We start from the raw sequence: 57,671 nt of genomic DNA, 5'->3' as shown, positions 1-57,671 counted from the left end.
AGGATCGCTTCGCGGTCCATCCATCGCCAGCCCCCCTCGTCGGCATGGAAGCCGGCGCCGACAAGACAGCGTTTACTCTCGTCGTACCCCGCAGCGTCCTCGCCGCGAGCGGCTCCGGCGTCCTCGGCGCCGGAGAGGGCGAGACCGAGCGCCGCCGCGTCCGCGGGGAGAGGCGCTTCGGGGCACCCCTCGATCTCCCACAGCTTCGCCCACGCGGCGAAGCGGTAGAACGCCATCAGCCCGGTGACGGCGAGGCTGTGCGCCCCGTCCTTCTCCGGGTCATAGCGGAAGAGTATCTCCCTTCGCATCGCCTCGAGCATCGCCGCCGGCGACCAGGAGGCGCCCGCCTCGACGAGCGCGCGCGCCTCGTGGTCGGTATAGCGGTTCAACCTCTCCACGAAAGAGGAAAGATCGGGGTAGGCGTAGTGGTCGATCCGTGCCTCCGGAGGGAGCGGAAGAATCCTTTCGGGACCGATCGTCTCCGGAACCGCGTGGACCCGCGCCGGCCAGCGGACCGTCCCCCTCCTGAAGAGGCGGAGCTTGCGTTCCACGTCCGGTCCGAGGCCGCTCCCGGTGAACCAACGCCCGGCGATTCGGTTTCTTCTCGGGATTCGAAAGACGGTCGTGTCCCCCGCCCCGGCGATCACTCCGCGGAGCCCGGCCGCCAGCTCCGGCGTCGCCCTCTCGTCCGCGTCCAGAAGGAAGATCCAATCGCCGAGCGCCTTGTCGATGGCGAACTGTCGCGCCCCTTCCACCACGCCGGTTTTGGGGTGGGTGAAGACCCGGTCCGTGAAGCGTCGGGCGATCTCCACGGTACGGTCCTCGCTCTCCATGTCCACGACGACGATCTCGTCCACCGCTCCCGCGGCGCTCCGGAGGCACTCCTCCAGGTTCGCCTCCTCGTTCCGCGTGTTCACCACCAGCGAGAGGGATGGACGCTTCGCGGTGTTCGTCGCCGGGGCGGGATCGACGGGGAGAGGTTCCAGCGTCTTCCGGTTGACGAGGGATGGATCGAGCCAATCCAGGATCTCCTCCTCCGGCGGTGTCTCGAGACCGGCGAAGCGGCAGATCTCCTCGGTCACGGCGACCGGATCGGCCATGAGTTTTTCGAAGCGCACTTCCGACGCGGGGAAGGAGAGGTTTTCCCGGATCCGTCGGCCGAAGCGGCGCCACTGCTCGATGTAGGCGGTGACGTACTCCTCGTCCGCGTGTTGGTAGGGGGGACGGTCCGTGGTCCGGAAGACGCGGAGGAGGGAATGGATCTGTTCCCCGGTGTCACGCTCCAAAGAGAGGAGCCGCACGTCATAGCGGTCCCGCAGCCGGTGGAGGAAGGGAAGGGTGAGGAACCACTGCGACTTCACGGCGATCGGATCCGCGTCGCCGAAGATCTCCGCAAGGAGATCGGCGTAGCGCTCGGCGTATTCGGCGCCGATCGCGTCGGTCTGCGCGGGCGAGGGGGGGAGGGAGAGATGGGGATAGATCCCGGCCCACGCCTCGCGGAGAAGTTTCTCCTGCGCGGGCAGCTCGAAAAACCCCTTCGGATTCATCGGCGCCGATCCGGCGAGGAAGCGCACATCCCCCGGATGCGCCCCCGCCCTCTCCAGAAGCCCCATGAGCGCCGAAGACCCGACCCGGCCGAGAGGGTAGCCCACGACGACGATCTTTTTTCTACACAGCATCGGTCTTCTCCTCTCCTTCCGTTCCAGGGGCCGCGGCCGGGAGACTCGCCCGCGACGGACGATCTAATATGAAGAAGGCAAAGTGCGTGCCAGATGGGGCGCCCCGAAAACAACCCTGTAATCCCTTTGAAATAGGCGGATAGGGCCTGTTGGTCGCCGGCCGCCGACTTTCGCCCTCGGCCGATCCCGGAAAGGTTTTCCTCCCCGGAGGTCGTCCCTTTCTCCCCCGACGTGAGAAAGAGAGAGAACTCTTCGCCCTCCTTTCTAATAAATCTCAAGTATGGATCGATGCCGACCGATTCATGGAAAAATGCGTATGAAAGCGAAGGAATGTCCGGGGAGGGAAGGCCGCGCCTCCGTTCCACCCGACGCAAAAGGAGCCGATCGACCGTGAAGAGCCGGATCGAAAAACAAATCGCGTACCCACTCCTATCGAAACCCTCCCGTCTGGAAGGGCTGATGAGGAAGGCGAACTTCGGGGGGATCGCCCGTTGCCCGGTCTGCGGCGATCTCACCTTGATCCGGGACGTGGGGGAGAATCTGCGCGAGACATGCCGCTGCGTCCGTTGCGGCGCCGGCAACCGCCATCGCCAGATGGCGCTCGTCATCGTGGAGGCGATGCGCGCCATGAGCGGCGTCCCGATCCGAGCGCTCCGCGAAATGAAGCGGTTCGAAAACTTCACGATCTACAACACCGAGGCGGAAGGGCCGGTGCACGCGGAACTCTCCCGCATGTCCCGCTACCTCTGCAGCGAGTACTACGGCGATTCCTACAAAAGCGGCGACCGTGTGAACGGCGTGATGCACCAAGACCTGCAGGACATCTCCTTCGACGACGGGAGCATCGACATGGTCCTCTCCTCGGACGTGTTCGAGCACATCCCTCTTCCCTACCGCGCCCATGAAGAGGTCTTCCGCGTTCTGAGAAACGGAGGGCGGCACATCTTCACCGTCCCCTTCCTGCAGACCGAATGCCTCGACGACGACCGCGCCGTTCCGGACGACGACGGGAACATCGTCCATCTGAAGGAGCCCATGTATCACGGAGACCCGATCCGCTCCGAAGGGGCGCTGGTTTTCAAAATCTTCGGCCTGGAGATGCTGGTCCGCCTTCGCGAGATCGGTTTCCGCACCCGCCAGTACCGTCTCCGGAACGTCCGCTACGGCATTCTCGGGGACAATGCCATCGTCTTCGAAGCGGTCAAACCGTAGGTTTTACGATCTGCCGGAAGCACTTCCCCTCGCACGGGCCCGCGGAAAGAGCATACGGGGCCGAAGGGAACGCCGCCTCGATCTTCGCCTTCCTCCCTTTCTGCGAGGCACTTCTTCCCCTTTTCCCCTCTTTTCTTTCTTCCGGGTCATTTTTTTCCGGGGAACGGGCGGTCCCCGCGCATCCTCTTTCCCCTTTTTCCCGCCGAAGGGGAAAAACCGGGAAAAAGATTGCCGAAATGGGCATTTTTTTCTCAAGCCTTCCTCCCCTTTTCCCGAAATAGAGGAAAGAAGCGATTCATTTCCGCGCGATGTCCGACGCCGGGCCACCGGCGTGAAGCGGGCCGCCGGCCGGCGACCGGAAATCGGAGAAGAGGAAGATGCCCGACAACGATAAAGAAGAAAGAGTTTCCGCCCCCGCGCTCCGGGATCGGGAAGACCGTTTCGAAGCCGTGGAGACCGAGAGCGCGGAAGAGACCGTGTCGCTGATTCTGCCCGGCGCGCCGGACGATCCCTTCGGGGACTCTCTCGGCGTCTTCAGCCGGAGCGTCGACGCCCTGCAGTCGAGCTGCTCCCTGTTGGAGCGTCGCTGCGCCGAACTCAACTGGGCGCTCGAGGAATCGAACCGGAAGCTGAAGGAGAGTCTGGAGGAACGGGGGCGACTCGCCTCGCGTCTCGACGGGATTCTCCGCTGCCTCTCCGTCGGCGTGGTGGCCATCGATCCGTCCGGCCGGGTCATCGAGTACAACGCCGCCGCGGAGAGAATCACGGGCTATCCGCGGGAGAAAGTGATCGGCGCGGACTATCGGGAAGCGTTGGGCCGCGGCTTCGCGGAACGTCTCGGACTGCTCCACACGATGAAGAGCGGCGTCGCCGTCGACGGCGGCGAGCGGACCATGGTGACCGCCTCCGGCGAGGAGATCCCCGTCGCCTTCGGCGCCTCGCTGGTGCGCGCGCAGGACGGTTCGGTCGTCGGCGCCGTGGAAGCGTTCACCGATCTCCGCAAGGCGAAGCGAATGGAGGAGGAGCTTCTCCGGAGCCGCACACTCGCCGCCGTGGGCGAGGTCGCGGCGGAGACGGCGCGCCAGGTGCGGAATCCCCTCGCCGGGCTTTCCGGCTTCGCGGACATTCTCGCCCGGGATCTCGCCGCCGATCCGGATCGGATGCCGCTGGTCCGCAAGATCCAGCAGGGCGTTTCCGGCGTGGAGCGCGCGGTGGAGCGCCTTCTCGAGAGCACGCGGGAGACGCCGGTCCGGTTCGACCCGGTCGATCTGATCTCCCTGATCGAGGGGGAGCTGGACCGGTTCGAGACGGGAATCGGCGACGACGCGCGGATCGTCGTGGTGCGGCGTCTCTCACGGGACGGCGCGCCGGTGCGCGTGGACGCGCCCCGGATCGCCCGCGCCTTCCGCGCCCTCTTCGTGAACGCCTACGAGGCGATGCCCGGCGGCGGCGTTCTCACCGTGACCGCCGGCGCCGAGTCCGCACGCCCGGGCGGCGCTCAGAGGGTGCCGGGCGAGCGGGACGAGGAGAGCCCCGCCTCGTTCATCCGTGTAGCCGTCGCCGACACCGGCGCGGGGATGACCGCCGAGGAAGCGGAGAAAGCCTTCTCCCCCTTCTACAGCACGAAACCGAAGCGGATGGGTCTCGGTCTCACGACCGCCCGCCGGATCGTGACCGGTCACGGCGGCGAGGTCGACCTGACCAGCTCCCCGGACTCTGGGACCCGGGTGACCGTGAGGCTCCCCGTCATTCGCGGCGTCGCCGGGGCGAGGAGGGCGAAGTCGTGAACGTGGTGACCCGCACCGAAGCGGACACGAGGGCGCGCGCCTTGATCGTCGACGGCGAGGCGCTTCTGCGGGACTACCTGCGCGAGGTGCTCACCCGCCGCGGGTTCGCCGTGGACACCGCCGCCGACGGCGTCGAGGCGATGACCCGTCTCCGCGCGAACGGCTATCGCCTTCTCTTCGCCGATTCTCGCGCGGAAACCGCCGACGGCGTCAACCTGGTCCGGGCCGCCCGGGAGATCGCGCCGGACCTCCGCTCCGTGGTGATGGCCGCCTACGCGACGGTGGAGAACGCCGTCGAGTCGATGCGCCTCGGCGCCTGCGATTATCTGACCAAGCCGTTCCAGACCGACGAGGTGGAGAGGATCGTGGAGCGCGTGCTCGGTCCGGACTGTCTCCACGCGCAAACGCCCGGTCCGTCTTCGCCGGAGTGGGAGATGGAACGGGACATGGTCGGCGAGAGTCGCCAGATCCGCGAGATTTTCGCCCTGATCCGCCTCGCCGCCGGCACGGAAGCCACGGTGTTGATCACCGGCGAGACCGGAACCGGCAAGGAGTTGGTGGCCCGCGAGATTCACCGGCGGAGCCGCCGGAGCCGCGGGCGTTTCGTCCGCCTCAACTGCGCCGCACTTCCCGAGGCGCTCTACGAGAGCGAGCTCTTCGGGCACGAGCGGGGCGCCTTCACCGGCGCGGTGCGCCAAAAGAAGGGCCGATTCGAACTCGCCCACAACGGCACGCTTCTGATGGACGAGATCAGCGAGATCGGTTGGGGCGTGCAGGCGAAGCTGCTCCGCGTTCTCCAGGAGAAGGAGTTCGAAAGGGTCGGCGGCTGCCAGACCATCCGCGCCGACTCGCGGGTGATCGCCACCACCAACAAGGACCTGGCCCGCGAGATCCGCGAAGACCGTTTTCGCGCCGATCTCTACTACCGGCTCAGCGTTTTCCCGATCAACGTGCCGCCGCTCCGCGAGCGGGCGGAGGACATACCGATCCTGATCGACCACTTTCTCGCCCGGCACTGCCGGCAGAACGGACTCGGCTACAAGGAGATCGGCAGGGCCGCGATGGAACTGCTGGCGGAGTATCCCTGGCCGGGCAACGTGCGCCAACTCGAGAACAGCCTGGAGAGGGCGGCGCTCGTTTCGCCGGGGCGGATCGTGGAGCCGGAGCATTTCCCCGAGCTGGTCAACGAGATGGAGGTGGAGCGGCGCGCCATGACCGACGAGCACGTGCCCTCCGTCACCACCCTCCGCGACATGGAGGCGACGCTCCTGCTGAAGACGTTGGAGGAGGAGGACGGCAACCGGACCCGCGCGGCGCGACGCCTCGGCATCACCGCGCGCACTCTCCGGAACAAGCTCCATCGCCTCGGCATGATGGATTACATGAAGCCGGGCCGAAGCGGGGGGAAACAGTTTCCCCCGAGACCGGAAAAATCCACCCGGACCGCGCCGGAAGAACCGGGCGTTCTGGTGCAGAGTCAATACTGAAACCGTTGAAGAATGAGGGGTTGCGCGGCATGCGACGGACTGGCTCGGATTTTGCGGGGTTGTCCCTCGACGCATAGCCGCCGGTCGTTTCCCCTAAGGAGGAAGGAACGGTGCCCACGATCGGATTGTTCAGTCGGACGGCCCTTCCGGCGCTCCGGCGATTGATGGATCTGTCGGCGGCCCGGCAGCGGGTCTCCGCCGAGAACCTGGCGAACGTGAACACGCCCGGCTACAGCCGCCGGGAGGCGCGTTTCGCCGACGAGTTGAACCGGGCGGAGGGAGCGACCATCGATCCGGTGGAGACGCGGCCGGGCCATCGGGCGTCCGGCGCGCCGGAAGCCCCCTCCATCGAGGTGGTCGAGGATCCGGAAACGCTCGGCGAGGGCGTGGACATGGAGAAGGAGATGGTTTCCCTGGCGGAAACGCAGCTCCGTTTCGCCGTGTCGGCGCGCCTGGCGACGCTGAAGATCGCCGGGCTGCGCAACAGTATTCGGGGACAGGTATAGCCGGCCGGGTCCCTCGCGGGATTGAGGAGTGGAAGCGATGAGCAACGATCTCTTCGGCGCCCTGGGAATCAGCGCCTCCGGTCTCTCCGCCCAGCGTAAGAGGATGGAGACGATCGCAAAAAACATCGCCAATGCCGAGACGACCCGTTCCGAGGAGGGCGGGCCCTACCGGCGTCGGCAGATCGTGATCTCCTCCGACGAGGGGAGCGCCCCTTCCCGGTCCAGGGCGGCGGAGCACCGCGTTTCGCTGACCCGGACCTCGCCGGGACATCTCGGAGGGAGCGCGGCGACGCGCCCGGGCGCAGCGGCGGAAGGACCCTCTTTGGACGCGCGTGAGGTGGTGGATGAGAGCGCGGGCTTCGAACTCGTTTTCGATCCCGCCCATCCCGACGCGGACGAGAAGGGCTACGTTCGTGTGCCGGACATCAGCACCATCACGGAGATGGTGGATATGGTGGCCGCCACGCGGGCTTATGAGGCGAACCTTACGGCCATGAAGGCCTATCAGAGCATCGTGAGCAAGTCGCTCGAGATCTGACGCGTATCGGGGGTGAGCGAGAATGCAAGTGATTCCGGTGAACGTGGCCAAGGCGGTTTCCCTGTCCGGTTCGATCGGGTCCGCCGGCCTGGAGAACGCGGTCGCGGGGAAAGCCGGCGGCGACGTGAAGGAGGCCACTTCCTTCCGCAAGATCCTGGAGGGTTACGTCCAGGACGTCTCCGCCATGGATAAGAACGCGGACAAGCTGGTGGAGGGTCTCGCCAGAGGCGAGGTGACCGACGTGCACCAGGTGATGCTCGCCGTCGAGGAGGCGAACATGGCTCTCGACCTGCTCATCCAGGTCCGCAACAAGCTCTTGGAAGCGTATCAGGAAATCTCCCGCACCTCGATCTAATCGATCGCCGCGGGGATGCAGCGTTTTCGGAACGAAAGAAGGAGGCCTTCCGTGGCTGACGGAATGAAGGGAATGACGGAGAACCTGGCGGCGCGCTGGCGCGTACTGGGGTCCGGCCAGAAGTTCGTGCTCGGCTCTTTGATCGCCGGGGCGGTCGTGACGATCGTTCTCTCCTTCTTTCTCGCGAAGCACGCCTCCTACGGCGTGCTCTACGCCGGGCTGGATGCGGAGCAGGCGAGCGGAGTGGTGGACCGCCTGCGGGATCTGAAGGTTCCCTACCGGATCAGCGATTCGGGCCGGACCATTCTCGTCCCGGAAAAGGACGTCTACGCGGTTCGTCTCGATCTGGCCGGTGAGGGAGGCGTCGAAGGGGGCGCCTCCGGATACGAGCTGTTCGACCAGAGCAAGTTCGGCATGACCAATTTCATGCAACAGGTGAACTACCAGCGCGCCCTGGAGGGGGAACTGACGCGAACCATTCGGGAGATGGACGAGGTAATGAACGCGCGGGTGCATCTGGTGATTCCCGAGCGAAGCCTCTTCCTGGACGGCCAACGCGCTCCCTCGGCCGCGGTCATGGTTCGCCTGAAGCCGGGCAGCCGGCTCACGCAGAAGAGGATCGAAGGGATCGGCGCCCTCGTGGCGGGAAGCGTCGAGGGGCTCCATCCGGAGAACGTGAGCATTCTGGATTACTTCGGGAACCTGCTCTCCACCCCCGGTGACGAGGATGGGGCGGAGGTGCAGAGCGCCGCCCGCTATGAGGTCGAAGCGGGAGTGGAGCGCCTTCTCGAGGAAAAAGCCCAAACGCTCCTGGATCGTGTGGTCGGCCCCGGCAACGCCGTGGTCCGGGTGACCGCGGAACTCGATTTCGAGAAGCTCGAGCGCAACGTGGAAAGGTTCGATCCCGACAACGCCTCCGTTCGCAGCGAGGAAACCACCGAGGAAATGAAAGAGGAGGAGGGGAGCGAGTACCGGACCACGGTGACCAACTACGAACTGAACCGGACGGTGGAGACGGTCGTGAAGGCGCCGGGCAACCTCAAGCGCCTGACCGTGGCGGTCACGGTGGACGGACGCTATGAAGTCCCCGAGGGCGCCGAGGGAGATGCCGAGTCGGCTCCGAGTTTCGTGGAGCGGGACCGGCGGGAACTGAGCGAAATCGAGGCGCTGGTTCGGAATGCCGTGGGTCTGGATGAGGACAGGGGGGACCAAATCCACGTCGCCTGCGTGCAGTTCGATCAGCGCCATCTACTTGACGAGCGAAGCGAAATGCAGAAGGTGGAGCGGAGCCTCCTGGTTCGAACCGTGCTGGAGAAGGCGCTCTGGGCGCTCGGCGCCCTGGTGGTGTTCCTGGTTCTCCGCCGGTTCCTCCGTTCCGCCGGTTCGTTGCTCAATCAGGCGCCGGCGCGCCGCGCCGTCGAGGCGGAGGGGATGGAGATGTTCGGCGCACCGGCGGCGCAGGCGGTCGCCGCCTACGGGTCGAGCGCGCAGAAGGTCACCCAGGCGGCCCGCAACCGGCCGGAAGAATCGGCTGAACTGATTAAAACGTTGATCTCGGAGAGCGACTAAGAACCATGGCGCCTCTCTCCACAGCGGAACTGACCAAGCGGCAGAAGGCGGCGATCGTCGTGATGACCCTCGGCCCGGACGCCAAGCCGCTCATGGAGAAACTCCCCCGGAGCGAGATGGAGCGTCTCGCCGAGGAGATTCTGATGCTCGGCGAGGTTCCGCAGAACGTGAAGGACGAGGTGCTCACCGAGTTCCTGAACGAACTGGCGGCGCGCCAGGCGAAGACGGTGAGCGGCATCGAAAGGGCTTCGGAGATGCTCGAGGCGACGCTCGGCAAGTCGGAGGCGACCGAGGTCGTCCGCCGGATCAGCTGGCGCTCGAACCAGAGTCTTTGGAGCTTCGCGCGGCGCGACCCGGAGAAGTTCGCCGAGCTGATCGCCGGCGAGCACCCCCAGACCGTGGCGTTCCTGCTCACCCAGATCGAGCCGGACGTCTCCGGCCGTGTGGTGGCCGCTCTCCCGGAGGAACTCCAGCCGGACACGGCCTGGCGGATCGCCACCATGGGGGAGATCGTCCCCGATACCGCGGCGCGGGTGCACGCCGCGCTCGATCCGGTGGTGAACCCGAAGGAGGAGGAGAAGCAGAAGAAGCGGAAGGAGAGCCTCGGCGGCGAGCGGAAGACGGCGGGCCTCCTCAACATGATCCCTCTCTCGATCCAGAAGGTGGTCATGCAGACCCTTACGGACCGGGATCCGGACCTGGCGACCCGGGTGCGCAAGATGATGTTCATCTTCCGCGACATCCTTCTTCTGGACGACCGGTCCATGCAAAGGGTCCTCAAGGAAGTGGACCTGAAGGATCTCTCCCTGGCGCTGCAGAACGCCGACGAGGACGTGAAGGAGAAGATCTTCAAGAACGTCTCCGAGCGGGCGGCGGTCAGCATCCAGGAGGAGATGGAGTACGCCGGCAAGGTGAAGAAGGCGGAGATCGAGCAGGCCCGCGATCGGATCATCGAGGTGGTCCGGAGTCTCGAGGAGCAGGGCGAGGTGGAGATCGACCGGGGAGGGAGCGCCGATGAATAGCCGCCGCGTTTTCCGGTCCGCCCGCGTGCTCCCCGAGTCGATTCTGGTGCGGCTTCCCGACCCGCGGCACGCCGACCGGGAAGGGCTCGCCGGCGAGGCGGAATGGATCGCCAACGCCATCGAGTCGGACGTGAAGGATTGCGTCGATCGGGAGGCGGAACTGAAAGCGTCGCTGGACGAGATGCGGGAACGGTTGGAGCGGCGCGAGCGCGAGCACGCCGAGGAACTGACCCGGGCGCGCGCGGAGGGGGAGCACGCCGTCCGCGAGGCGGTGGAAAAATTCGCCGGCGCCGCCAAGGATCTGATGGCTCAGCGGGAAGACCTGTTCCTCGCCTCCGAGGAAACGGTGGTCCGACTCGCCGTGGCGGTGGCGCGGCGGATCGTGGGGGACGCGGTGCAAGTGGACGAGGCGCTCGTGCTCGAGACCGTGCGCCGGGCGCTCCGGCTCGTGACGGAGAAGGAGAGCGTGGTGCTCCGCGTGAACCCGGAAGACCTGAAGATCGTACGCGAGCACGGCTCGGATTGGCTCGCCATTCTCGAGGGAACCCGTTCGCTCGAGATCGTCGAGGACGGTCGGGTGCGCCGCGGCGGCTGCCTGGTGGAGACCGAGGCGGGGAACGTGGAGGCGCAACTCGAGAAGCAACTGCAGACGCTGGAGAAGGCGCTGGTGGAGAGGGTGCGATGAGCGCGCCGACGCTGAAAGCGGAGAAGTACCTCGACGTGGTCGAGCGCATCGATCCGGTGCGCCGGACCGGTCGGGTGAGCGAGATCATCGGGCTCGTGATCGAGTCCAGGGGTCCCGCCGTTTCCATCGGCGACGTCTGCGTGATCGAGGGTCTGTCCGAGAACCGTTCGGTCCGCGCCGAAGTGGTCGGCTTCCGCGACGATCATGTGCTGCTGATGCCGGTCGGTGAAATCAGCGGCGTGGCGGCCGGTTCGGCTGTGGCCGCCTGCGGCCAGCCGATGCGGGTTCCGGTGGGACACGAGCTCTTGGGCCGCGTGCTGGACGGCCTCGGGAACCCGATCGACGGCGGCGGGCCGACGGGCGCCAAGAAGAACCGCCCGCTGCTGGCGCCGCCGCCCAACCCGCTCACGCGGCAGCGGATCGCCGAGCCGCTGGCGACGGGTATCCGCTCCATCGACGGTCTCGTCACCTGCGGCAAGGGACAGCGGGTGGGCATCTTTTCGGGTAGCGGCGTGGGGAAGAGCGTCGTTCTCGGCATGATCGCCCGGAACTGCGAGGCGGACCTGAACGTGATCGCGCTGATCGGCGAGCGTGGGCGCGAGGTGCGGGATTTCATCGAGAAGGACCTCGGCAAGGAAGGGCTTCGCAAGTCGGTGGTGGTCGCCGTGACCAGCGACCAGGCGGCGCTGATCCGCCTGAAGGGCGCCATGCTCGCCACCACCGTGGCGGAGTACTTCCGCGAACTCGGTCTGAACGTGATGCTCATGATGGACTCGCTCACCCGGGTCGCCATGGCGCAACGGGAGATCGGTCTCGCCGTGGGGGAACCGCCCACCACCAAGGGTTATCCGCCCTCGGTCTTCGCTCTCCTGCCGCGTCTGTTGGAGCGCTCCGGCACCGCCGCGGTGGGGAGCATCACCGGCCTCTACACGGTGCTTGTCGAGGGGGACGACATGAACGATCCGGTGGCGGACGCCGCCCGATCGATCCTGGACGGACACATCGCGCTTTCGCGCAAGCTCGCCACGGAAAACCATTATCCGGCGGTGGACGTGCTCGAGAGCGTCAGCCGGGTCATGATCGACGTGGTCGACCCGGAGCACCAGGAGCAGGCCGCCCGGGTCCGGGAGGTGCTCGCCACCTACCGCGAGGCGGAGGATCTGATCAACATCGGCGCCTACGTCAAAAAGAGCAATCCTCGGATCGATTTCGCGATCGAGAGGATCGAAACGATACGTTCCTTCTTGCGTCAAGGGATGCGGGAGCGGACGGAATTCGCGGACACTTCCAGCGCCCTGAAGCGGCTGCTGAATTAGGGAAGACGATGACCAAGTTCCGTTTCCGGCTGCAGAAAGTGATGAACGTCAAGCAGTGCATCGAAGACCGGAAGAAACAGGATCTCGCCGTCGCCGAGCGGACGCTGGAGCGCGAGGAACGCGCCCTGTCGAGTCTGCACGACCTGGAAGAGGAATGCCGGCGGGCGGTCCTGGAGCAGCGTACCGGACGGATCGACATTGCATGGGAAGAGGTGCACCGCGCCCGTTTCGATCGGTTGATGCGCGATATCTGCCGGCAGATCGAGGCGGTCGAGCATTCCCGGCGCCGGGTGAGTCGGGAGCGCGAGGAGCTGGTGGAGTGCAGCAAGGAGCGAAAGACCCTGGAGAAGCTTCGGGAAAACAACCTGATCGAGCATATGAGGGAATGGCTTCGGTCGGAACAGAAGGAGACCGACGAAATCGGCCGGGACACCTATCTGCGGAAACCGAAGAAAGAGCTTTGTTGATCCGGCGGAGGTCGGACGCCCCGCTCACGGAGGAGAGGGAAAATGGCTGATAAGGAAGCCAAGGAAAAAGAGAAGGCCAAGGCCCCCGAGAAGAAAAAGGGCGGCTTCGGCGTGAAGAAGTTCCTCCTGCTCTTCGGGGGGGCGGTGCTGATTTTTGTCGGATCCATGCCGGTCTTTCTCTATCTGAACGGGATGCTTACCTTCCAGGCCCCCTATCTCGTGCCGGCGGAAGGTTTCGCGGCGGTGGACAGCATTCTCGCCGCGGTCCGCACGATCGAGGAGGCCGGCGCCGCGCCGGCGGCGGCGGACGCGACACCCGCGATCGAGACCATGGGCCCGCCGGAGGAGCTGGCGGAGTCCGGCGATGAACGCGCGGAATCTCCGGAAGAAAACGGGGACGCGGAATTGACGGAGGAATCGAAGAACGTCGGCGCCGCCTCGGAAGCGGCGGAGGAGACGCCGGCAATGGTCGAAACGACCGGTCCGCCGTGGCCGCCGGAGGGGAAGCATCCCGCCGGCGAAGGCGGAGAGGACGAGGAGGAGCCGTACCGGTTCCCCCTGGATGGAGAGAATCTGGCGCGCCTGGTGAAAGTCTACGACGCGATGCGGCCCAAGCAGGTGGCGCTGATTCTGAACACGATGCCTGAGCGCCAGGCATCGGCGATCCTGGCCAACATGAAGGAGAAATCGGCGGCGAGCGTGTTGGCCGAACTGGAACCCAAGAAGGCGGCTCGCATGAGCGAGCTGATCGTCAGGGTGGGAGTCAATGAACGTTAGCTCTTTCCTGTTCCTTCCCGAGCCGACGCCACAGCCCGACGTTACGGGCGGCGCGACCGCGAAGGGGCTCTTCACCGGACCGGAAGGCGGTTCCGCAGGGTCGTTCCTCTCCTTCATGGAGTCCATGGGAGCGGGGACGGCGGCGGAGATCGCGCCGGACATCCGGGTCGAAGAGGTCCTGCGGGAGGCCGTCCGCGGGTTGCCGCGCGACGCGGTGGAACCGGAGGCCGACGCCGTCGAGATCGACGGCGCATCGACCGCGCCGGTACCGCCCGGAGTCGTCGCGGTGCCCGAGTACGTCGGCGCCTCGGAGTCGGAGGGGAAGGTCGCCGCGCAGGAGACATGTGAGGAGGGGAATATCGGCAGTAAGGAAGAATGGATTCGTCTGTTCGGCGACCCGCCGTCCGGTGAGGGGACGAACGCCGCCGGTCCGGATCTCGCGACCCCGCGAAGGGGCGGAGAACCGGGGCCGGCGCCGGTGATGTTCCCCGGGTCCGCCGCCGTTTCGAAGGAGGCCGTCGCGGTCGGGAGGGAAGCCCTCGCCGCCGCGGACGCGCCCGCCGAGGAAACGAGCGGATCGGATCGGGGAACGGTCCAATCGGAGCGCCCCGCCGAGGGCGCCCGCGAGGGACGGGTCGAAAACCCAGAGACCGTCGGTCATGCCGGCCGGCTTCGCTCCGCCGTTTCATTCTCCGAGCGGGGACCGGAAATCGCGGCAGAACCGGAAAAGGTCAAAGGGGATCGGATGGGGACGGAGTCCCGGACGCGCGTCGAAAGGACCGCGGACGGGGAGCGCGCGCTCGACGAAGGGAAAGCCGTTCATCGAGTCGCCGATGGAGGAGGAATCAAGGAGAGTGAGCACGGGCGCGCCGCCGGGCGGACGACGGAGGAGCCGAAGGGTTCCGCCGCGACCTCGACCCGCGGCGACGACGTCCGGGGGATCGAATCGAAAGAATCCGCGCCGGCCCGCGGCGGGGACCGAGGGGTTTCGCCTCGCTTGGAGGACACTCCCGTGACCCGGACCGTGGAGGGAGCGCGGGCACGGTCCGCCGAGGCGGAGGGAGAGACTCTCCGCGACGCGGACGGGACCGGTCTCCAACGGGAAGGGCGCGCCGAACGGCGGTCCTCTCTCCGGATGGAGACGCCGGAATCTCCGGCGGCGTCCGGGAAGACGGAAACCGCGACCCCCGTGCGGGGTGGAGCGGAGTCCGTCGCGACGACCGGATCGACTCGTGAAGAAGCCCGACGGGCCGGGGGCGCCGAGCCCGCCGCGCCGGTCGAGAAGAAGATGGAAGTACCGGATCACCGCGTGGAGGCGCGTGGTTCGAAGATGGCGGAAGTGAAAAGCTCTTTCACGGACGCACGTCCCGTCACGGACGAGGCCGGCGAGAGGATCACGCGTGAAGCAGGATCCGAAACGGTCCGGACCGACGGGCGCGCCTCCATTGCGGAGACCGCGGAACAAATCGGCCGCGACGCCGAGACGATCCCGGTTCGCTCCGCCGGCGAGGGGCGCGCGGAAACGGTCGTGGTCGGTGAGCGGATCGAGCGCCGCGCCGAGACGGTTCCTTCCGGCGAAGCGGGGAACGCCGAGACGGTGGAAACCGAGGAGCGTGTCGACCGGCGTGTCGAAACGATCCCGGCCCGTTCCGCCGCCGAGGGGCGTTCCGAAACGATCGTCGTCGAGGAACGTGTCGTGACCCGCACGGAGCGCGTCGCCGTCCGAGAAGAGAGCGAAAAAGTCATGAACGCGCAAGCGACGCCGGAGCCGCGTGAGGGGACTCCCTCCGAGGCGATCGAGACGGCGGAGACCGAGACCCGCGAGGGGACGAAGGACGGCCTGTCCGGAGATTCCCACCGCCGGGAGGAAACGGGCCGGAACGGGGCGGAAGCCGCCGCGGCGTACGCCGCGGGGCGGAAGTCGGAGCATATCAATTCCCACCGATCCGAAGCGTCGCCGGCGATCGAAGCCGTGGGCGTGAAGGAGACGGCGGCGTCGCCGAGCACCGGAACCTCTCTCTCCGTCGTATCGGAACCGTCGGCGCAGGATCGCGCGGAGCGCGCGCTCCTCGAGAGCCGCGCCGTGCGTGAAGAAATCCTGGACCGTTTGATCGAGCAGACCCAAAGGATCGTGAAATCCGGCCGCAACGAAGCGGAAATCCAACTCGATCCGCCCGAGCTCGGCAAGGTCCGGGTGAAACTGATGGTCACCGAAGGTTCGGTCCGCGGTTTCATCGAGGTGGAAAACCCGAACGTGCAGGCGGCCCTGCAGACCGACCTGTCGCGGCTTACGTCCGCGCTGGCGGACAGCGGGCTCGACCTGACCCAGTTCGACGTCTTGCTCCATGACAACCGGCGCTCCGGCGGCCGGCAGGCCGGCAAGTCCCTCCGGGACCGCGCTTCCTCGGAAGCGGGCGAAGGAGAGGCGACCGAGACGGCCCGTCCGGAACGACCCCGCGGGGTCAACGGATCGCGGCTCGTGGACACCTGGATGTAGCGGACCGGGAAGAGGTGAAGGAATGGAAATCTCGTCGATTCTGGGCTCGGGCGATACGGCGGCGACGACGTCCGCGACCGCCGGCGGCGAACTGGGGAAACAGGAGTTTCTACAGCTGCTGATCACGCAGCTGCAGATGCAGGACCCCTTCGAGCCGATGGAGAACACGGAAATGATCGCCCAGCTGGCGCAGTTCAGCTCCCTCGAACAGATGGAGAACATGAACGAGTCGCTCAGCTCCAACCTGGACATGGATCTCATGCTCGGCCAGCTGCTGAACAACACGATGGCCACCACGCTGATCGGCAAGGGGATCCGCTCCGCGGACGATGGTTTCGTCCACGAGCGGAGCGAAGAGTCGACCCTCGGCTACCGGCTGGGGGGGAACGCGGTGAACGTGTCCGCCACGATCTTCGATTCGTCGGGGATCGAAGTGGCCGTTCTCGAGGATCTGGAAACGTCCGTCGGAGATCACACCTTCACTTGGGACGGGAAGGACGCCGACGGCAACATCATGTCCTCCGGGGACTACACCTTCGCGATCACCGCCGAAGACGGCGGCGGCAACGAAGTGTCGGCTACGGAGCTGTTCCTGGGTCACGTGGAAGGCGTGCGGTACATCGATGGAAGCGCCTACGTCGTCGTGAACGGCCGGGAGCTTCTGCTGAGCCACGTCACGGAAGTCATGGAGGACTTTTAGTCGTGAACGGAACCGGTAAGGGGAAGGAGGAACGAAGATGAGCGGTGGAGACGCGGTGAGCTTCGGCCCCGTGGTGAATCCCCGCATTCAGGCGGAGGCGGCCCTGGGTGAAGCCAGGCCGACGCCGCCGAGAACGGCGACCTCGACCGAGGCGATTCAGCCGGCGGGGGGAAACGCGACCGTTTCCCGAACGTCGGAAGGGAAAGCCTTCGACGAGGTTTGGTCCGAGGCGTGCGAGAGGCATCAACTCAAGTTTTCGCAGCACGCGCAGCAGCGCCTGCACTCACGCAACGTGAATCTCGGCGAGTCGGAACTGAGCCGGCTCGGCGACGCCGTGGGGCGCGCGGGAGAAAAAGGCGCGAAGGAGTCCCTGGTCCTGTTGGACGAACTCGCCTTCGTGGTGAGCGTCAAGAACCGGACCGTGGTGACGGCCATGCAATCGCGACAGAGCAGCGGCGTCTTCACCGCAATCGACAGCGCGGTGATCGCCTAGAAAAACGAGGAGCATCGACAACGGGGCTGGTCCTCCATGGATGGAGGAGGTCCCTCACCGCCGATCGACTGACGCGGTGACGGAGGAGAAGAAAGTGTCTGGATTCTTTTGGAGCGCGGTTACGGGTGTGAAGGGTCATCTCTTCAGCATGAGCGTGATCGGAAACAACGTGGCCAATGTGAATACCAACGCCTTTAAGTCGAGCCGGACCACCTTCCAGGAGGCTCTGGTGCAGACCCAGCGGCCGGCGTCGGCCGCGCGCGGCAACTACGGCGGTTCGAACGCCATGCAGGTCGGACTGGGAATGGAAGTGGCCAGCATCGACTCCATCCGCGAGCAGGGAATGCTCCGGTCGACCGGCAACGTGACCGACCTGGCCATCGACGGCGAGGGATACTTCGTGCTGAGCGACGGCGAGTCGCAGTACTTCACCCGAGCGGGCAACTTCAGCTTCGACGCCGACGGCTATCTCACCGCCTCGGGGAGCGGGCTGAAGGTGCAGGGTTGGCTGGCCAATGAAAGCGGCCAGATCCCGACCGGCGCGCCTCTCGAGAACATGCGTCTCCCCTTCGGCGAGAAGACCCACGCCCGGTCGACCACGGAAGTGAAATTCGAGTGCAACCTGGACGCTCTGGCCTCCAACAGTCTCGCCGAGCTGGACGACGCCGGGACCACCGGGATCACCAGCGTTTCCGGCACCGCCGTGAACGGCGCCGGCGGTTCGCACGCCATCACCTTCACCGGCGCCAACGCCACCGCGAGCACCGCCGCGGGGACCGCCGGGCTCGCGCTCACCGGCACGGAGGAATTGGGGGCGCTCGGCGTGACCGACGCGTCCAGTTTCGAGCTGACCATCGACGGGAGCGACTCCTTCCAGATTCTCGGACTCACCACCGATTCGACGGTGAACGACCTGATCGCGGCGATCAATAACTCCGGCGCCGGCGTGACCGCCGAGTTGGATACCGGCGAGGTCCGTCTCACCCGTGTCTATCACGGCATCGGTACGCTCTACAACATCGAGTCCAACACCGCCGTGGCGGGCGACATCGCGAATATCGTATTGGGCGTCGCCGCGGGTTCCACCTTCACGGCGAACAGCGGCACCAACAGCACGCTGGAGGCGACGGACGTCTTCACCCCCACGGACCATGCCGCCATGACCGCGTCGTCCTTGGCCCTGACCTACGACGAGGAGACCGGTCTCGCCACCGGGATCTCCAATCTCGCCGGCGGTGGGGTCACCATCTCCGCCGAGGACGGCTTCGCCGCCGGTACGGCGACGATCGACACGGCCGCCACGGAGCACCTCACCTCCATCCTGGTGTACGACACCCTCGGAATGGAGCACACGCTGAACATGACCTTCACCCGGTCGGCGATGGAGAACACCTGGTACTGGGACGCCTCTTTCGACGGGAACGAAACGGTGTCGGCCGGAAGCACGGGAATGGTGCAGTTCAATTCCGACGGCTCCTATCGGAACATGACGTTCGATGACGACACCGGTTACCTCCGGCTCGAGCCGGGAACCGGCGCCGAAGGCATACAGATCGAGTTCTGGGCCGGCACGGCGAACCGGCTGGACGGCATTACGCAGTTCTCCTCGCCTTTCACGACGAAGGCGAGCGGACAGGACGGGTACGGGATGGGGAACCTGAACACCATCTCGATCGACGCGTCCGGCAAAATCACGGGTCTGTTTACGAACGGGACCCTCCGCGACATGGGCCAGGTGGTGCTGGCGAAGTTCAACAACCCGGATGGTCTGAACCGGGTGGGCGGCAGCCTCTATCAGGTTTCGCCCAACTCCGGCCATATCATAACCGGCGCGGCCGGCACGACCATCGGCGCGTCGATCAACTCCAAGTCGCTGGAGATGTCCAACGTGGATCTCTCGGAAGAGTTCGTGCAGATGATCACCGCGCAGAGGGGCTTCCAGGCCAACTCGCGGGTGATCACCTCGGGCGATGAGATCCTGCAAGAGCTGATCAACATCAAGCGGTAGTCCGCGGTACGGGCTCGGGGCGTTTCCCTCCCGTCCGACTCGCGGGTGCCGCCTGTGAGGAGGAGAAGTCGTGGCTGACGAAAAGCAGGCCGCAGCGGCTCAGGGAGGGGCGCCCCAGCCCGGGGATGCCGTGACGAAGCCGGACGATTCCGGCACCTGGAAGATCAACAAGTTCAAGTTCATCTTCCTCCTCGTCACCGTCTCCGTGTTCGCGGGGATGGTTTACGCCTCGTCCACGTTCACCCAATCGGTCGTGGTGCCGCAGGCATCGGTCTGGCTCGCGGAAAAGCGGCTGGCCGAGGCCGAGGCTACGGTGGGGACCGTCGGCGTTCCCCCGATCGGCACCATTCACGTCATCGAGGATCTGGTGATCAACCCCGCCGGTTCGGCGGGCATGCGTTACGTCTGCGTCAGCGTCGGCTTGGAGTCCGCGAACCCGGCCGTGCTGGAGCAGATGCAACTGCGCGATCCCCAGATCAAGGACCGTTTGATCCGCATCTTCGGTTCCAAGACGGTTCCGGAATTGGTGGACGTGACGTCCCGGGAGAAAATCCGGGCCGAGATCCGGACGAGTGTCGAGGAGATCCTTCCGCCGGAAGGGCTCGATGCCGTCTATTTCGTGAATTTCGTTCTCCAGTAAAGGGAGGAACGGCGAAATGACGACCATCGAGAACCGAAGCGAACCGCGGGATGTCCGTCTCTACGATTTCCGTCGCCCCCAACGGCTGACCGGCCTGATCCGCGAGCGGTTCGGGGAGACGCAGAACGCTCTCGCCGCGGTGATCGGCCGCGCTCTGTCGGACGAGCTGAACCGGGAAGTCCCGGTGGCGTTCCAGGAGGCGACGGAAGATCCCGCCGGCGCGATTCTCGCCGAAGCGGCGAACCCGGCCTGGGCTTTGCGGGCCGGCGCCGAGACGGAAGGCGTTCTCTGCGGCGTGGAAGCGCCTCTCGCGCAGGCTTTCGTGGAGATGTCGCTGGGCGGGCCGGGAGCGCTCCGTCCGGTGGATCGCCCGCCGACGGCGATCGAGCTCTCCCTGCTCGAGAGGATCGCTCTTCGACTGGGAGAGGCGCTTTTCCAGGGGAACGCCCCGGAGGGGAACTCCTCCGCGACGGTTCTCTATCTGGACGGCGAGGCGCGGGCGGAGCACGCGAAAGGCGCCGGCGTGATCGGCGTCTTCGACGTCACGTTCGGCGAGGAGAGCGGGGCGCTTCGCTTTTTCTATCCCTATGAGAGTCTCACCTCTCTCTTCCACATGAACCTGAGCGCCGTCGAGACCGTCGCCGACGGCAAGGCGGAGCGGATGACCCGCGAGCACGTGGGCGCCGTTCCCATCGGACTCCGTGTGCGGCTTCATCCCACACCGGTCCGGATCAGCGACATCATGGCGCTGCGCGTCGGCGACGTGCTCTCGCTGGACCGGCCCATCACCGATCCGGTGGAGATCCGGATCGGCGACCGGCTCGCGTACTACGGGCACCCCGGCCGGGTGGACGACCGAATCGGCGTACAGATCGCGCGGAACGCGTGAGCAGAGCGGAAAGGAGCGGATCATTGAGCGAGAACCTGAACGAGACGAATCAGGCGGTGGAGGATCAGGAGGCCGCCGCTCCCGCCGAGAGCCCGCCCGAGGCGACGGCGGAGACCCCCTCTCCGGAGGCCGGCGAGGCTTCGGAGGGTGAGGCGCGCGCGGAGAGCGCCGCGGGCGACGACGCTTCCGCCGCCGCGGACGACGCTTCCGCGGCGGGTGAGGGAGTGGCCGCGGAAATCGGAGCGGAGATGGAGTCGGAGCCTCAGGCGGATTCGGGCGCGGATTCGGGCGAAGGCGAAGAGGTCCGGCGCGCGGAGTTCTCCCCACTCAAGGGAGGCGCCGGCGCCGCGATCAGCGACAACCTGGATCTGGTTCTGGGGGTCACCGTGCCGGTCACCATCGAGCTGGGGGGGGCGGAGATGTTCTTCCGGGACATCATGGCGATCGGTCCGGGATCGGTGGTCCGGCTCGACCGGCCCATCGGCGAGCCGGTGGACCTGCTCGTCAACGGCGAGTTGGTGGGGCGCGGCGAAGTGGTGGTCGTAGACGACCGCTACGGTCTTCGCGTGACCGAGTTGTGCCATCCGGTAAGCGAGAAGAAGGAAGCGAAATGATTCCGACCATGCGCCGCGGGAGAAAGCTCGCAACGGTTCTCTTCCCGCTTCTTTGCCTGGCGGCCGTGCTCGTCGGATGGAGCGCGCTCCACAGCGCCGACGCCCCCGACGCGACCATCGCCGACGGCTCCGGCTCAGTGGAAGGCGAGGGGCTGGCCGGCGGGCGTTCCTCCTATCCGGGGCTCCTCTTCCGCGTGGTGTTGGCGCTCGGCCTGATCGTCCTGCTCATTTTCGGGGCGGTCTGGGCGCTTCGCGTCTTCGGCGGCCGCGCGGGCATTCCGGCGGCGGGAAAGGTGAAGGTGCTCGATCGCTGCTACCTCGCACCCAAGAGGGCGCTCTACACGGTACGGATGGGCGCCCGGACGGTCGTGGTGGGGGTCACCGAAACGGCGATCACGCCGGTCATGGAACTCTCCTCGGAAGAGGGGGAGCGGCTCTACCCGAATCCGCCGGAGGGAATCGAGGCGGCGGAGGGTTTTCCGGCGATCCTGCGCGGCGTGGCCGCCAAGATGGGACGGGGGCGGGCATGATGAAAGGGAACGTGGGAATGCGCGCTCAAAAGCGAGACCGGGGGTCGGTCCCTTTCATGCTGATCGCGGCGGCGGCGCTTCTTCTCCTTTGGGCCGGCGTCGCCCATGCGATTCCGGAAATCTCCCTTCATGTGGGGAACGAGGGGGACGCGGAAGGGTTGCCGCTCACGCTGAAGATCATCCTTCTGATGACGGTCCTCTCCCTGGCGCCCGCCTTCGCGGTGCTGGTCACCTGTTTCACCCGGATCGTGGTGGTCTTCTCCTTCTTGAAGCACGCCATCGGACAGCAGCAAATGCCGCCGAACCAGATCCTGATCGGGCTGGCGCTTTTCCTCACCGTGTTCGTGATGGCGCCGGTCTGGCAAGAGGTGAACGAGAAGGCGCTCACCCCGCTCTCCGCGGGGGAGATCGATGAGGGGGAGGCGTGGAACCGCGCCCTGAAGCCGGTGCGGGCGTTCATGTTCCACCACACACGCGAGAAAGACCTGGGACTGTTCCTGGGTATCGCGGGGCTCCCGGAGGTGAAGTCGCGGGATGACGCGCCCACCTATCTGGTGATCCCCGCCTTCGTCGTCAGCGAGCTGACCACGGCGTTTCAGATCGGGTTTCTTCTGTTCATCCCGTTCCTGATCATCGACATGGTGGTCGCGAGCGTTCTCATGTCCATGGGCATGATGATGCTCCCGCCCATCATGATCTCCATGCCGTTCAAGATCCTGCTCTTCGTGCTGGTGGACGGTTGGTATTTGATCATTCAATCTTTGGTTTCCAGCTTCGGCTAGGGTAGGGGAGAGGCGGCGATGAGCGAACAGATGTTGATCGGGCTCGGACGGGAGGCGCTCTGGACGGCGCTCCAGGTGGCGGGGCCCATGCTTTTCTGCGGGCTCGTGGCGGGACTGGCGATGAGCGTGCTCCAAGCGGTGACGCAGATCCAGGAGGCGTCGCTCAGCTTCATTCCCAAGATTCTCGGCGTGTCGGTGGCGCTTCTGATCTTCATGCCCTGGATGATTCAAAAGCTGATGCGGTTCACCACCACGTTATTCGGGGACTTTCAGTCTTTCATACGGTAAGGCGCGAAGCGGATGGACGGACTGGACAAACTGATCGGGCAGATTCCGGCGTTTCTGTTGACCGGCGTCCGCGTGACGGGGCTTCTCTACCTGAACCCCGTCTTCGGGCGCCGCTCGGTGCCGGCGGTGCATTTCATCTGGATGACCCTGCTCCTCTCCTTCCTCCTCTTCCCCCTCGCCCGGCCCGAAGGGATCACGGGAACGATCAGCCTCGACCTCGTGCCTCTCATGGCCAAGGAGCTGGCGGTGGGGATGCTGATGGGATTCACGGTGCTCCTCTTTTTGGAATCGGCGAAGTACGCCGGACGGATCGCGGGGGTGCACATCGGTTTCGGGATGGCCAGCGTGATGGATCCGGTCACCGGCGAGCAGGGGACTCTGGTGGATCAACTCCAGGGAATGATGGTTCTGATCCTTTTCCTCGCTCTCGGCGGGCACCGGATGATCCTGGTCGCGTTGGGCGCGAGCTTCCGGCTCATCCCGCTCGGCGCTGCCTGTTTCCCGACGAACGCGCTGGACGGCATGGTCCGCCTCTTCTGCCAGGTGATCGTTCTCGGCGTGCAGATCGCGAGCCCGGTGCTCGCCAGCGTGTTTCTCGCCGAGGCGGCCATCGGAATCCTGTCCCGGAGCGTGCCGCAGATGAACATCTTCACCGTCGGCCTGCCGCTCCGGATCGTGCTGGGCGGCTTGGTGCTGATCGCGACCATGCCGGTCTTCATCAATCTGATGCGCGGCGCCATTCAGACCATACCCGCGGAACTTCAAGGACTGATTTTGCAGCTCGCGCCGTAGCGCGGGAGGGAAGCCGTGTCGAGCCAGGGTGGTGAGAGGACAGAACAACCTACTCATCGAAAAAAGCAGCGGGCGAAGAGCAAAGGCCAGGTCGTCAAGAGCCAGGAGCTGAAGACGGCGCTGATGACGATCTCGGCCGCCGCGGCGATCAAGTTTCTCGGCCCGGCGATGAAGGAGCTGCTGGTGCAGCGGTTCGAGATCTGCTTTTCCGGTCTCGCCGACGTGACCATCACCCCCGCGTCGACGCCGGATCTGATGTTCTCCTATATGAAGTGGGGGGCGGCGTTGATCGCCCCCATCGTGAGCGTGCTCGTGGTGACCGGCATCGGCGTGAACATCCTCACCCAGGGGGGACTGGTCTTCAGCTCCGAATCGATCCGCTTCAACCCGGGGGCGCTGAATCCGGTGCGCGGCGCGGCACGCCTTTTCGGGTCCCGGGTCTGGTTCAAGCTGGGCGTGGACATGGTCAAGGTGGTGCTGATCGGATTGGTCTGTTGGTCCGTGCTCCGCAACGCCGTCGCCTTTTTCATCAACAACGCCGATGTGGGGCTTGCCCGCGCGCTCGGCAACGCGGGCGGTTTCACCCTGGATCTGTTCTTCAAGTCGAGCTTGGTCCTTCTCCTGCTCGGGGCCGCCGATTTCAGCTTTCAGAGGCGCAAGCACAACAAGGATCTGATGATGACCAAGCAGGAGGTGAAGGATGAATCGAAGGAGTCCGAAGGGGACCCGCTGATCAAGGGGCGGATCCGATCGGCGCAGAAGGATCTGCTCCGTCGCCGGATGATGCAGGCGGTGCCGGAGGCGGACGTGGTTCTCACCAACCCGACGCACATCGCCGTCGCCCTCAAGTACGACCCCGAAAAGATGGGCGCGCCCCGGGTGGTCGCCAAGGGGCAGCGCCTCATCGCCGAGAGGATCAAGGCGATCGCCCGCGCGGCGGGCGTGCCGGTGGTGGAGGACAAACCTCTGGCGCGCGCTCTCTTCAAAATGGCCGAGGTGGGGCAAGAGATCCCCGTCGAGCTCTACCGGGCGGTGGCGGAGGTTCTCAGCTACGTGTACCGGGTCAAGGGGAAGAAAGTCCCCGTCGGGAAAGCCTAACCGGACCAAGGAGGAACGACGTCCGTGAAGGATCAAACGGAAACGAGCAAGAGCGGCTTTCTCAGCCTGGTGCAGCATCCGGACATCATGCTCGCCGTCGGCGTGATCGGCATCCTCGGCGTGATGATCGTGCCGATGCCCACCTTCCTCATGGATCTGTTGCTCACCTTCAACATCAGCTTCTCCCTGGTGGTGCTGGTGAACGCGCTCTACGTGCGGGTGCCGCTGCAGCTCTCCGTCTTCCCGAGCTTGATGCTGGTGGTCACCCTCTTCCGCCTTTCGCTCAACGTCGCCTCCACCCGGCTCATCCTCGGCCAGGCCTACGCCGGCGAGGTGATCTCCGCCTTCGGGTCCTTCGTGGTGAAGGACAACTACGTGGTCGGCTTCGTGATCTTCGTGATCCTCGTGGCGATCCAGTACCTGGTGGTGGTCCGCGGCACCGAGCGGAACGCGGAGGTGGGCGCCCGGTTCGCCTTGGACGCGATGCCGGGGAAGCAGATGAGCATCGACGCCGACCTGAACGCCGGACTGATCAATGAGAAGGAAGCGATCCACCGCCGGGAGGAATTAAGCCGCGAGGCGAATTTTTACGGCGCCATGGACGGCGCGGCCAAGTTCGTCCGAGGCGACGCGATCGCCGGCATCGTGATCACGCTGGTGAACATCCTCGCCGGCTTCGCCGTGGGCATCCTGCAGATGGGGATGGATCCCGGCGAAGCGCTTCGGACCTACACGCGCCTTACGATCGGTGACGGGCTGATCAGCCAGATTCCGGCGCTGATCATCTCCACCTCCGCGGGCATCGTGGTGAGCCGCACCGCCTCGGACGCCCAACTGGGAAGCGAGATCGAGCAACAGCTCTTCGGGAAGAGCAAGCCGCTGACCATCGTCGCGGCGGCGCTGATCGCCATCGGGCTGATCCCCGGGATTCCCACCGTGCCTCTGCTCCTCCTCTCCGGCGGTTTTCTGGCGATCGCCCGGATCGGCCACGTCCGCCGCCGGAGGGCCGCCGAGGCCGTGCCGCCCCCGCCGCCGGCCCTCCAGCCGGAGGAGGCGCCGGAGGAATTTCTGCGCGTCGACCGTTTGGAGGTGGCGATCGGCTACGGTCTGATCCCGCTCATGGACGCCGAGGGGGGAAGCGACTTCCTCGATCGCGTCAAGGCGATGCGGCGTCAGCTCGCCGCCGAGATCGGCCTGCTCGTTCCACGGATCCGCGTGCGGGACGATATCCGGCTCCGGCCGGACCGATACGAGATCCGCGTCAAGGGGCACCGGGTGGCTCAGGGCGGCTTGCACATGGGATACCACCTCGCCATGGGGGACGAGGAGGCGCTCGGACGTCTCGATGGGGTCGATACGCGAGAGCCCGCCTTCGGTCTCAAGGCGAAGTGGGTGACCGGCGCGGCCAAGCAGAAGGCGGAGGACCTGGGTCTCACCGTGGTCGCCCCGAGCGTGGTCTTGGCGACCCACCTCACCGAGATGATCAAGGGGAACGCCGCCGAGATCCTGACGCGCCAGGACGCGCAGACGCTCATCGAGGAGGTGAAGAAGGAGAGCCCGGCCGTGGTGAAGGACGCCATCCCGGAGATCGTCTCTCTCGGCACCGTTCACCGGGTCCTGCAGAATCTCCTCCGAGAGCGTGTGCCGGTCCGGGATCTGGCGGGGATCCTGGAGGTGTTGGTCGACTACGCGCCCCAGGTCAAGGACGTGGATCTCCTGACCGAGTACGTTCGCGCCGGCCTCTCCCGCGCCATCAGCGACAACTTCGTCGGTCCGGACCGAAAGCTGAACGTGGTCTCGCTGGATCCGGCGTTGGAGCACACCGTCGTGCAGGCGATGCGGGAGGGCGGCAACTCCTGGGCGCTTCCCCCCGACCAGACACAGACCCTGCTAAAACGTTTGGAAACAATGGTTAAGAGTGTTCTGTCCCGGCAGCAGCGGGCCGCGCTTCTCTGCGCGCCCCAGGTCCGTCTGGCGCTCCGCCGTCTGACCGAGGCCTCCTTCCCGACGCTGCCGGTGCTCTCCTATCATGAAATCGCGCCGGATGTCGATGTTTATTCAGTAGGGGTGTTGTCCACCTCGACGGAGGCTCCTCGGGCCTCGTCGAGAGTCGAGGAGGCGGCCCTCGCTGCAACCTAAGCGGTTGAAAAACCATGGGACCATCGACGCTGGCCAATCCGTATCACGAAGCACGCGTGGTCGAGCGGGAGGAGCGCATCCTCGAGTTCCTGCCGATGGTTCAGCAGATCGCGCGGACCTTCGCGTGTCGCCTGCCGAACCGGGTGGAAACGGCGGATCTCTTGAGTGCCGGGAACCTCGGCTTGATCCGCGCCGTCGACGAATTCGACCCGAGCCGGGGCGTGGAGCTGCGGATCTACGTCGCTCAGTGCGTCCGCCGCTCGATCCTGGATTACCTGCGTGCCCAGGACCCGCTCCCCTATTCCACGCGCTATAAGATCCGCCAGATCGACGAATCCATTCTCTACCTCGAGAAGATCCTCAAGCGGGGACCCAGCGAGCGGGAGGTGGCCGAGGAATTGGGCTTCACCGAGGCGGACGTCTCCAATCTGATGGCGCAGGCCGCTTCCCTCACGCTCTTCTCGCTGAACGAGTCGCAGGACGGTTGTCGCGAACAGGAACGGGACGAGACGAGGGACGTGCTTTCCGCGATCGAACGGCAGGAAATCCGCGAAATCCTCTCCCGCCTGATCCGGGAACTGCCGCGCCAAGAACGTCTCGTTCTGATGTTCTACTATTATGAAGATCTGAAGATGAAGGAGATCGGTGAGCTGTTGGAGATCACCGAATCCCGGGTTTCCCAGATCCACGCCCGGGCGGTCGCTCTGCTGAGAGCCCACATGCGGAGGCTGACGGAATAACCGGGGCGGAGAATCATGCTTTCCGACGGAATGGACATACCGGCGAACCCGCTCCGCACGGAGCCGATCCGCCGCGTCCTCCCTTCCCGTAGTAAGGAACGGGAAGAGCATTCCCGGGAGGAGTTCCGGGAACTGGTCGAGGGGGAAAAGGACCACGAGGAGGAGAAAGGCGGCGATACGCAGGAGCCGACCCCTTCCGCGGCGGAGCCGGAAGAGAAGAAGGGGGAGACCGCGGACCGGCCGCCGCCCCCTCCGAGGCGCGGCGACCGGCTCGATCTTCTCGTCTGAACCTTCCTTCGTCCCGCAGTCCGGCCGCGCCTTCGCCCCCCGTTTGTCGGAGGATCCCGAGCCTTGAACCATCTGCGCGAAGGGGAACAGGTATTCGCCCGCGTGGCCGGTTTTCTCCCCGGCCACCGTGTGGTGCTCGATCTGGAAGGGGAGACGGTGCTCGCCGCGAGCGACCTTCCGCTGGTGCGCGGGCGGCTCATCGCCGCCCGCGTGGAGCGTTCCGGCGGGGTGCTCCGGCTCCGGGTCGTCGCCGAGGCGGAGCCGGAACGCCCACTCGACCTGGCCGCCGCCGCTCCCCCCGCGGGGGCGTCGCCGGACGGCCTGGACCGCGCGATCGCCCGGCACGCCCGGGAGTGGGGGATCCCGATCACCCGATCTTTCCTGGATCGCGTACGCCGCGAGGTCGCCCGCGCCGACCGTGACCTGGCGAAGGGGGCGGTCATCCCCTTGGAGCGGTTGGGCGGTGAAGCCGCGCGTGTCGTCGCCGCTCTGGCGCGCGGCTTGGACCCGACCTCGCGCTCCCTCGCCGCGCTCGGCGCCGACGGCGAGGCGAGACTCGGAATCGCCCTGGATCGTCTGGATCGTTCCCTGGGCGAGGCGGCCGCGAACCTGGGAGGATCGGGCGGTCGCGAGGCGGCGGAGATGGCCGCGCGGCTCCGCGGTTTCTTCATCGATCTCGACGAAGCCCCCGTCGCGGAGGCGATCGCCCGGGGGATCCGTCTCTGCGGTTACGCCTACGAGGAGAAGCTCGCCGCCCGCGGAGCTTCCGGATGGGACGACCCGCCGGCGGGAACCGAGGAGAACGATCAAGACCTCAAGGGATTCTTGCTCCTCCTACTCCGGAGGTTGGCCCGTATGCGGGACGGAGGGCTCCCGCGTGAGAAGAGGGACGAAACGCGCCGTGCCCTGGAAAGGGCCCTCGCCTGGTCCGCCAGGGCTCTGGATCGGATCGAGGCGTTTCAGGTGGGGAACCTGCCCGGTCCGGACGGGTCGCGGTACGCCGCCGAGTACCAACTCCCGGTGCTTGCCCGGGGGGTGCGCGGAACGCTCCATCTCTTCTTCTCCGGCGAGAGGACCCGGTGCTGGCTCGACATGGGCGACGGCGAGCCGCTCGGCCTTGATGTGCATGGAGGGGGGAAACATCCGCTTCTCACGGTTTTCCCGGCGGAGCCGGAGGACTCCTCTCCGGAAACCGCGGAGCGCCTTAAGGAACGCGTCGCTCACGACGCGCCCGGGGCGACGGTCCGGTTCGGCTCCCGGAACGGCGCGTCGCCCGATCATCCGGCACGCGTCGAGCGGGACGAAATCCACCCCGTCGACCTGAACATTTGATGGCGGAGAAGTCGCGATGAACGACGAAATCTGGTGGCATCAGCGATTCGGCGATCCCCGGAACGAGGATACCGACGACTTGCGTCTCTTCCTGGTCCTCTCCAGGGGAAGACTCCTCCACGCCCTTCCTCCCGGGGCGGAATCCTCCCTCCCCCTGATCGGCGCCGCGCTGGAAACGATCCTGGAGCGACGGGTTTCACCGAGGTCCGGGGAAGGAGTTGCCCCTCGGCCCGGAAATTCTTTCCCCCCTTTCCCCCCGACCTCGGAGGGAACACCCCGATCCTTTCTCTGCTGGTAAGCCCTAATCCTTTGTAAATCAGCTTGATAGACATTCGTCCCGCCCGCCGCCCCGTCTGGCACGGGGATTGCGCTTATGGGTCACGAATCGGATCGCCCCCGGACCGGGGGTGACCGAGGGAGGTTTCGATGGCGGACGGAATTCAACTGGCCGGCGCTTCGATGATTCGCCAGCAGGTCCGGCAAGACATGCTGGCAAGCAATCTGGCGAATCTTTCCACGCCCGGTTTCAAGGCGACACGCGTTTTTCAGGATGTCCTGAGCGATGTCGACGCGGGAGCGGCCCGGAACGCGGAGGGCGCCCAGCGCGTCTACATCGATTTTTCGCAGGGAACGATCCGGCCCACGGGCGCGGACCTGGACATGGCGCTCGAGGGGGAGGGATTTTTCACGGTCCTCACGCCGAACGGCGAGCGCTATACGAGGGACGGCGGCTTCGGGCTCTCCGGCGACGGCACTCTGGTGGACCGGTCCGAATACCCGGTCCTCGGTGAGAGCGGCCCCATCGTATTGGATGGCGCGAGGACGATCGAGGTGGACGAGTCGGGGGAGATCTTCGCCGGCGGAGAATCGATCGGGCGCCTGGAGATCAAGAACTTCACGAACACGGAAGAATTGAGGCACGAAGGAGCGGGGCTCTTTGCGCCCCGCCCAGGCGCGCGGCTTCAGGAGACGGAGCCGGACGTACGGGTTCATCAGCGTTGTCTGGAGGACTCGAACGTCAACACGATAGACGAGACGATCCGGATGACCACGCTGCTTCGCGGATACGAAGCGAGTCAACGCATGTTGCAGCTCCAAAACGAGGCGCTCGGGCGCGTCGTCAACGAGCTGGTCCAGGGATAGCCCCGGGAGGTACCGATGATTCGAGCGATGCGGACCGCCGCCACGGGCATGAAAGCGCAACAGCTGAACGTGGACAATATCGCCCACAACCTGGCGAACGTGAACACCACCAGTTTCAAGAAGGGCCGGGTGGAGTTCCAGGATCTCTTCTACCAGCAGACCAAGGTCCCCGGAAATCCGACCGCCACCGGCGAGGACTCGCCGGCGAACCTGGAGATCGGCTACGGGGCCACTCCGGTTTCGACGCAGCGGATGTTCACCCAGGGCGAGATGGTGCAAACCGGAAACCCGCTCGATTTGGCGATCGAGGGGGACGGCTTCTTCCGCGTGGTCCTCGCCCAGGGCGGGGAGGCGTATACCCGGGACGGGAGCTTCAAGCTGAGCGCCGAAGGAAGGGTGATGACCTCCGACGGCTACACCCTCGATCCGGACATCACCATCCCCGAAGACGCGACCGCGATCAGCGTTTCCTCCGACGGGCTGGTGTCGGTCACCCTCGGATCGGACACGACCCCCCAGCCGGTCGGCCAGTTGGAGATCGTCCGCTTCATCAACCCGGCGGGCCTCACGGCCCTCGGCCAGAACATCTTCCAGCAGACGCCCGCTTCCGGCGAGGCGCTCCCCGGGACGCCCGGGGCGGACGGACTGGGACAACTCAACCAAGGTTATCTCGAGGTTTCCAACGTAGATATCGTGGAGGAAATGATCGCCCTCATTTCGGCGCAGCGCGCCTACGAGGTGAACTCGAAAGCGATCAAGACCTCCGAAGACATGATGAGCATGGCCAACAACCTGACCCGGTAGTCCGGGCACGGAGCGGAACCATGAAGGTTCGAAACGCCGTCCAGGGATGGAGAGTTCCGTACGTTTCCTCTCTCCTCTGTTTTCTTCTCTGCGCCGCCTTCGCGACCGCCGCCGCCGAACCGGTGACGGAGCAGGCGGTGCGCGCCGCCGTGGAGTCCCGGGTTCGCGAGGCTTTCGCCGGCCGGGGGGAAACGGAGGTGCTCTGCGGTCGTGTGCCGGCGCTCGGCGATCTGGAGGGGGAGGAGCTGAGCCTGCGGGCCGAGCTGCTTCGCGACCCGATGGCGCGCGGGCCGGTGATCGTTACCGTCGACTTTTTGCGCGACGGCGAACGGATCGGCCGAAAGGCCGTTTCCGCGGAGGTTCGGGTCTGGAAGAACGTGGCCGTGGCGGCGCGACGGATCGGTCGCCACGAGGTGATCGACGCCGCTTCGGTGCGCTTCGACCGCGTGGACCTGCGCGCTCTTGGCGACCGCCCCTTCGCCGAGACGGAACGCCTGACCGGTCTACGGGCGCGGCGGATGCTGCCCGAGGGGGCGGCGATCGTGGCGGGCGCGGTCGAGGCGGTTCCGGTGGTGCAGCGCGGCGACAAGGTGATCTTGATGGCGAGCGTCGGCGGAATCACCGTCTCCGCGAGCGCCGTTTGTCAGGACGACGGCGCCGAGGGGGAGCGCGTGGCCGTGAAAAACGATCGAAGCGGAAAGAGGCTCACCGGCGTGGTGATGGGCCAAGGCCTTGTTTGGGTCGACATCAGCGCCCTACCCGGGTGGGGAGGATGATCCATATGACTCGCATGATCGGAATCATCTGCCTCGCGGCGGTTCTCGCGGCCGCCGGGGCGGAAGCGAAAAAAGGGGAGATCGATCCGCCGCGGACGGTACGGCAGGCCTCACTCTACGCGGACGTGAAGGCCCGCTCGGTGGGCGACATCGTGACGGTCGCCATCGTGGAGAGGGCGAGCGGCAGCAACTCCTCGAAGCTCTCGACGCGGCGGAACACGCAGTTCCAGAACAACGCGGACGAGGGAACGGGGATCCTCGATTTCTTTCCCGACTTCGGCATGAACGCCGAGTTCGACAGGAGCCACGACGGCTCGGGGCAGCTCTCCCGCGAAGGGCGCCTGACGGCGAACATGGCGGCCACGGTGACCCAGGTGATGCCCAACGGCGACCTGTTGATCCAAGGGGAGCGGGAGATCGGCATCAACGACGAGACGGAGATCCTTTCCCTGAGCGGCGTGATCCGCCCCGAGGATATCGGCGCGGGGAACATGGTCTATTCGACGGACATCGCCAACGCGCAAATCTCCTACAAGGGGAAGGGCGTGGTGACCAGCGGCAGCCGGCCGAACATCTTCGTGCGGTTGCTGAGTTGGATCTTTTAGGTGGGCGGCGGCATGAACACTCGGACTTTTCCGCGCGGTTTCCGACTCCGGATCGCCTGCGCGCTTCTGGCGGCGCTTTTCGTCGCCGGCGCGGCGCACGGCTCGGTCCGTCTCAAGGACATGGCCCGCATCGACGTGGGCGGCGATCTCCAGCTGATCGGCTACGGGCTCGTGGTCGGCCTGGACGGAACGGGCGACTCCAAGTCGTCCATCTTCACGATGCAGTCCATCGCCAACATGCTGACGCGGCTCGGCGTGACGGTCCCGGAGAGCAAGATCCGCTCGAGGAACGCGGCGTCGGTGATGGTGGTGACGAAGCTGAATCGTTTTCACCGGAAGGGTTCCACCGTCGACGTGACCCTCTCCTCCATCGGCGACGCGTCCAGCCTGGAAGGGGGAACGCTTCTCCACACGCCGATCGCGACGCCGGACGGTTTCGTGTACGCAAGCGCCCAGGGGCCCGTGTCGGTGGGTGGTTTCTCGGTGAAGGGTTCGGGGAGCGACAAGGTGGGGCAGAACTACGTGCTCGTCGGCCGCGTCCCCGGCGGCGCCATCGTGGAGCGGGAGTGGGAGCCGGATGTGGACGAGGAACAAATCACGATCCTTTTGTACGACCCGGACTTCACGACCGCCAAGCGGGTCGCCGAGGCGATCAACGGTGAGATGGGCGGCGAAAGGGCGACGGCGCTCGACGCCGCCACGGTGGTGATCGATCCCACCGACGAGGAGACGGTGGAGGAACGGGTGGCGCTCCTTTCCCGGATCGAGTTGGTGGAAGTACAGCCGGACGCGGCCGCGCGGATCGTGGTGAACGAGCGGACCGGCACGATCGTCGCCGGGCAGCACGTGACCATCTCGGCGGTGGCGATCGCCCACGGCAATCTCTCGGTGGAGATCCGGGGACGGCCCTTCGTTTCCCAGCCCACCTCCTTCTCGCAGGGGGAGACGGTCCTCTTCGAGGATTCGCAGGTTACGGTGGGCGAGGAGAACAGCGCCCTCACGCCGTTGGAAGAGGCGGCGAACGTGGGGGACCTGGCCCGCGCGCTGAACGCGCTCGGCGTGAGCCCCCGGGACATGATCGCCATTTTCCAGGCGTTGAAGGAAGCGGGAGCGCTTCGCGCCGAGCTGAGGATTATCTGACGATGGTGGGGGGGATCTCATCCGTGACTCGGGCCATCCCGACGCCGGCGGCGGCGATCGGGAAGTACGCGGAGACCACCGAAGCGGCGCCCGCCGAGAACATGGAGCGGGAGAAACTGCGGCGGGCGTGCCGCGAGTTCGAGTCGATCTTCATCGGGCACCTTCTCAAGACGATGCGGGAGACGACCAAAGTGATGAGCGACGGCGAGGAACCGGCCGGCGCGGGGTTGATGACGGAAGTGATGGACGAGCACCTCGCACGAGAGATCGCCACCCAGGGGGGTATCGGTCTCGGCGACGCGCTGGAGCGCCAGTTCGCCTCCCGTTTTGATCCCGACGCGCCCGTCCGCTACCGGAACGTCGTCTCTCCCGTCCGGTCGCTGCCGATCCCGGACGGGTACGCGGCGGCGGGCGAACCGGCCGAACCGGACACGATCGAGGGGCGCGTGGAGCGCTACGACGAGATCATCCGCGAGGCGGCCTCCGCGTTCGAGTTGGAGCCGGAACTCCTGCGCGCCGTGATCGCCCAAGAATCGGCGGGCCGTCCCGAGGCGACGTCGCCCAAGGGGGCCAAGGGCCTGATGCAGTTGATGGACGGCACGGCGGAGGAGATGGGCGTGCGGGATTCCTTTGACCCCGAACAAAACATCCGGGGCGGCGCCCGTTACCTGCGGGGCTTGCTCGACCGCTTTTCCGGCGACCTGGAAAAGGCGCTGGCGGGATACAACGCGGGTCCCGGCGCGGTGGAACGCCACGACGGCGTGCCTCCTTACCGGGAGACGCGGGATTACGTGAGCCGCGTGAAACGGCGGATGGGCCGAACCGATCAAGAGGAGGCGGACTAGGTGGAGGCCATGTTGGGCGATCTCCGGACACTCCTCTCCCGGCAGGTTGAGAACCTCCGCGACTTAGAGGCCGTGCTTCGCGAGCAGCGCGGCATTTTAGCCAAGAGGGACGTGCCGGGGATTCTGGAGAGCATAGAGAAGCAGGAGCGTTGCCTGGAGCGGGTCCAGGCGATCGACCGCTCCCGGAAGGAACTGATGACGCGGATCTCCGGCGAGCTGGGCGTCGATCCGGGAGGAATGACCCTGAAGAAACTCGCCGAGAACGTGGATCCGGAGGCCGGCGCGGAGCTGCGGTCCATGGGCGAGGCGATCCGCGCCACACTCGAAGACATCGGCCGGGTGAACCGGCACAACCGACGACTGATCCAGAACTCCCTCGCTTTTATTCGGGAACTGCTCGGCGTCGTCGGCGGCAAGGGCCCGGAGAAGAGGACCTACGGATCCTCGGGCGATTTAGAGCCGGGCGGGGCGCTGTACGCGCTGGTGGATCGAACCACCTGACGGAGCGGGAGACGGGATCCCCCCGCGGGGAACGAGAGGACGAGAAATGCTCAGCCTGAACGCGAGTCTGGAAATCGCGCGGCGGGCGCTGCAGACACAGCAACTCGCCATGAGCGTGATCGGCACCAACATCGCCAACGTCAACACGCCGGGCTATTCGCGCCGCCGCACCGTGTTCCAGTCCGGAATCGAGATCGAAACGGGCGTGGGGACCGTCGGCGCGGGCGCGGAGATCGTCAACATCGAGCGAATCCGCGACGCGACCATCGACACGCTTTTCCGGAAGCACAACAGCAACTACGGCAAGTGGGGAGGGCTCCGGAACCACCTGAGCAAGGTGGAGACGGTTCTCAACGAGCCGAACGTCGGAAGCCTCGGCAATGCCATGGAGGCTTTCTGGGGGTCCTGGTACGACCTCTCCATGGAGCCGGAGAACCAGGCGGCGCGCGCGCAGGTGCGGGAGCTGGGGAAACAGCTGACCAGCAGTTTCCACGAACTGCACGGCCACCTGCTCGATCTCCAGAGCAACCTGACCGACGAAATCGAAGCGCACATCGACGAGATCAACGGGATCTCGGAACGGTTGGCCCAGCTCAACACGATGATCATGGAGGGGGAGTTCGGCGGCCACGGGGCCAGCGGACTGCGCGACGAGCGCGATCTTCTGCTGGATCAGCTTTCGGAGATCGTGAACATCCAGGTGGACGAGCAGCTGGACGGCTCGACCACGGTGATGATGGGCTCTCAGGTTCTCGTACAGCGCTACACGGGAAGGCAACTGGTTCTGGCGACGGGCACCGACAGGACGGCTCATTCGACGGAGATCATGTGGCGCGATTCGAACCAGGAAGCCAGTTTCAGCAGCGGTTTGCTGAGCGGTTACATCACCGCTCGGGACGATAAAATCCAGGGATACATCGACGATCTGGACGAGCTGGCCGCCGCCTTCGTGGGGCAGGTGAACACGTTGCACGCCGCGGGATTCGGGTTGGACGGCGGCACGGGCCGCAACTTCTTCAACCCGGAGAGAACGGGAGCCGCCGTCATCGATCTCGATACGGCGATTCTCTGCGGTCTGGATTCCATCGCCGCGTCCACCGGCGGGTTGGAGGGGGACGGCAACCAGGCATTGCTCATCGCCAACCTGAAAAACGGCCTCGTGATGGAGAGCGGTTCGGCCACCATCAGCACCTTCTACAACGCGATGGTGGGCCGGATCGGCTTCGACTCCCAAGAAGCGGCCTCCTTCGCCGACGCGGAAGAGTTCCTGCTGCTGGACATCGACAACCAGAAACTGGGCGTCAGCGGCGTGTCTCTGGACGAGGAGATGACGAACCTCCTCGCCTATCAGCACGCCTACGAGGCGATGGTGCAGGTTACGAGCACCATCGACGAGATGATGGCGTCCCTGATTCAGAACCTCGGTTAGCGGGGGAAGGTCATGCGTATTCCGAGTAATCGTTTGAGCCATAACATGATGAACATCCTGAACAACTCGATGGGGCGGATCGAGCGGATCCAAACCGAAATGGCCACGGGCCGGCGCATTCAAAAGCCCTCCGACGATCCGCGGGCGACGCGGCGGCTGCTCGCGCTTCAGCAGCTGCAGGCGGACAACACCCAGTATCAGGGGAACATCGCCGACGGCCTGCGGTGGCTCACCGAGACGGAGAACTCCCTGAACGAGATCACCGAAGTGTTGATGCAGCTGAAGGAGATCGCCCTTCAGGCGGCCAACGAGGTCCCGGTGGACCGCAACGCCATGGCTTCCACGGTGAACGAGCTGCTGACGGAGTTTCTCGATCAATCCCGGGTGATGATCGACGATCGCTATCTTTTCTCCGGCTATAGCACCTCCACGGCCCCTTACACGGCGAGCACCACCGTGACCGGAGAGGCGTTCACCGCCGGCGCGGTCGGCGCGGCGACGGACCTGGAAAACGCGCGGATCGAGAGCGGGTCGCTGGTCGTCACCGACCTGAGCGGCACGGTCACCTACGTGGAGGGCGTGGATTACGAGGCGGACTACGAGACGGGGCGGATCACCCTGCTCGGGGGCGGCGCCATGGCGGAAGGAACCGGCTACCTCGCCGACTACGAGACCGAGACATACAGCTCCTTCTCCCTCGCCGACGACATCGAAGGGGAGATCGTGCGGCAGGTCGCGCGGGACCGGACCGTGAACGTGAACCTGGTCGCCCCCGAAGTCTTTCAGGCGGACGTGGATCTGTTCGAGATGGTCGTGGGGCTGAAAAACCAGCTCTGGAAGGACGACGCGGTGGGCGTGCAAGGCCTGCTCGATTCAATCGACACGGCGATCGATCACGTGACCGAGGTGCTCGGCGTGGTGGGCACGCGTTCGGTGAGCCTCGAGAACCAACAGATCTCGTTGGAGAGCAACGCCATCAACCTGGAGAGCATGATCGCCGACCTGGACGGCGTGGACCTGGCCGAGGCGGTGGTGCGCCTCCAGGCGGAGCAGATGGGATACGAAGCGGCGCTGGCCACTTCGGCCAACCTGATGCAGATGTCTCTGGTGAACTATCTCTAGCGCCCCGTCGGCGGCGCGGGAAAGGATCGACGCGGCATGCGAGTGGAAACGACGCGCTTCGGAGCCTTGGAGGCCGGCGAGGAAGAATTCCTGGGCTTTCCCGATGGCCTCTACGGATTCGGCGACGTTCATCGCTACCTGGTCGTGAACCGGCGCGGAGAATCGCCTTTCCAATGGCTCCAGTCGGTGGACCGCCCGGATCTCGCCTTCGTGGTGCTCGACCCGTCCCTCTTTTGTCCCGGTTACCGCATCGACCTCTCCGCCGAGGACCGGCAGGCGCTCGGTTGGGACGGGCGGAGCGCGTTGGACGTGTGGGTCGTGGTGGGCGTGCCGGACAACCCGGAGAAGATGACCGCCAATCTGAAGGGGCCGATCATTGTGAACCGCGCGAGGCGGATCGGCCGTCAGGTGATCCTTCCCGGTGACGAGTGGTCGCCGCGGCACAACGTGATCGATGGGATCCGCGGCGAGAGACGCGCGGTCTTCGGGGGATAAGGGAAGCCATGCTGGTCATCGCCCGCAGAGTCGGTGAATCCCTACGCATCGGCCCGGACATCGTTCTGGTGATACGGGAGGTGCAGGGGAAACAGGTGCGGATCGCCATCGAAGCGCCCCAGTCGGTCGCGGTGGCCCGCGGCGAGCTGTTCGCCGACGGAAAGCGCGACGGCGCGCCGGTTCCGGCGGGCGGCGCCGGGAGCGGAGGCGGCGATGGATCTTGACCTGGAGTGCCGTCATTTCTCCGGGGACCGCCCCTGCGGGTATCACAAGCGGGACGGGATGACCTGCGACGATTGCCCCCATCGCGAGGAGCGCGGGGAGCGGATCCTCGTCGTCAAACTGGATGCGGTCGGCGATGTGCTTCGCACCACCTCCATCCTGCCGGCGGTCCGCCGAGAGAGTCCGCGTTCGTGGGTGGTCTGGCTCACGTCGCCGGCGGCGAAACCGGTTCTCGACAACAACCCCTTGATCGAGGAGATATGGACGCTCGGCCCGGAGGCGATCGCACGACTCGGCGTGGAGCGCTTCGACCGGATCCTGAACCCGGACGCCTCGAGAAAGAGCGCGGCGCTCGCCTCGCTCGCCCGGGGCGGAGAGCGGCGCGGCTATGTCCTGGACGAGAAAGGCGTGGTCCGGCCCGCCGGACCGGAGGCGGAGGAGTGGCTCGAGATGGGCGGCCGGGACGACCGGAAACGGGCGAACCGCCGGACCTACCAGGAGCACGTCCACCGCCTACTCCGTCTCGACCCGGAGGGACAGAGGATCCTGCTTCGCCTCACCGACCGGGAACGCGCCGCCGCCGCCGGCCGGCTCGAGAGGGGGGGGATCGGCCCGTCGGAGAGGATCGTCGGATTCAACACGGGATCGAGCGCGCGCTGGCCGCTCAAGCGCTGGCCGAAGGAGCGTTTCCTGGATCTCGCCCGGCGTTTCGACGATCGGGGGGATATCCGGGTGCTTCTTCTCGGCGGGGAACTGGAGGCGGAGACGAACCGGTGGATCGCCGCACGCTCGGGCGGCGCCGCGATCGACGTCGGTTCGGACCACTCGATGCGGAATTTCTTCGCGCTCCTCGAGCGTTGCGAGGCCGTGGTCACCGGCGACACGCTGGCGCTCCACGCCTCTCTCGCCCTGGGTCGCGCGACGGTCGCCCTCTTCGGCCCCACCTCCCCCTGGGAAATCGACATGTACGGTCTCGGCGTCCGCGTCACGGCGGACCTGGACTGTCTCTGCTGTTACCGGGGCGCGTGCGACCGGTCGCCGAACTGCATGGAATCGATCGACGTGGAAACGGTTCGCCGCGCGTTGGAGGGGTTGCTGGGGTCGGAAGCGGCCGAGGCGCCGGCCGAGGCGGCGCAAGAACCGGAGGGAGAGACGCATGGAATTCACCGGTGAACGATTGGTCCCCGGCGTGGAAGGATTGGACGAGCTCTTTCTGGAACACGTGTCCCGTTACGCCTTCGCCGCGCCACTCACCGTGGGGAAACGCGTTCTCGACGCGGGATGCGGCTGCGGATACGGCTCCTATCATCTCGCCCGGGCGGGCGCGGCGTCGGTGCTCGGCATCGACGTCTCGGAAGAGGCGATCGCCTATTGCCGCGAGAACCATCCGCACGACGCCGTCGCCTACGAGCGCCGGGACGTCCTCGAAACGGGACTGGAAGCGGGCTCCTTCGACCGGATCGTCGCCTTCGAGGTCTTCGAACACGTCGACCGTCCAGAGCGTTTCCTGGACGAGATGAAACGGTTGCTCCGGCCGGACGGCGCTCTCGTTCTCTCCACGCCGAACGCGCACACCTACGAGGCGGGCGGCGAAGGGGGCGACAATCCTTATCACGTCAAGGAGTACGTGCCGGAAGAGATGCGGGCGCTTTTGGAGGGGCGGTTCGGGCGCGTGGACTGGTACGTCCAGGGTCCGGCCTCGGGGCTCTCCATTCTCCCCGTCGTCGATCCGGGGGAGAAGGCGTCGCTTTCCGCGGAGATGCGGCTCATCGCCCCTCCGGACCGTTCCGGCTGGGGCGCACCGGTTCCGGTCGCGGCGAAGCTGGAGAGATGCTCCTACATGGTCGCCCTCTGCCGGATGAGCGGGGCCGAGGGATTCCCGTCGCCCGGCGCGATCTGCATCGCTCTGGGCGATGACCTCGCCGACGGATCGGGACGGGCCGCCGCGCTTGTCCAGCACGGCCGGCGCCTGCAACAGCAGCTGGACGAGCGCGGGCGCTGGGCGCTGGATCTGCAGCGCGAGCTGGAGCTGCGGGACAAAACGATCGAGAAACTGCAGGCCGAATTCGAGGACAGAACACGATGGGCGTTGGAACTCGACCGGAAAACGGAAGAGCAGGCCCGTCTCATCCAAGAGTTGACGCGGGAGCGGGCAGGCGCGGGGCCGTCCGCCGCCGGATGAATCGTCCGATCGGGCGAGGGAGTGGAACCGACATGAGACCGTCCAAGCCGCCGATCATCGCGATCCTGAGCTGGAACAAGGTGGACCTGCTCCGCCGCTGCCTGAAGAGCATCGAGAAAAACACGCGGCACCCTTACGAGGTCTGCGTCCTCGACCAAGCCTCCACCGACGGCACCCGGAACTATCTGAAGGAGATCGGGGACAGGGTGCATCACGTGGCGAACGAAAAGAACCTCGGTTTCGTGCTCGGGAACAACCTGATCATGGATCGATTCCCGGACCGGGATATCGTGCTCCTGAACAACGACACGGAGGTGACCGAGGGCTGGCTCGAGGCGCTCGCGAAGCGGGCCTATTCGGACGAGTCGATCGGCGTCGTCGGCGGTAAGCTGGTCTTTCCGAACGGGCGGCTGCAGACGGCGGGATGCGAGATCTTCGCCGACGCGTCCGGTCGGGAAATCGGCAAGCACGACGATCCGGACCGCCGCATTTACAACGTCGTCGCGGACGTGGACTACTGCTCGGGCGCTTGTCTCTATCTGAAACGATCCACCCTCGATCGTATCGGCGGCTTCGATCCGCAGTTCGCCCCCGCCTACTGGGAGGACACGGATCTCTGCTTCTCCTGCCGCAAGGCGGGCCTGCGCGTTGTTTACGAGCCGGCATGCACGGTGATCCACCACGAGGGGGGGAGCTTCGGCGCGCCGGGGCAAAAGAGCCGCTCCCGAGAATTACAGGAGCGAAACAAACCGAAGTTCGTCGCCAAATGGCGCGAGGAACTGACCGGGCAGCGCTCCAACGTCTTCGAGATTCCCCCGGCGGAGGGGAAAGAGAAGATCCTCGTCGTTCTTCCCTTCCTCCCGATCTGGGACCGCGCCGCCGGCGAGATGCGCTGGTGGCACACGCTCCGGATCCTGAACGAACGCTACCAGGTGGTTCTCCTCGCGCGAAACGGCCAAGACGGGATCAAGTACATCAACCCGCTCGAGGAAGAGGGGATCACCGTCTTCCATACCGACACGGAGAAGCTGCGCGCATTCGGCTGCGACATGGTCGGCCCGCTCTGGATCGACTTCCCTCAGCTCCTTCGGTCGAACGATTTCCGGGCGGTCATCATCGGCTTCTATCACATGGCCGCCCAGTACGAACGGGAGGTGCGCGCCTACGCGCCTCAGGCGGTCTTTATCATCGATTCCTACGACGTGGCTTTCCTGCGTGAGAGGCGGAGGGCGGAACTCTCCGGTTCCGACGAAGACCTCTGGCACGCCGAGGAGATCCGGCGGATCGAGCTGGACTGGTACCGCAAGGCGGACATGGTCCTCACCGTGACGGAGCGGGACCGGGAGGTGCTCCTCGCCGAGGACCCGTCGCTTCGGGTCGGCATCAGCACCGATATCCACCCGCTCGCCGAGGAGCGGTGGAATCCGGACAGGAAGGACCTTGTCTTCATCGGCAACTATAAGCACCAGCCGAACGAGGACGCGGTGATCTGGTTCACCGAGGAGATTCTGCCGCGGATTCACGCGGAACTGCCGGAGGCGGTTTTCCGCATCGTCGGGAACGGACCTACGCCGGCTGTGGAGGCGCTCGCCGGCGACCGGGTCGAGGTGACCGGTTTCGTGCCCGACATCGTCCCCTACCTGCAGAACGGGCGGGTATGCGTGGTGCCGCTCCGATACGGCGCCGGCCTGAAGGGGAAGGTGGGCCAGGCGATGGCCGCCGGCATTCCCCAGGTCTCGACATCGGTCGGCGTCGAGGGGATGGGTATGGCTCACGAGAGGGACGTGCTGGTCGCCGACGACCCCGAGTCTTTCGCTCGTGAAGTGATTCGGCTTTATCGCGACGAGGAGCTCCAGCGACGCATCGCGGCGAGCGCACGCGATCTGGTCGCCCGCCGTTACGGCGTGGAGAACGCCCGCCGCTACTGGGAAGAGGTCTTCGAGGCGATCGACGCGGGACGCCCCGAGCCGGTCCCCGCCGCCGAGGAGGAGCCGGAACGGGGATACGCGCCGTACAGGCGAATCGAACGCCTTCCCGCGGTGGCGCCGAACGCGTCCATCATCGTGCCGGTCTACAACAACCTGCACCTGACCAGGAACCTCTGGACCAGCGTCCGGAAGAACACCGCCATCCCCCACGAGCTTCTCATCGTCGACAACGGCTCCCAGGAGCCGGTGAAGTACGACGCGGAGCAGAACAACATCCGTTGCATCCGGAACGAGGAGAACCGGGGCTTCGCCGCGGCGGTCAACCAAGGCATCCGGAACACGTACGGCGACTACCTTGTGATCCTGAACAACGACTGTATCGTCCCCCCGGGCTGGCTGGGGCGGATGATCGCCCATCTCGAGGAGGACCGGGAAATCGGCATCCTGGCGCCGCTCACCAATTTCGCGGCCACGGAGCAGCAGATACCCGTCCCTTACAAGAACGAGGAGGGTCTCTACCGGTTCGCCGAGGATCTGCACCGGAGAAACGCGGGACGCCGCAAGGACCACAAGAAAGTGGTCGGCATGTGCATGGTGATTCCCCGCCGGGTGATCGACGAGGTGGGCCTCTTCGACGAGCGCTTCGGGATCGGTAACTTCGAAGACGACGACATCTGCCTGCGGGTGCGACTCGCCGGCTACCGGGTGGCGGTGGCGGAGGACGTCTTCATCCATCACGAGGGGGGCGCCACCTTCAAGGCGATGAACGTGGATTACCAGGCGCTCCTCAAGAGGAACGGGGAACTGTTCCTCAAGAAGTGGGCGCCCGTGCTCGGCGGAGGCGTCGGCGCCGCGTCCTCCGCGCCTCGCGCCGCCGAGACGCCGCCGGTGATCCTCTTCCAGGACGGCCCCGACGTCCCGGTGAACCACGTGCAGGAGACTCTTCAGACCCTCCCCAAAGGGACGCCCGTGCGGATCCTGGCGACCGATCCGGGCCGCTTTCGATCCCTGATGAATAAAGGGTATGATGTGAAGGCGGTCCGGCCGGAGGATCTGTTCCGCCGCATCGACCGGGAGATCCGCACCGCGGATGCGACGCACCTGCTCGTGCTCTCGACGCGCGTCCGAACCGGCCGCAAATGGACCGAGGAACTGATCGCCGCCGCGGCGGCGGAGCGGCGGGGCATCGTCGTTCCCGCCTCCGACGAGGGACCTCCGGCGCAGAGGATCCGCGCCGAGTTCCCCTCCTCCCGCAGCGGCGTGCAAAAGCAGACCGATCTGTGCCGCCGCCGTTTCACCGGAGGTTGGCGGGAGACCGGGGAGTTCGCCGGATGGGCGCTCCTGGTGGATCGGAGGGGGTTCATCCTCGCCGGCGGTCTGTCGTCGGAGTTCCGGTCCGGCGCGGTTTGGTCCGACTTGGCGGCGCGCATGAGCGATCATGGGTGGATCACCGGCGTCGCGCCCGGAGCCTTCGTCCACTTCTCCGGCGCCGGAGATTGTCCCTCCGTTCCGGACGGCGGCGAGATGGAGGCGGTTCTCCGGCTGGCCGAGGCGAACGAGCTGTTCGCCGGGTCCGACCTGGAGCGGGCGATGCGGGCCGTGGAACTCTCACTCGACGCCAAGAAGGATTACACCCACGCGCTTTACTGCCGGGCGCTCTTCCTCGCCGGTGAGGGGCGGGTCGCCGAGGCGGAAGCGGATCTGAAGCGCGTTCTCGAGATCAATCCGGGCTTTTCGCGGGCGCACAACAACCTGGGCTGTCTCGCTTTCGAGAAGGGAGAGCCGGAGGAGGCGGAGCGGCACTTCCGCGAAGCCCTCGCCGTCGACCCCGGGAACGGAGAGATCGGGCGCAACCTGGGTGATTTCTATCTGAGCACCGGCGCCCTGCAGAAAGCGATGGATCTCTATCAGGATCTGGTGCGGCGGAATCCGAAGGACCCGAACAACTACCTCGACCTCGGCGCGTGGTTCGAGAAACTCGGCGACGCGGCGGGGGCGCGCGATTGGTACGCGCAGGCCCTCAAGGTGGACCCGAGGAACAGAGAGGCGCGCGAGCGCCTCGTGACTCTCGCCGGAGCCGGCGCCGGAGGGGGCGATGAACGGTAGGGAAGCCGCCGGCCCGCCCCTTTCGGTCTGCCTGATCGCGAAGAACGAGGAGGAGCGCCTCCCCGTCGCGATCGAGAGCGTCGCCCCCTTCGCCGCGGAGGTGGTGGTGGTCGACACCGGTTCGACGGACGGAACCGTGGCGGCCGCCCGCTCCCACGGCGCGCGGGTGATCGAGCGGCCCTGGCGGGACGACTTCTCCGACGCGCGGAACCACGGTCTCGAAGCGGCGACCGGCGTTTGGGTTCTCTGCCTCGACGCGGACGAAACCCTCCCGGAAAGGGAGGGCGGGAAGCTGAGGCGTCTTCTCGAGGAGAAGCGCGCCGACGCCTGGTTCGTTCGGCTGCGAAGCGCCCTGGCCGACGCGGACGAGGGCCGCTTTTCCATTCACGCCTTTCCGCGGCTTTTCCGCAACCATCCGGCGCACCGCTTCGAGGGGAGGGTGCACGAGCAGATCCTTCCTTCGCTGGAGCGGACGGGCGCGCGCGTCCGGTTTTCGGACCTCACCATCGATCACAGCGGGTACGCGATGGACCGGGAGTCGCGCCGCCGTAAACTGGAGAGGAACCTCCGGCTGCTCGAGATGGACCGGGAGGAGCGGCCGGAGAGCGCCCTCGTCCTCTTCCATCTGGGTGAGACCCACACCCTCCTCGGCGATCCGGAACGGGCGGTGGAGGCGTACTCCGGGGCGATCGCCCGGGGCGGCCTCTCCGCGGATCATTCGGCGGCGACGCGACAGAATCTCGCCGCGGCTCTTCTCCGGCTCGGCCGCGCGGCGGAAGCGATCGAGGAGGCGGAACGGGCGGCACGGACCGGCGCCGGCTCGGCCGTCGCGGCCTGGCTGGTGCTCGCGTCGGCGCGCATTCGGACCGGCGATCCGGAGGGCGCGGTTCGGGACGTGGACCGTTATCTGAAGCTGTGCGACCGGGCCCTTTCCGGCGGAAAGACGCTCCTCGGCTTCACGCCGGACCGGGCGAAGGCGCACCTGCTTCGGGGCGAAGCGCTCCTCCGCATGGGAAGGACCGTCGAGGCGGAGCGGGAGGCGGAGCGCGTGATTCGGGAGAACGACGGTTGGGGGGGCGGGCACCGGCTTCTGGGACGGGCGGCGGCGGCGCGCGAGGACTGGGCGCGCGCGGAGGAATCCTTCCGCCGCGCCCTCGACAGAGAACCGGACCGGATCGAAACGGTTCGAGACCTCGCCGTCGTGCGGGTCCGCGGGGGGGATCCCGCCTCGGCGCTCGCGGTCGTGGATGGCGCGCTCCGGTCGGTCGAGAGCGCCGATCTCGTCGACCTCCAAGCGCGGCTCCGCGTCGTTCGGGGCGATCTTCGCGGCGCGGTGGAAAGCTACCGCCGTCTGGCGGGGCTGTGTCCCGGCTCCGTCGAGGCGCATCGCCGCCTCGCCGGGCTCTACCACAAGCTGGGCGATTCGGAAAAAGCGAAGGAACATCTCGTCGAATCGGAACGATGTTCCAACGACAACGCCGTTCCTCACAAAATTTCCTCATAAAATATATTCAGAAAAATCATCGTCGCCGCTCAAGTTTCGCGGGTCGATTGCGATTGACTCTACAGAGACGAAATATCGTTCTCGTGAGTCGAACTGCAACGGGCTTCCTGTTTGTTGTGTTCCCGCGAAAGGAGGTGGATTCATCAGACGATGGGAGTACTTCGCGGCTCCCGAACCCTGAATGAATAACGGGGGGTGAGGATCGGTCACGGATGACCGATCGGGACGGGTGGCAGGGATGCCGAATCGCTAGATGAACTTCGGGAAAGGAGCAAGATTATGCCGGGTGCTGACCTGTCACGGATCAACACCAATATCGCCGCCTTGAACGCTCTCAAGGCTTTGCGGGATACCAACAGCAAGCTGACGGTGCACCAGCTGCGGCTCGCCACCGGTAAGCGGATCAATACCGCCGGCGACGACCCGGCGGGTCTCGTTTTCGCCAAACGGCTCGAGTCGCGGGCCCGTGGCCTGGAAGTCGCCAAGAACAACGTGGGCGACGTGCAGAACCTGATCTCCACCGCCGAAGCGGGCGTGCAGAGCATCAGCGAGATTCTCCTCACCATGAAGGAGAAGATCCTCCAGGCCGCCAACGACACCATGGGCACCGAGGAGCGGAACGCCGTCGAGTCCCAGCTCGACGACCTCGCGGCGGAGATCAACAACATCGTCTCCACCACCACCTGGGGCGGTAACACGCTGCTGGACGGTACCTTCACCGGTAAGTCCTTCCAGGTGGGCGAGCAGTCCGTGGACGTGATGACCTTCGGCATCACCCAGGACCATCAGGCTTCCGGCCTCACGGTTTCCGACACCGATCTGGACGTGAGCAGTGCCTCCGCGTCTTCGACGTCGCTCCACAACGTCAACACCGCGATCGACACGCTGAACTCCAGTCTCCAGACGCTGGGCTCCACTCAGATGCGCGTCGGCATCAAGGAAGCCAACCTGTCGGTCTCCATCAACAACCAGCTCTCTTCGCACAACCGGATCTACAACGCCGATTTGGCGGAAGAGCAGGTGAACCTGATCAAATACTCGCTCTTGCAGCAGTCGGCGACCGCCATGCTCTCTCAGGCGAACATGGCGCCGCAGTCGGTGCTGCAGCTCGTTCTCGGCGGTTAACCCGTTCCGAGACCGCGCCCGGGGGGCTAATGCCCCCCGGGCTTCCTACCGATAAGTAAGAACAAGAGAACCGTTTGCCGGGAATGGAGGGATCGATGGCTGCCGATTGCCCGACGATGGCCGATGAGGCTCTGGCCACGTACACCGTCAACAAAATCGAAGGGGCGTCGCCGGCGGAACTGGTCCTGATCTGCTACGACCACGTCCTCGGTTGCTGCCGCCGCCGGGAAATGATGCGCGCGAAGGACGGCGTGGTCCAGCTCATGGGGGCGTTGGACCTGGACTACCTGGACGTGTCGGGCCCTCTTTTCCGGATCTACGAGTACCTGCTCGACATCATTCGAGCGGAACGCTACGAAGAGGCGGAAGGGATCCTCTGCGAACTCCGGGAAGCCTGGGTGAAGGCGATGGAGGGCGTCGCCTCGGAGCAGGGGCCCTCGGTTCCCATGATCCCCAAGGAGATCTAAGGGGATGAGCACTTCTTCGGTCTCCACGATTCGGACGGCGGAACTCCAGCAGTTCCTCGAAGTCTATATGGCCGACTCCAACAGCCGGCTTTCGACTCTGACGGGACAGAGAGATTCGCTGCAGGTCAAGCTCGCCGTTTACAACGACCTGCGGACCAAGCTCTCCACGCTGCGCGGTCTGGCCGAAGACATGGCGGGGACCGGATCTCTCTCCGCGTTCGGGGCGAAGACGACGACGCTGAGTTCGGAAGGCGTGCTCAGGGTGAGCGCCGGCGCGGGCGCCATGTCGCTGGCGCATTCGATTCACGTGGATCAGCTGGCCCACGCGCACACGGTGGTGTCCGACCGTTTCGACAAGGAAGGAACGAGCCTGAGCACGACTTGGGCGGGCACGCAGACTTTCGCCATCTCCGTCGACGGCGAGAACCACGCGGTGAGCGTGGACATCGAGGCGGGATCCACGAACGAGGAAGTGCTGACGGCGGTCGCGAACGCGATCAACACGATTACCGACGATCCGGTGGGCGCCTCCAAGATGGCGGACACGCCGAGCACGGCGAAGCTCACCATCGCGAGCGCCGAAACCGGCGCGGAATACAAGATGACCTTCACCGACACGGACGGGCTTCTGGCGGCGCTGGGAATCAACCCGGCGGTGGAAGCGACCGACACGACGGGGGGGTTCATCTACGCCGACGAAGAGCTGGATGCGTTGTTCGTCCTCGACGGCATCAACATCACTCACTCCAGCAACACCGTCGAGGACGTGCTCGCCGGCGTGACCATCGAGCTTCTCGGGGCACAGGACGCCGAGGACGGCGACGTGACCATGACGATCGCGACCGACACGGAAGCGGTCAAGGCCACGGTGCAGGAGTTCATCAGCGCTTATAACGAAGCGTACTCTTTTTTGAAGAGCAAGATCTCCATCGACACGACGACCTACACCCGCGGCGTTCTCGCCGGAGATTACCCTTACGTCAATCTCTGGCAGAACCTGCGCTCGGCCATGTCCGGTTCCGTCGGTTCGCTCGAGGGGGGTGTCTACTCGGCGCTTTCCCAGATCGGAATCACGGCCGGTTCGGACGGGTTCCTCTCCATCTCCGACACGGAGGATTTCGAGGAGGCGTTGGAGGGGAATCTGGACGAAGTGGCGGCGCTCTTTAACTCCGAGGACGGTATCGGCGTCCGCCTGGAAAGCCTGCTCGAGCAGTATTCCTCGGCGTCGGGGATTATCTACTCGAGCAAAGAGGCGATCAACACGAAGGTCGAGAACCTGGATGACCGAATCGATCGTTATCGGGTCCTGATGGACATGGAAGAAGAGGGCCTGATCGAGCAGTACAGCAAGCTCCAGCAGGCGATAGCCGATCAACAGAACATGTTGTCGATCTTGAACTCGATCACCAGCGGGCTTTACTAATCACGGCGGCCCGCCGAACAACGGGTATGAATATGGCTATGAGAGTCGAACAGGGAGCGCCTTTCCTCGATCCCACCCGGGAGAACGGTAGAGCCGAGGATGCGAAGAAGAAGGCCGACAAGGCCTCTTCGCGCAAGGGCGGCCGGGACACCGTCCAGATCTCGAAAGAGGCGCGGGATCTCCAGGCCGGCCGGACCGGCTCCGGCGACGGGGCGGAGGCGGTGCGGAGCTCGAGCGACGGGAACCGGATGGAGCAGATCGTCCGGCGCCTGGAGTCCGGCTTCTACGACAGGCAGGAGACCTGCCTGGCGTTGGCCGACGAACTCATGGAGGCCTTCGGGATCTAACGCGGTCCCGCGGACGAGACGCGGTTTCCGGCCGGGCTGTGTGTGGTCGGGCAGGGGGGCGAATAACATCCCATGATCACGCTCACGCATCTCAAGGGGGACGAGATCGTCCTCAACGCGGACCTGATCGAAAGCCTGGAGGCGACGCCGGACACGGTGGTCACCCTCACGACGGGCAAGAAGATCGTGGTCCGCGAATCGGTTTCCGAGGTGGCCCGGTTGGTGGAGGCATACACGCAGCGGCGGAGCGCTTGCGCGGAACGCGACTAGCGTCCCCGCGATCTCCGTAAAAGGGTTCGGTTCATGGATCTCGCTTCCGTCATCGGGATCGCCTCCGGTTTCGGTCTGCTTCTCCTGTCTATTTTGATGGGCGGCGGCATCGCCACTTTCATCAACGTTCCATCCATGATGATCGTGATCGGCGGAACCGCCGCGGCGACGCTGATCAACTACCCGCTCTCGGATTTCCTCGGCGTCATGAAGGTCGTGAAGAACGCCTTCCTGAACAAGACCGCCTCTCCGGAGGATACGATCCGCACACTGGTCGGTTTCGCCGAGAAAGCGAGGCGGGACGGTCTCCTCGCGCTGGAGAAGGACCTGAAGGTGGCGGACGACGCCTTCCTTCGGGCGGGGATGGAACTGGCCATCGACGGAATGGACCTGGAGCGGATCGACGCGCTCATGACGATGGAACTCACGCTGCTCGCGGACCGGCACAGCCGGGGGAGCGGCATGTTCAAGCAGATGGCGAAGTACGCCCCCGCCTTCGGCATGATGGGCACGCTCATCGGCCTGATCCAGATGCTGCGGAACGTGAACGATCCCTCCAGTATCGGTCCGGGCATGGCGGTCGCGCTGATCACCACCTTCTACGGCACCCTCGTGGCCAACATGATTTGCAACCCGATCGCCGGCAAACTCGATGCGATCTCGGAAAACGAGGTTCTCGTCAAGGAACTGATCCTCGAGGGGATCAAGGCGATTCAGGCGGGGGATAATCCTCGGTTGGTCGAGCGGAAGCTGAAGACTTTCCTCCCGCCGGCGATCCGTAACGATCTGAAGCTGATCGGAAGCTCCTAGTCATGGCGAGGAAGAAGGGTCCGGGGCAGGAGGAGCCGGCGTCCTGGTTGGCCACCTTCGGCGATCTGGCGACGCTGTTACTCACGTTCTATGTGCTGATCTACGCCTCCTCCACGTATCAGCCCGGCGACTGGGAAACCGCCCAGGGGGCGATCGAACGGATGCTCGGTCTCACGCCCGGCGAGTCCCGGGTCGGTCTCATCGAGCGCGGGAGCGGCGGCATGTTGAACGCGGGGACCGAAGCGGTCCCCCTTCTTTCGATGATCATCACCCGTCTCGAGCTCGACAATCCCGAGTCGGTCCAGGGAATGGAGCAACTCCTCGGGCTGGCCGGATCGACCGAGTACGGGGAGAATCTGGGAATCTCTCTCCTGGAAAAGGGGATCCTCTTCCGGATGGAGGAACCGGTTCTCTTCCGCTCCGGCGGCGCCGAACTGGATCCGAAGGCGGCGCCGGTGCTCCGTTCGATCGCGCAAATCATCCGCGAGCGGCCCTGGCGGGTGACGGTGGAGGGGCACACCGACGATCTCCCGGTCCGAACCGGCCGCTACGGTTCGAACTGGGACCTTTCGGGGGCGCGGGCGGCGGAGGTGGTCCGCTTTCTCGTCGGCGAAGGGGTCGCCGGAGGCGCCATCGCCGCGAAGGCGTGCGGGGAGTACCACCCCCGCTTTCCGAACGTGAACGAAGAAGCCCGGCGGAGAAACCGCCGCGTCGATATCCGCCTCGAATACGAGGATTGATCCGGGAACGGGGAGACGATGGCCGCGAAGAAGAGCGAGAAACTGGAGCCGGCGGACGAGTCGCAGGAGATCACCTTCATCGCGCTCATGCTCCTCCTGCTCTGCTTCATGGTGATCATGGTCTCCCTCGCGCAGATGGAGGGACCGCGCTTCCGAAAGGCGATCGGTTCGGTTCACGGCGCCTTCTCCATGCTGACGAGCGGCGCGGGGGAGTCGATCGCGGACGAGGGAGGACCGGGCGTGCTCCCCCTTAAGGCACAGGCCAAGGTGAGGGAAGCCGTGGAGCTGAAAGAACAGATCGACGAGATACTCGGCGACGATCTGGCGGGGCTCTTCCGCGTGGACATCACCGATGACGGTTTTCGGCTCACCTTGGGGAGCCTGGTCCTTTTCGATCTGGGGAGAGCGATGCTGAAGCCCGGGGCGTCGCCGGTGCTGGACGAAGTGGTCCTCTTTCTCCGGGAATGGTCGGGGAACACGACCGTCGTCGGCCACACCTGCGATTTGCCGATCCACACCGTTCTCTACCCGTCCAATTGGGATCTCTCGGTGGCGCGCGCCGTCGAGGTGGTTCGCTACCTCGAGACGCGGGGAATCGCCGGATCGAAGCTTGCCGCGATGGGGATGGCCGATTCGTCGCCCGTCGCGCCGAACGACGATGAACACAGAGAGATCAATCGCCGCGTGGAAATCATATTGGAGTGCGAGCCGGCTTGCGGCGGCGTGTAAGCCGTCCGCGACGGAGGAATAGGAATGACGCAAAAGGTCCTCTGGGTGCGGAAGGGGGCGGAAGCGGCCGCCGGGTTCGGTGAGAGCGGCTCGCCGCCGATCCATCAGCCGAGCGAGGTCCGCCTCCGGCGGATTTCGACGGAGATCGATTCGCGGATCGACCGGTTGCCGCCGTTCCCCACCGTTCTCACCGAACTGATCGGCCTGACCCAAAGCGACGACTCGGCCGCGGGGGATCTCGAGACGTGCATCGAAAAGGATCCCGTCATCGCCGCCCGGCTGCTCAAGCTGGCGAACTCCGCCTTCTACTCCCCCCGTTCCTCGGTGGCGTCGATCCGGCAATCGGTGGTGATGCTCGGCCAGCAGACCGTGAAAAGCCTCGCCATGGCGGCGGCGACGCTCAAGTTCCTCTCCGGCGGCATGGACGCCTACGGCATGGGCGCGGGTGGTCTCTGGTTGCACTCCTACGGCACCGCCGAGCTGGCCCGCCGTCTCGCCCGGGTCTCCGGCGACGAGGAAGAGGTTCAGGAGGCGGTTTACGTCGGCGGGCTTCTTCACGACATCGGCAAGATCGTGCTCTCCGGCATTCTCACCGACGTGATCGGGCGGGGCGAGGCGTCGCTCCGCTCGGGCGGCGGCGAGACGGAGCGCCAGTGGGAGAAACGGGTGGCCGGCGTCACCCACGCCGGAGTGGGAGAAATGATCGCCGCGAAGTGGAAGCTCGCGCCGGTGACCACCCGGTGCGTGCGCTGCCACCACAGTTGCGAGGGGGAACCGGAGGATTTCGAGAGGGAAGTCCAGCTGGTGACCCTCGCCGACGCGGGGGCGCGGCGGCTCGGTATGGGACTCGGCGCCGCCGATGAAAATCCGGAGCGGGAGCGTCGGGCGCTGGGCCTCTTGGGGATCTCCGAATCGGGATTCGGGGATCTGCTCAATGATTACTCCGAGCAGAGCGCCGGCGCGGGCGATCTCTTCTCCTTCCTCGGATAGGCGGATTATGGCGACGACGACTGCGAACCGGTGGATCGAATCCCTGGCGGGGATGCACGAAGCCCTCGACAGGGAGGAACTGGCTTTCGCTTTCGGCCGCGCGCTGGAATCGCTCGCCGGGGGCGTTCCCTGGCGGATCGAGCTTTCCGGCGCGTCGGGCGAGGCGTCTCGCACGTATGCCGAGGGGCTCGGTTCGGTGGCGCGGTTGGGCGCCACGACCACCGGCCGACACTTGGACGACTGGATCGTCGTCCCCCTTCATTTCCGAGACGATGTGATCGGCGATCTTCGCGTCGCCGCCCCCGAGGAGACGGAGAGGGAAGACCTCGATGTGCTAAGCGATCAGCTCGCGGCGGCGATGATCAAGCTGCAGCTCTGGTCCGACGCGGATCGGGAATCGCGCCAGAGCCGCCTGGACCGGGAGATCATCGGCGAGGTCCACACCCTGGTCGGCAGTTTCGACATGGACTACGTTCTCGCCCGTTCCCTGGAGCAGATTCTCAAGCTGCTCGGGAGCGAGGTCGGTTCGGTCATGCTCTGGGACGGTCGAGGTTTCACGACCAAATACATCATCGGTCTTCCGGAGGAACTGACCCGAGCGGTCCGCCTGGAGGGGCGTTCGGCGGCGGAGCGGGTCGCCGAGGCGGGGGTCCCCCTCATCCTGGAGGACCCGGAGCCGGAGGATCCCCCGGAAGGGTTGGAGATGTTGAACCTGAAGACGCTTCTGGTGATGCCCCTCCTTTCCGGCGGGCGGGTCATGGGCGTGCTGCAGGCGGCGAACCCGGTCGACACGTGGCCCGGCTCGCACAACCTGCGCGCCGCCGAGGAGATCGGTCACATCGCCGCCATCGCCGTGGAGAACGCGATGCTCCACAGGGAAGCGGTCCGGAAGGAGCGGATGGCGACGATCGGCCAGGTGATGGCCGGCCTCTCCCACGACATCAAGAACATGCTCCAGGCGGTGCGCAGCGGCTACAGCCTCGTACGGATGGGTACCGACGGCGGCGACCTGGAGAGCGTACGCCGCGCCGTTCCCTTGATCGGGAGCGCCATCGACCGGATCTCCGGTTTGGTGCTGGACATGCTCGATTATTCCAAGGGGGGGCGGCTCCGGCTGGCCGCCGTCGACATGAACGCCCTGGTCCGGGAGATCGCGGCGACCATGCAACCGCTGGCGGAATCCAAGGGGGTCGTTCTCGAGACGGCGATCGACGAAGGGGCTCCTCCGGCCCGCGCGGACCAAACGGGCATTTTCCGCTGTCTCTCCAACCTGACCACAAACGCCGTCGAGGCTGTCGAAGCCGGCGGGCGCGTGGAAATCCGCACCGGCCGGCCGGCCGGAGGAGGGGGCGTGGAGGTGGTGGTCCGTGACGACGGCCCGGGCATTCCCGAGGAGGAGAGGGAGAGGATTTTCGACGCCCTCTACACGACCAAGGGAAGCAAGGGGACGGGCCTCGGCCTCGCGGTGACGCGAAAAATCGTGGAGGACCACGGCGGCTCGATCACTCTGGAATCCGGGCGGGGCCGCGGCGCCTGCTTCACGATCCGCCTGCCGGCGGCGCCCGGCGGCGTGAAGGAACGATAGGAAGGAGAGGAAATCGTGAGTCCGATTTCCGGCGCAATCGATTCGAGCGGCCCGGCGGCGCCGCTTCGCATTCTGGTGATCGATTCCGATCTGGACGCGCAGTTCCGCGTCTATCCCTTCCTGAAGAAACAGGGCTACCGCGTGCAGTCCGCCGGTTCCACGCGGGAGGCGCTCGCCTCGATCGGCGACGCCGTTCCGGACATGGTGATTTGCTCCGTCCGCGCGAACGGCGTGGACGGGGTGGAACTCTGCTCCCGCTTGAAATCGACCCCCGCCACCGCCGCCGCCTGGTTCATCGCCCTGGAGGAGGAGGGGGCGGGTCCGGACGCGGAGGCTTTCTGGTTCACCCAGGGCGCCGACGGTTTCGCCGTCTCTCCCGTGCCGCAGGAGGATCTGCTCGCCCGAATCCGGGCGGGGGAGAGGACCTTGGTCCGCAGCCGGGGACACGAGATGGCCCGGCGGCGTATGTACCGGGAGATCGACGTGCTTCTGGTGCAGGAGGGGGGGTGCGCCCCCGGCTACAACCCGGTTACGGCTTTCCTCACCGAGGAACTCGAAACCCACGGGCGCCGGGTGTACTGCGCCCGCGAGGGGTTCCGCTCGCTCGTGCGCGGCGAAGACGAGGATTTCGTTCGCCTGGTCTACGACCAGGAGGAGTACCGTCGGATCGAGAGCATTCCCGGCGTGGTCAACGCCGCCTTTCTCACGGAAGCGGCGGGAGGGCAGTTCCGGAGCGAGCGCTACGACGACTTCCGGGAGCCGGAGAAGCAGTTCGCCGCGGCGCGCGTGCTTGCGGCCCGCAACGTGCGTGTCTTGGTGACCATCGGCGGCAACGGCACGCTCAAGGGAACCCGTGATCTGGCGGGACGGCTGGCGGAAACGACGCAGAATGCCTTCGTGCCCGTTACCGTGGACAGCGACGTGGCGGGCACCGAATGCATCGGCCAGCATACGGGTGTCGAAGTCGGCGCCGACAAGCTGCGCCGCTATATGGCGGACGCGCGCACCCACAAGAGGATCTATCTGATCGAGATGATGGGCGCCCGAGGCGGTTTTCACGCCCTGTACTCCAGTCTGGGCGCGCGCGCGCACCTCGCGGTTCTCCCCGGAGCGGACCTCAACCCGCGCGCGGTGATGGAGGCGCTGAACAGGAAGGACTACGCCGTGGTCGCCGTGGCGGAGGGCTACGGCGCCGACGATCCGGAGCGCCGCCGCTTGGGGCTGCACGCCGCCGCCTGGTTCGCCCACCAGCTCGAATCCACGGGGATCACATCGAACAAGAAAATCGTCAGCGAGCCTTTCTCGCGCGATCTCCGCGGGGCGATTCCCAACAACCTGGACATGGTCCTGGCCCGGCGGATGGCGCGGGGGATCGCCGACGCCGTCCGCGACGGCCGCACGGCGGTGATGCCCGCCGTCCGGGGAGAGGACCTCTCGTACATCCCCTTCTGGAAGATCGACACGGAGAACAGGGTTTCGGAGGATCTGGCCCGTTTGGCGGACCGCCTCACCCACGGATTCGCCGCCCCCCGTCCCATCCCGGTCGGCTGAACCCATCCCCCCGTGGGACAAACGAATCGATCTTTCCCCTTCTCTCCCCAATCCCGCCGTTGTCGGTGAAAAGACGCCTTTTCCCGCCCGGTTCACTCGGCCGCCGCGAACGCATAACGGTAAAGGTACTCCCCGGGACCGTCGATGATGGGTGTAGGGGGTGTGGCATCGGGACGGCGCCGCAGGCCGTTGCCGTCTAAAGTATTGGTTGTAATGCGCAGGAGGGAGTCGATGTTTCGTTTTCGTTCGATTCGCACGAAGATGATCACACTCAGCGTGGCGGGAGTCTTTCTGACCGCGGCCAGTATCGTGTCGATCATCGCCATCCAAAAAACCTATGTCGCTCGCGACGTGGATAGAGAACTCACCATTCTGGCGAAGAACGAAGTGTCGAAAATCGCCACCGACGTGTACCACATGTGCCAGGTTTCCAACGATCAGCTGGCGCAGCAGCTCGCCGGCACGCTGAACGTGGTTCGCGACAAGATCGACGGCGCGGGAGGCGTTTCGGTCGCGGGGCGCACGGTGACCTGGAACGCGGTGAACCAGTACACGCAAGTGGCGGAAACGGTCTCCCTGCCGGCGATGAACGTGGGAGGGAAGTGGCTTGGACAGGTCTATGACGCCGAGACTTCCGTGCCCGCGATCGACGCGGCGGTCGGACTGACCGGTGGTACGGCCACCGTCTTTCAGCGGATGAACGAGCGGGGCGACATGCTCCGCGTCGCGACGAACGTGCTGAAAACGGACGGTACGCGCGCCATCGGCACCTACATTCCCGCGCAAAATCCGGACGGCACGCCGAACCCGGTGGTTTCCTCGGTGATGCGGGGCGAGACCTTCCGGGGCCGCGCCTATGTGGTGAACGCCTGGTACATCACGGTCTACGAGCCGATCCTCGACGCCGGCGGCCGCGTAATCGGCATGCTCTACGCCGGTATCCCCCAGGAGAACGTCACCAGCCTTCGCCGGGGGATCATGGACATCGTCGTCGGGAAGTCCGGCTACGTGTTCGTGCTCGGCGGCAAGGGGAGCGTGAGGGGCGATTACATCATCTCGTTCGAGGGGAAGCGGGACGGCGAGAACATCTACGGCGCGAAAGACGCCAACGACACCCCCTTCATTCAGCAGATGATCGACAAGGCGCTCGTCACCAGCAACGGTTCGGTGGATTACCAGGATTACTGGTGGCTGAACAAGGCGGCCGGCGAGACGGAAGCGCGGAAGAAGATCTCGGCCGTTACCTACTTCGAACCCTGGGATTGGGTGATCGGCGCCGGCGCCTACGAGGACGACTTCAAGGACGCCAAGGCGAACGTGGGCAGCGCCCTCGACCGCCTCATGCTTTGGGGCGCCCTCGGGGCCGCCGCGTTTCTGGCCCTCTGCGCCTTCGTGACCTGGATGGTGGCGGTGCGGATCACCAATCCGCTCGTCTCCATGGTCGGAACGGCGAACGCTCTTGCCGAGGGGGACGTGAATCAGGAGATCAACGTCCGCTCCAAGGACGAGACGGGGAACCTCGCCGAGGCTTTCCGCAAGATGATTACGGCGCAGAAGGGGAAGGCGGAGGTCGCGGAGCAGATCGCCCGGGGGAACCTGGCG

Annotated in this window: 56 protein-coding genes (1 of these 56 running past the window's edge); 55 read left to right on the top strand and 1 reads right to left on the bottom strand. The window is 65.8% G+C overall.

Annotated elements, in window-relative coordinates:
* Positions 1-1,679, bottom strand: the 5' portion of a protein-coding gene (locus JW958_11470) for a glycosyltransferase (GenBank protein MBN1826875.1). 364 nt of this gene lie to the left of the window's left edge; the window shows 1,679 of its 2,043 coding nt (coding positions 1-1,679); it begins with the start codon at positions 1,677-1,679; its stop codon lies beyond the left edge, outside the window.
* 459 nt (positions 1,680-2,138) lie between these two features.
* On the opposite strand from JW958_11470, the gene JW958_11465 reads away from it, so the two are divergent.
* From JW958_11465 to JW958_11195, 55 genes are all read left to right on the top strand, one after another.
* Positions 2,139-2,891: a class I SAM-dependent methyltransferase gene (locus JW958_11465; GenBank protein ID MBN1826874.1), complete on the top strand. Its 753-nt coding sequence runs from the start codon at positions 2,139-2,141 to the stop codon at positions 2,889-2,891.
* Between the two features lie 377 nt (positions 2,892-3,268).
* On the top strand, positions 3,269-4,678 hold the full coding sequence (locus JW958_11460) for a PAS domain S-box protein (GenBank protein ID MBN1826873.1): 1,410 nt from the start codon (positions 3,269-3,271) through the stop codon (positions 4,676-4,678).
* Positions 4,675-6,165, top strand: coding sequence for a sigma-54-dependent Fis family transcriptional regulator (locus JW958_11455; protein MBN1826872.1), 1,491 nt, complete (start codon positions 4,675-4,677; stop codon positions 6,163-6,165). The genes JW958_11460 and JW958_11455 overlap by 4 nt, the downstream gene beginning before the upstream one ends.
* 110 nt (positions 6,166-6,275) lie before the next feature.
* A complete protein-coding gene (gene flgB / locus JW958_11450) occupies positions 6,276-6,671 on the top strand; it encodes a flagellar basal body rod protein FlgB (protein ID MBN1826871.1) in 396 nt (131 codons plus the stop codon).
* A 37-nt stretch (positions 6,672-6,708) separates the two neighbouring features.
* Entirely contained in the window at positions 6,709-7,209 is a 501-nt protein-coding gene (gene flgC / locus JW958_11445; GenBank protein ID MBN1826870.1) for a flagellar basal body rod protein FlgC, read from the top strand.
* 22 nt (positions 7,210-7,231) lie between these two features.
* The gene (gene fliE, locus JW958_11440; GenBank protein ID MBN1826869.1) at positions 7,232-7,564 is read left to right on the top strand and encodes a flagellar hook-basal body complex protein FliE; all 333 of its coding nucleotides are present in this window, start codon (positions 7,232-7,234) and stop codon (positions 7,562-7,564) included.
* A gap of 51 nt (positions 7,565-7,615) precedes the next feature.
* A complete protein-coding gene (gene fliF / locus JW958_11435; GenBank protein ID MBN1826868.1) occupies positions 7,616-9,133 on the top strand; it encodes a flagellar M-ring protein FliF in 1,518 nt (505 codons plus the stop codon).
* A gap of 5 nt (positions 9,134-9,138) precedes the next feature.
* Positions 9,139-10,155, top strand: a complete 1,017-nt coding sequence (gene fliG / locus JW958_11430) for a flagellar motor switch protein FliG (protein ID MBN1826867.1) — start codon at positions 9,139-9,141, stop codon at positions 10,153-10,155.
* Positions 10,148-10,840 carry a hypothetical protein gene (locus tag JW958_11425; GenBank protein ID MBN1826866.1) on the top strand — a complete coding sequence of 231 codons (693 nt, stop codon included), beginning with the start codon at positions 10,148-10,150 and terminating at the stop codon, positions 10,838-10,840. The genes fliG and JW958_11425 overlap by 8 nt, the downstream gene beginning before the upstream one ends.
* Positions 10,837-12,156 (top strand): flagellar protein export ATPase FliI, encoded by a 1,320-nt coding sequence (fliI, locus tag JW958_11420; protein MBN1826865.1) that lies wholly within the window; start codon positions 10,837-10,839, stop codon positions 12,154-12,156. Before JW958_11425 ends, fliI begins: the two co-directional genes overlap by 4 nt.
* Positions 12,157-12,164: 8 nt before the next feature.
* The gene (gene fliJ, locus JW958_11415) at positions 12,165-12,623 is read left to right on the top strand and encodes a flagellar export protein FliJ (GenBank protein ID MBN1826864.1); all 459 of its coding nucleotides are present in this window, start codon (positions 12,165-12,167) and stop codon (positions 12,621-12,623) included.
* A gap of 42 nt (positions 12,624-12,665) precedes the next feature.
* Positions 12,666-13,400, top strand: a complete 735-nt coding sequence (locus JW958_11410) for a hypothetical protein (protein ID MBN1826863.1) — start codon at positions 12,666-12,668, stop codon at positions 13,398-13,400.
* Positions 13,390-15,897, top strand: a complete 2,508-nt coding sequence (locus JW958_11405) for a flagellar hook-length control protein FliK (protein ID MBN1826862.1) — start codon at positions 13,390-13,392, stop codon at positions 15,895-15,897. Before JW958_11410 ends, JW958_11405 begins: the two co-directional genes overlap by 11 nt.
* A gap of 22 nt (positions 15,898-15,919) precedes the next feature.
* Positions 15,920-16,597, top strand: a complete 678-nt coding sequence (locus JW958_11400; protein ID MBN1826861.1) for a flagellar hook assembly protein FlgD — start codon at positions 15,920-15,922, stop codon at positions 16,595-16,597.
* 37 nt (positions 16,598-16,634) lie between these two features.
* Complete coding sequence (locus tag JW958_11395; GenBank protein MBN1826860.1) at positions 16,635-17,090, top strand: hypothetical protein; 456 nt, start codon at positions 16,635-16,637, stop codon at positions 17,088-17,090.
* 94 nt (positions 17,091-17,184) lie between these two features.
* Positions 17,185-19,098, top strand: coding sequence for a flagellar hook-basal body complex protein (locus tag JW958_11390; protein MBN1826859.1), 1,914 nt, complete (start codon positions 17,185-17,187; stop codon positions 19,096-19,098).
* A 70-nt stretch (positions 19,099-19,168) separates the two neighbouring features.
* A complete protein-coding gene (locus tag JW958_11385; protein ID MBN1826858.1) occupies positions 19,169-19,738 on the top strand; it encodes a flagellar basal body-associated FliL family protein in 570 nt (189 codons plus the stop codon).
* 16 nt (positions 19,739-19,754) lie between these two features.
* The gene (locus JW958_11380) at positions 19,755-20,627 is read left to right on the top strand and encodes a FliM/FliN family flagellar motor switch protein (protein MBN1826857.1); all 873 of its coding nucleotides are present in this window, start codon (positions 19,755-19,757) and stop codon (positions 20,625-20,627) included.
* A 23-nt stretch (positions 20,628-20,650) separates the two neighbouring features.
* The gene (gene fliN, locus JW958_11375; GenBank protein ID MBN1826856.1) at positions 20,651-21,241 is read left to right on the top strand and encodes a flagellar motor switch protein FliN; all 591 of its coding nucleotides are present in this window, start codon (positions 20,651-20,653) and stop codon (positions 21,239-21,241) included.
* Positions 21,238-21,771, top strand: coding sequence for a flagellar biosynthetic protein FliO (locus JW958_11370; GenBank protein MBN1826855.1), 534 nt, complete (start codon positions 21,238-21,240; stop codon positions 21,769-21,771). The genes fliN and JW958_11370 overlap by 4 nt, the downstream gene beginning before the upstream one ends.
* 56 nt (positions 21,772-21,827) lie before the next feature.
* Positions 21,828-22,553: a flagellar type III secretion system pore protein FliP gene (gene fliP / locus JW958_11365; protein ID MBN1826854.1), complete on the top strand. Its 726-nt coding sequence runs from the start codon at positions 21,828-21,830 to the stop codon at positions 22,551-22,553.
* Between the two features lie 18 nt (positions 22,554-22,571).
* On the top strand, positions 22,572-22,841 hold the full coding sequence (fliQ, locus tag JW958_11360; protein MBN1826853.1) for a flagellar biosynthesis protein FliQ: 270 nt from the start codon (positions 22,572-22,574) through the stop codon (positions 22,839-22,841).
* A 12-nt stretch (positions 22,842-22,853) separates the two neighbouring features.
* The gene (fliR, locus tag JW958_11355) at positions 22,854-23,633 is read left to right on the top strand and encodes a flagellar biosynthetic protein FliR (GenBank protein MBN1826852.1); all 780 of its coding nucleotides are present in this window, start codon (positions 22,854-22,856) and stop codon (positions 23,631-23,633) included.
* Positions 23,634-23,648: 15 nt separating this feature from the next.
* Entirely contained in the window at positions 23,649-24,731 is a 1,083-nt protein-coding gene (gene flhB, locus JW958_11350) for a flagellar biosynthesis protein FlhB (GenBank protein MBN1826851.1), read from the top strand.
* Positions 24,732-24,818: 87 nt separating this feature from the next.
* A complete protein-coding gene (gene flhA / locus JW958_11345) occupies positions 24,819-26,870 on the top strand; it encodes a flagellar biosynthesis protein FlhA (GenBank protein ID MBN1826850.1) in 2,052 nt (683 codons plus the stop codon).
* A 14-nt stretch (positions 26,871-26,884) separates the two neighbouring features.
* The gene (locus tag JW958_11340; GenBank protein ID MBN1826849.1) at positions 26,885-27,610 is read left to right on the top strand and encodes a FliA/WhiG family RNA polymerase sigma factor; all 726 of its coding nucleotides are present in this window, start codon (positions 26,885-26,887) and stop codon (positions 27,608-27,610) included.
* 15 nt (positions 27,611-27,625) lie between these two features.
* Positions 27,626-27,898: a hypothetical protein gene (locus JW958_11335; GenBank protein MBN1826848.1), complete on the top strand. Its 273-nt coding sequence runs from the start codon at positions 27,626-27,628 to the stop codon at positions 27,896-27,898.
* A gap of 63 nt (positions 27,899-27,961) precedes the next feature.
* Complete coding sequence (locus tag JW958_11330) at positions 27,962-29,230, top strand: hypothetical protein (GenBank protein MBN1826847.1); 1,269 nt, start codon at positions 27,962-27,964, stop codon at positions 29,228-29,230.
* Positions 29,231-29,656: 426 nt separating this feature from the next.
* The gene (locus JW958_11325) at positions 29,657-30,373 is read left to right on the top strand and encodes a flagellar hook basal-body protein (protein ID MBN1826846.1); all 717 of its coding nucleotides are present in this window, start codon (positions 29,657-29,659) and stop codon (positions 30,371-30,373) included.
* 15 nt (positions 30,374-30,388) lie between these two features.
* Positions 30,389-31,177 (top strand): flagellar basal-body rod protein FlgG, encoded by a 789-nt coding sequence (gene flgG / locus JW958_11320; GenBank protein ID MBN1826845.1) that lies wholly within the window; start codon positions 30,389-30,391, stop codon positions 31,175-31,177.
* Between the two features lie 20 nt (positions 31,178-31,197).
* Positions 31,198-31,953, top strand: a complete 756-nt coding sequence (gene flgA / locus JW958_11315) for a flagellar basal body P-ring formation protein FlgA (GenBank protein ID MBN1826844.1) — start codon at positions 31,198-31,200, stop codon at positions 31,951-31,953.
* A 5-nt stretch (positions 31,954-31,958) separates the two neighbouring features.
* Positions 31,959-32,558, top strand: a complete 600-nt coding sequence (locus tag JW958_11310) for a flagellar basal body L-ring protein FlgH (GenBank protein MBN1826843.1) — start codon at positions 31,959-31,961, stop codon at positions 32,556-32,558.
* A 12-nt stretch (positions 32,559-32,570) separates the two neighbouring features.
* A complete protein-coding gene (locus tag JW958_11305; protein MBN1826842.1) occupies positions 32,571-33,698 on the top strand; it encodes a flagellar basal body P-ring protein FlgI in 1,128 nt (375 codons plus the stop codon).
* A 194-nt stretch (positions 33,699-33,892) separates the two neighbouring features.
* Complete coding sequence (locus JW958_11300) at positions 33,893-34,543, top strand: transglycosylase SLT domain-containing protein (GenBank protein MBN1826841.1); 651 nt, start codon at positions 33,893-33,895, stop codon at positions 34,541-34,543.
* On the top strand, positions 34,544-35,044 hold the full coding sequence (locus tag JW958_11295) for a flagellar protein FlgN (GenBank protein MBN1826840.1): 501 nt from the start codon (positions 34,544-34,546) through the stop codon (positions 35,042-35,044).
* Between the two features lie 46 nt (positions 35,045-35,090).
* Positions 35,091-36,473, top strand: coding sequence for a flagellar hook-associated protein FlgK (flgK, locus tag JW958_11290; protein ID MBN1826839.1), 1,383 nt, complete (start codon positions 35,091-35,093; stop codon positions 36,471-36,473).
* 12 nt (positions 36,474-36,485) lie between these two features.
* Positions 36,486-37,595 carry a flagellar hook-associated protein FlgL gene (gene flgL, locus JW958_11285; protein ID MBN1826838.1) on the top strand — a complete coding sequence of 370 codons (1,110 nt, stop codon included), beginning with the start codon at positions 36,486-36,488 and terminating at the stop codon, positions 37,593-37,595.
* Positions 37,596-37,631: 36 nt separating this feature from the next.
* Complete coding sequence (locus JW958_11280) at positions 37,632-38,090, top strand: flagellar assembly protein FliW (protein MBN1826837.1); 459 nt, start codon at positions 37,632-37,634, stop codon at positions 38,088-38,090.
* 8 nt (positions 38,091-38,098) lie between these two features.
* Positions 38,099-38,314 carry a carbon storage regulator gene (locus JW958_11275; GenBank protein ID MBN1826836.1) on the top strand — a complete coding sequence of 72 codons (216 nt, stop codon included), beginning with the start codon at positions 38,099-38,101 and terminating at the stop codon, positions 38,312-38,314.
* Positions 38,304-39,485 (top strand): glycosyltransferase family 9 protein, encoded by a 1,182-nt coding sequence (locus JW958_11270; protein ID MBN1826835.1) that lies wholly within the window; start codon positions 38,304-38,306, stop codon positions 39,483-39,485. Before JW958_11275 ends, JW958_11270 begins: the two co-directional genes overlap by 11 nt.
* A complete protein-coding gene (locus tag JW958_11265; protein MBN1826834.1) occupies positions 39,469-40,494 on the top strand; it encodes a class I SAM-dependent methyltransferase in 1,026 nt (341 codons plus the stop codon). Before JW958_11270 ends, JW958_11265 begins: the two co-directional genes overlap by 17 nt.
* A gap of 32 nt (positions 40,495-40,526) precedes the next feature.
* Entirely contained in the window at positions 40,527-44,528 is a 4,002-nt protein-coding gene (locus JW958_11260; protein MBN1826833.1) for a glycosyltransferase, read from the top strand.
* Positions 44,518-46,032: a glycosyltransferase gene (locus JW958_11255; GenBank protein MBN1826832.1), complete on the top strand. Its 1,515-nt coding sequence runs from the start codon at positions 44,518-44,520 to the stop codon at positions 46,030-46,032. The genes JW958_11260 and JW958_11255 overlap by 11 nt, the downstream gene beginning before the upstream one ends.
* Before the next feature lie 279 nt (positions 46,033-46,311).
* Entirely contained in the window at positions 46,312-47,157 is an 846-nt protein-coding gene (locus JW958_11250; protein ID MBN1826831.1) for a flagellin, read from the top strand.
* A 95-nt stretch (positions 47,158-47,252) separates the two neighbouring features.
* Positions 47,253-47,624 carry a flagellar protein FliS gene (locus JW958_11245; GenBank protein MBN1826830.1) on the top strand — a complete coding sequence of 124 codons (372 nt, stop codon included), beginning with the start codon at positions 47,253-47,255 and terminating at the stop codon, positions 47,622-47,624.
* A 4-nt stretch (positions 47,625-47,628) separates the two neighbouring features.
* On the top strand, positions 47,629-49,047 hold the full coding sequence (fliD, locus tag JW958_11240; protein ID MBN1826829.1) for a flagellar filament capping protein FliD: 1,419 nt from the start codon (positions 47,629-47,631) through the stop codon (positions 49,045-49,047).
* Between the two features lie 38 nt (positions 49,048-49,085).
* A complete protein-coding gene (locus tag JW958_11235; GenBank protein MBN1826828.1) occupies positions 49,086-49,394 on the top strand; it encodes a hypothetical protein in 309 nt (102 codons plus the stop codon).
* Between the two features lie 72 nt (positions 49,395-49,466).
* Positions 49,467-49,664 (top strand): flagellar FlbD family protein, encoded by a 198-nt coding sequence (locus tag JW958_11230; GenBank protein ID MBN1826827.1) that lies wholly within the window; start codon positions 49,467-49,469, stop codon positions 49,662-49,664.
* 33 nt (positions 49,665-49,697) lie between these two features.
* A complete protein-coding gene (locus JW958_11225) occupies positions 49,698-50,474 on the top strand; it encodes a MotA/TolQ/ExbB proton channel family protein (GenBank protein MBN1826826.1) in 777 nt (258 codons plus the stop codon).
* A gap of 2 nt (positions 50,475-50,476) precedes the next feature.
* Positions 50,477-51,214 (top strand): flagellar motor protein MotB, encoded by a 738-nt coding sequence (locus tag JW958_11220; GenBank protein ID MBN1826825.1) that lies wholly within the window; start codon positions 50,477-50,479, stop codon positions 51,212-51,214.
* 18 nt (positions 51,215-51,232) lie between these two features.
* On the top strand, positions 51,233-51,943 hold the full coding sequence (locus JW958_11215; GenBank protein ID MBN1826824.1) for a flagellar motor protein MotB: 711 nt from the start codon (positions 51,233-51,235) through the stop codon (positions 51,941-51,943).
* Positions 51,944-51,967: 24 nt separating this feature from the next.
* Positions 51,968-52,933 carry an HDOD domain-containing protein gene (locus JW958_11210; GenBank protein MBN1826823.1) on the top strand — a complete coding sequence of 322 codons (966 nt, stop codon included), beginning with the start codon at positions 51,968-51,970 and terminating at the stop codon, positions 52,931-52,933.
* A gap of 7 nt (positions 52,934-52,940) precedes the next feature.
* On the top strand, positions 52,941-54,518 hold the full coding sequence (locus tag JW958_11205; GenBank protein ID MBN1826822.1) for a GAF domain-containing protein: 1,578 nt from the start codon (positions 52,941-52,943) through the stop codon (positions 54,516-54,518).
* Between the two features lie 15 nt (positions 54,519-54,533).
* Positions 54,534-56,069, top strand: coding sequence for a 6-phosphofructokinase (locus JW958_11200; protein MBN1826821.1), 1,536 nt, complete (start codon positions 54,534-54,536; stop codon positions 56,067-56,069).
* Between the two features lie 231 nt (positions 56,070-56,300).
* Positions 56,301-57,671, top strand: a 1,371-nt coding sequence (locus JW958_11195) for a Cache 3/Cache 2 fusion domain-containing protein (GenBank protein MBN1826820.1), incomplete at its 3' end; no start/stop codon positions are given.

The sequence above is a fragment of the Candidatus Eisenbacteria bacterium genome (assembly GCA_016930695.1).
Classification (GTDB): Bacteria; Orphanbacterota; Orphanbacteria; order Orphanbacterales; family Orphanbacteraceae; genus JAFGGD01.
Note: the sequence above shows the minus strand (reverse complement) of the source record. Positions and strands in the feature narration are given on the sequence as shown.

Coding starts and splice junctions, on each gene's coding strand:
- JW958_11465 (MBN1826874.1), top strand. CDS start 2,139: ATGAGGAAGGCGAACTTCGGGGGGATCGCCCGTTGCCCGGTCTGCGGC.
- JW958_11460 (MBN1826873.1), top strand. CDS start 3,269: ATGCCCGACAACGATAAAGAAGAAAGAGTTTCCGCCCCCGCGCTCCGG.
- flgC (MBN1826870.1), top strand. CDS start 6,709: ATGAGCAACGATCTCTTCGGCGCCCTGGGAATCAGCGCCTCCGGTCTC.
- fliE (MBN1826869.1), top strand. CDS start 7,232: ATGCAAGTGATTCCGGTGAACGTGGCCAAGGCGGTTTCCCTGTCCGGT.
- fliG (MBN1826867.1), top strand. CDS start 9,139: ATGGCGCCTCTCTCCACAGCGGAACTGACCAAGCGGCAGAAGGCGGCG.
- JW958_11425 (MBN1826866.1), top strand. CDS start 10,148: ATGAATAGCCGCCGCGTTTTCCGGTCCGCCCGCGTGCTCCCCGAGTCG.
- fliI (MBN1826865.1), top strand. CDS start 10,837: ATGAGCGCGCCGACGCTGAAAGCGGAGAAGTACCTCGACGTGGTCGAG.
- fliJ (MBN1826864.1), top strand. CDS start 12,165: ATGACCAAGTTCCGTTTCCGGCTGCAGAAAGTGATGAACGTCAAGCAG.
- JW958_11410 (MBN1826863.1), top strand. CDS start 12,666: ATGGCTGATAAGGAAGCCAAGGAAAAAGAGAAGGCCAAGGCCCCCGAG.
- JW958_11405 (MBN1826862.1), top strand. CDS start 13,390: ATGAACGTTAGCTCTTTCCTGTTCCTTCCCGAGCCGACGCCACAGCCC.
- JW958_11400 (MBN1826861.1), top strand. CDS start 15,920: ATGGAAATCTCGTCGATTCTGGGCTCGGGCGATACGGCGGCGACGACG.
- JW958_11395 (MBN1826860.1), top strand. CDS start 16,635: ATGAGCGGTGGAGACGCGGTGAGCTTCGGCCCCGTGGTGAATCCCCGC.
- JW958_11380 (MBN1826857.1), top strand. CDS start 19,755: ATGACGACCATCGAGAACCGAAGCGAACCGCGGGATGTCCGTCTCTAC.
- JW958_11370 (MBN1826855.1), top strand. CDS start 21,238: ATGATTCCGACCATGCGCCGCGGGAGAAAGCTCGCAACGGTTCTCTTC.
- fliP (MBN1826854.1), top strand. CDS start 21,828: ATGCTGATCGCGGCGGCGGCGCTTCTTCTCCTTTGGGCCGGCGTCGCC.
- fliQ (MBN1826853.1), top strand. CDS start 22,572: ATGAGCGAACAGATGTTGATCGGGCTCGGACGGGAGGCGCTCTGGACG.
- fliR (MBN1826852.1), top strand. CDS start 22,854: ATGGACGGACTGGACAAACTGATCGGGCAGATTCCGGCGTTTCTGTTG.
- flhA (MBN1826850.1), top strand. CDS start 24,819: ATGCTCGCCGTCGGCGTGATCGGCATCCTCGGCGTGATGATCGTGCCG.
- JW958_11340 (MBN1826849.1), top strand. CDS start 26,885: ATGGGACCATCGACGCTGGCCAATCCGTATCACGAAGCACGCGTGGTC.
- JW958_11335 (MBN1826848.1), top strand. CDS start 27,626: ATGCTTTCCGACGGAATGGACATACCGGCGAACCCGCTCCGCACGGAG.
- JW958_11325 (MBN1826846.1), top strand. CDS start 29,657: ATGGCGGACGGAATTCAACTGGCCGGCGCTTCGATGATTCGCCAGCAG.
- flgG (MBN1826845.1), top strand. CDS start 30,389: ATGATTCGAGCGATGCGGACCGCCGCCACGGGCATGAAAGCGCAACAG.
- flgA (MBN1826844.1), top strand. CDS start 31,198: ATGAAGGTTCGAAACGCCGTCCAGGGATGGAGAGTTCCGTACGTTTCC.
- JW958_11310 (MBN1826843.1), top strand. CDS start 31,959: ATGACTCGCATGATCGGAATCATCTGCCTCGCGGCGGTTCTCGCGGCC.
- JW958_11305 (MBN1826842.1), top strand. CDS start 32,571: ATGAACACTCGGACTTTTCCGCGCGGTTTCCGACTCCGGATCGCCTGC.
- JW958_11300 (MBN1826841.1), top strand. CDS start 33,893: ATGAGCGACGGCGAGGAACCGGCCGGCGCGGGGTTGATGACGGAAGTG.
- flgK (MBN1826839.1), top strand. CDS start 35,091: ATGCTCAGCCTGAACGCGAGTCTGGAAATCGCGCGGCGGGCGCTGCAG.
- flgL (MBN1826838.1), top strand. CDS start 36,486: ATGCGTATTCCGAGTAATCGTTTGAGCCATAACATGATGAACATCCTG.
- JW958_11280 (MBN1826837.1), top strand. CDS start 37,632: ATGCGAGTGGAAACGACGCGCTTCGGAGCCTTGGAGGCCGGCGAGGAA.
- JW958_11275 (MBN1826836.1), top strand. CDS start 38,099: ATGCTGGTCATCGCCCGCAGAGTCGGTGAATCCCTACGCATCGGCCCG.
- JW958_11270 (MBN1826835.1), top strand. CDS start 38,304: ATGGATCTTGACCTGGAGTGCCGTCATTTCTCCGGGGACCGCCCCTGC.
- JW958_11265 (MBN1826834.1), top strand. CDS start 39,469: ATGGAATTCACCGGTGAACGATTGGTCCCCGGCGTGGAAGGATTGGAC.
- JW958_11260 (MBN1826833.1), top strand. CDS start 40,527: ATGAGACCGTCCAAGCCGCCGATCATCGCGATCCTGAGCTGGAACAAG.
- JW958_11255 (MBN1826832.1), top strand. CDS start 44,518: ATGAACGGTAGGGAAGCCGCCGGCCCGCCCCTTTCGGTCTGCCTGATC.
- JW958_11250 (MBN1826831.1), top strand. CDS start 46,312: ATGCCGGGTGCTGACCTGTCACGGATCAACACCAATATCGCCGCCTTG.
- JW958_11245 (MBN1826830.1), top strand. CDS start 47,253: ATGGCTGCCGATTGCCCGACGATGGCCGATGAGGCTCTGGCCACGTAC.
- fliD (MBN1826829.1), top strand. CDS start 47,629: ATGAGCACTTCTTCGGTCTCCACGATTCGGACGGCGGAACTCCAGCAG.
- JW958_11235 (MBN1826828.1), top strand. CDS start 49,086: ATGAGAGTCGAACAGGGAGCGCCTTTCCTCGATCCCACCCGGGAGAAC.
- JW958_11230 (MBN1826827.1), top strand. CDS start 49,467: ATGATCACGCTCACGCATCTCAAGGGGGACGAGATCGTCCTCAACGCG.
- JW958_11225 (MBN1826826.1), top strand. CDS start 49,698: ATGGATCTCGCTTCCGTCATCGGGATCGCCTCCGGTTTCGGTCTGCTT.
- JW958_11220 (MBN1826825.1), top strand. CDS start 50,477: ATGGCGAGGAAGAAGGGTCCGGGGCAGGAGGAGCCGGCGTCCTGGTTG.
- JW958_11215 (MBN1826824.1), top strand. CDS start 51,233: ATGGCCGCGAAGAAGAGCGAGAAACTGGAGCCGGCGGACGAGTCGCAG.
- JW958_11210 (MBN1826823.1), top strand. CDS start 51,968: ATGACGCAAAAGGTCCTCTGGGTGCGGAAGGGGGCGGAAGCGGCCGCC.
- JW958_11205 (MBN1826822.1), top strand. CDS start 52,941: ATGGCGACGACGACTGCGAACCGGTGGATCGAATCCCTGGCGGGGATG.